Genomic DNA, 57671 nt, shown 5'->3' on the forward strand with positions numbered 1-57671 from the left:
ACGAGGAACCGGCAAGCATACCGAGGTCCAAACACGACATTTCTAAATGGCTAGAACACGACATTTCTATAAAGCTACTACACACGAGGTGTCGATAATTTATGTTATGTCAAATTAGTGCCGACGAAGTTGCGTCGCCGGTTGCCTCCGGACCGTTAATGGTTTAAATTCGGTCCTCAACCCCTTCGATCCGGAGCGCCAAATGCATCTCGCGGACCATGTGAAGCCAATCAGCTACCTTAAAAGCGAAGCTGCGCAAATCGTCAAAGACCTGACTGATTCGGGCGAGCCACTCATCATCACGCAGAATGGCGAAGCGAAGCTCGTCGTCCAGGATCTACGAACCTACGAATCGACGCAGCAAACCCTCGCGCTCCTGAAAATTCTCGCGATTGGCCAGAAGCAGATCGAGCGTGGTGATCACATCGATGGCGACGAGTTCTTTGCGGAGCTAAACGAGCTCGACCGTCAAGAAAAGCTCCGCTGATGGCGGGACCCTTGCTGAAATACCGGATTCTCCCTACCGCGCGAATCGGCATCGACGAACTGAGAAGCTATGTCGTCCGCACGTTTTGTTGGGAAACATGGCGTCAGACATCCGCGCAACTGCAGGAAACGATCAACCACATTCGCCAGTTTCCCGCTAGCGGTTATGCGCCTGCTGAGCTTGAGGGCTTCTTCGAGGATGGTTTCCGACAGGCTCTTTCCGGCAAGAACCGGATCATCTACCAGATCCGCGACGATACCGTCTTTGTTCATCTAGTGGTCGACGTGCGACGCGACCTGCCCTCCCTGCTTCAGAGAATCGTGCTTCGCCTGATGTAAAAGGTCTGGACTCGACAACTGGGTCGCTTCAGCCCGGACTGGCTCGCAGCCCAACCACGCGGCACGCCGCGAGCATTTCGTTGAATTCAACCTCGAAGCAGAGCAAAGTGCGCAGAGACGCGGCCGCGTACCGCGTACACTTTCTTTCCATCGGGCGTCGGACGCCTCCAAAGGTCGAGAGCCCGCATGCAGCCTGCGCGCCGATAGGACAGGCGCGGGTGGCACCCGCCGATGCTCCGTTGAGCGCCTCGATGCCAGCATCCGTGAACGCGGTTACGGAGATCAACTGCTCAGCGGGGACGTCCAGATCGTCGATGATCCCGAGACACCCGTCCTCTGGCTCCAGGTTCATATTCGCCAGTTCGTCCAGCCAGTCCTCCGGCCAGTCCTCCGGCTCTCCGCGCATATTTGCCACACAGGAGATCGTATAGACAAAACTCGGTGCTGCCATCGTATTAGGCCCCCTGCTGATTTGATGGGCATCCGGCCCTGTACTGCCGCTTTTCCCCGGTTCCCAACGTCCTTATGGGCCCCAGTTTACTGTCGTGTGTCGCGGGCAGCAGGTGGACATGCTTTGCGTGACCATCGCCGCCGTGCCGGAACTCAGTCGCCGCTAGATTTCCGCATCGTGTCGACCTCCCGCAATCCTGGCCGCGATTCTCACCCCTCGCCCTCTCGCCTCCGATCGCCGGTCAGCGCGCTCTGCTGCGCGCAGATCCCGGGTTCGGCGTCCTGAACCCGTCGTTACGGCCCACACCGCTTCGTGATGCATCGTCAGGCATTACGTGCGCGAACTGCCTCCGCCAGGATCTCCAGGTATATTCCGTGATCGACACGCTCATCCGGCGGTAACTCCGACGCCTTATGCCGTTCGAGCGCCGCGTGTCGGGACTCGCCATGCTGCGCCATCGCAAGGATCCGGCTGTAGTCCTCACACGCGTAGGCGAAGGTCTCGCGCTGATGGAAAGCGATGTCGAGCGCCGTTGGGCACTGGCGACGCTCAGGTAGAGCGAGCGCTGTGCGTCGACAATTGTGCAGTATGTGTGCCGCCTCATGTACGACGTAATCCGAAACGGATCGGTCTGGTCGAAGTACGCGAGCGACACGTAGTAGGTGGCGTCCTGGCTCAATCCGACCAGCTCGCCGTCCGGCGAGCCGAGCTGCTGGCGCCCAGACCATCCAGATACAAATTCGCGAGGCGCCACGCGGTCGAGAGCCACGGTTCCGTGGTGAGCACGTCGACGATATTGGGCCAGGTGACGAAGATAATCCCGCGTACGAGAGCGTCGAGCACGCAATCACGCTCGATGTGCCGAACATATCCGTGAATGTCTGTGCCGCCGACTTCAAGCGGCCAGATTATCCCGCCTTTATCGCGCGCACTCTACAGGCTCATGGCCTGGATCCTGAACACCTGATCCTGGAAATGACCGAGCGAGTCATGTTTGATGAGTCGGCCGATGACATTCGCACGTCGCTCGATGCGATACATGCCCTGGGAATAGCGCTGTCGATAGACGACTTCGGTACGGGCTACTCATCCCTGAGTTACCTCCACCGGTTCCCCGTCAAAGAACTTAAGATTGACAAAAGCTTCGTGCGGGAGATCGGGGGTGACGCAATGGCAGAGTCTCTGGCACAGACTGTAATGAACATTGGCAACGTGCTAAAGCTGACTGTGGTCGCTGAAGGCGTGGAAACGCAAATGCAGTGCGACTTTCTGAGCGACCATGGCTGCCATTTGTATCAAGGACACCTTTTCTCGCCACCGTTGTCGCCGGAGCGTTTTGTGCTCTGGATACAAGCGCATCGGCAGCGAACGTACACACGCGGACCAACCAGTGCTCACATTTTAATGGAAAGCCTAAGCACGACCGATCGTTGCTTAGGTTGAATCCATGTGATGGCGATACAGGTCGGACCGCAAGAAGGCAAATCCTCCGGGAGCGCCGTGACATTGACGTTGTCGTCAGCGAAATTTCGATGTCCCACGGCATGAGCGGGATCGAGCTTGCACGTCTTGTCCGCTCAGACCATCCCGAGATCAGGGTTGCGCTTACATCGGTATATTCGCCTGCCGCCCTTCGCGACGGGAAGGGCGGACTGAGCGATGTGCTATGCGTACCCAAGCCCTATCGCCTAGCGGATCTCTGTAGTGGTCAAATTTCCTCGGACAGGTCGATAGGAGGACAATCCGGAATCGACGAGGAAAAACAATAGATGACGAGCAGGCGCCGACAATTTGACACCAGCTTCAAGCTGGAAGTGGTACGGATGATACCGGACCAGGGCTTATCGGTCAGCGAAGTCTGCCGGTCGACGGGCCTTGTCGAGACAGCCGTGCGGCGCTGGGTGGCGCAGTACGATGCGGAACGCGCTGGCGGCCCCGGCGAGGGCAAGCCGCTGACGGAGGAACAGCAGCGCATCGGGCAACTTGAAGCGGAGAACCGGCAATTGCGCGAGAACAACACGCTGCTAAAAAAAAGCGTCGGCCTTCTTTGCCCGGGAACTGAAGTGAGTACCGCGTGGTAACTCAGTTGCAACAGGAGGCCGTATCGGTTAGTGACGCCTGCCGTGTTTTGCAGGTGAGCCGCTCTGGCTACTATGCAAATCGGCGTGCAAAGCCGAGCGCAAAAAGCCTGCAGAAACAGAGCTACGTCAAGGCAGCATTCGCCGCCAGCCGTGCGAGCTATGGCAGCCGGCGTGTGATGCATGCGCTGCGGGAGCAAGGGTTACGTATTGGTCGTTACGGGGCGCGTACGCTGATGCGCGAAGCAGGCCTGCGCACGAGCTGGAAGCGCAAGTTCGTCTCAACGACCCACAGCAGGCATACGCTACCTATAGCAGAGAACGTGCTCGACCGACAGCTTGACATGGCTGGGCCCAATCGCGCCTGGGTTTCGGACATCACGTTTATCCGCGCGGCGCAGGGCTGGTTGTATCTGGCGGTTGTACTGGACCCGTACTCATGGCGCCCACCATGCCGGCCGGACGGGTCATGTCGGCGCAGGCCATGGCACTGCAGCAGCGCCGGCCAGCGCCGGGACTTGTCCTGCATTCGGACCGAGGCAGCCCACTATCGCTGGCCGGGGTGGCTCTCACGTATGCGCGACGCGAAGCTGATTCGCTCGATGTCGCGCAAAGGGTGCTCGCCCGACAATGCGGCCTGCGAAGGCTTCTTCGGCCGGCTGAAAACGGAGCTGTTCTATCCTCGGGACTGCCAGGCTACAACCATTGAGCAATTCATCGCGGTAGTCGATTCCTACATCCGCTGGTATAACGAAAAACGGATCAAAATATCACTGGGCTCCCTCAGTCCCCGCGAATACCGGGAGAGCCTCGGACTTGCAGCATACACGAGTCCGAGATTTCTGCCGCACCCCCGGTGGCTCAATATTCATTCGGCGCGAACACACCACGCGACCCTGCTGCGCGACACCGTGGCGGCGATGCTGCCGGGTTTCGATGTCTATATCACCGACTGGGTCGACGCGCGCCAGGTCCCCCTTTCCGAGGGGACGCTCCACCTCGACGACTATGTCGCATACGTGCGCGAGTTATCAGCTTCCTCGGCCCGCAAATTCACGTGGTGTTGGTCTGCCAGTCGACCGTTCCCGTGCTGGCCGCTATTTCGCTGATGGCCGCCCACGGCGAAGCGACACCCAGGAGCATGACGCTGATCGGTGGCCCAATCGACGCGCGCCGCGGCCCCACAACCATCAACGAATTCGCCGTCAGCAAACCGCTCGACCGGTTCGCGCGAACTGATCGATACGGTGCCGGGTACCTGTCCCGGTGCCGGACGCGAGGTGTACCCGGCTTCCTGCAGCACGCGGCCTTCGTGGCGATGAATCCCGAGCGCCACCTGAATTCGCACCTGCGCTACTACTGCGACGTGGCAGCCGGCAACAGGGAAGCGGCCGACGCACATCGCCGCTTCTACGACGAATACAACGCCGTGCTCGACAGGCACCTGTCGCCAAAGGTGCGCGTATTCGTCGACTGGATCGCCGAGCAATTCGATCGCTGCCCGCTCATGAGCGGACGCGGCGGCCTCGACAAGACCTGTACTCAGCGTACCTACGAACGACGCGAATCCGCGCCGACGCTCGACACACCGGTCGTCTCGGAGTGGGTCGCCTGATTGGGGGTTCGATCTAATCGCGGTGCAGCCACCGCGATTGTTCTGATTCCGTGACAATTCACTTAGCAAAACTGCGATTTATGCGCGCAGCATCCACGCCTACAGTTCACCCTGTCGCAGCGCTGTTTCTGGTGCCGCAAACGAATCGACAGGAGTGAATGATGAAACGCAATCTGTTCGCAGATCTGCTTATTTCTGCACAGGCCGTGGGCCGCGTGGATCCGGCCTCGCCCGCAGATATCGTCCCTCTCGCCTTCCACGGTGATCAGCGCGGTGGTCTTGGTGGCGCCCGGGCGCACGTGTTTGCCGCGCACCCGCCAGTTGCCGCGCGCCAGGCGAACTCCTGAAAGAACACCCGAACCGTTTCCAGATAGTATTTGGCCGCCATGTCGCTCAAGCACCGCCTGACGGCCCGCGGCTGCGCCCACTACGGGATTTTTCTCGGGCAATGCCTGGCGCACTGCGATCTTTCCGCAACGTCGCGGCCTCATCTATCAGCACGACTCGCGCGACAGTGACGAGTCAGCGGCCGGTTCGCACACTGAATTCCTCGAGGACGTGGCGACGTGACGGCGCACGACAAGGGGCGCGGCCGATCAACGGCCATGGGATTGAAGGAGCAGCAGATGAACACCAATGAGACGTCCTTGCGCTGGTTGATCGACAAATGGCTGGCGCCAACGCCGGCCATGCCGGTCCGCCTGACCCGATACAGTCGTTCGGGCTCGAGCCAGAGACGGTGCGTACGCGTCGAGTCATTGCGTATGACAGGCTTGCTGGCCATTTTCTTCTTCCGGCACGATGACGGATCGTGGTGCGTGTTCCCGCCCACGACCAGAGGGCCAGTGATGCGTACCTACCCACGAACTGGATAGACAGATCTCGCACGGAAGAGCGGGAAGTCCGGCCGGTCTGGTCGGCCGTGCGATAACACGGCAGGGCTCGCATTTTTAGTACAAGCCGCGGTTTCGCGCTGTGGGTGTCTGAAATCGCCGGGCCTTAAATCCTCGTTGGTGCTCGCCAGACTGTGCGGATGACGAGCGCCAAGGAGATCCTGCATCGGAGGGGACTGCGATGAAACGGCGTGCGGGGGGTGGTGGAATAGTGGGGGCGGTGGGCGTTGCGATGGTCCAGGCTGTCGCATCGCGTGCTGGGGACGTGTCCAATGAGCAGGTATTCAAAACGCACTGCGCTGATCAAGCGGGGGAACGGCACGTCTATAGTCCCGTTCCGGGCTGGGGCACTTCCATATGATCCCGTTAGCTCATCGAGATTACTAGAGATCGTGGACCGGATCCAGCTGGCAAGGCAATACCTGTATCAGGTCGGACCGATTTCCGTTTGAGGAACCCGGTCTCGCTGGATGCTGAGAGGCCCGCGATGCGCTCTTACCGGCTTGCGGCGTGAGCGACGGGTCGATAGTCGGGCGATCGAGGAGAACGGAATGAACATCTTGGAATTGGCGGGGAATGCCGGAATGCTGGTCGTACTTGACGGCAGGATCGGTCGCACCGAGTACCGAAGCGTCCATGGAACCCTGGATGCGTTTCAGCGTTTTGTTCATGCGTTTGAATCGGCATTGGCGAATGGTGAGGAATCCGATTTGTCTCGGAGCCAGAGAGGCCTGTGCGCGGAGTCTTCGTCATCTTGAAGACATGGTGCCGGAGCGCCACCATGGAGGCCCTCACGCTGACCTGGAATGCGCTTCTGACCGCTGGCCATGAAACCGGAGCGGGTGCAGGACATGCTGGTCCCGGATCGTGAGCAAGCTCGATTGAGTGGAGCGACTAATGAAGGTTTCCGCAATCTACGCCTGGGTAACGGTACTTACTGCAATCGCCGCGGGGCTCCCTTCGGGCTCGTCCTACGCCTACGCGCTCGATCCGCAACTCGACTGTAGATCGAACGCACACGCGTTCATCGCCCCGCTCCTAAAGAGCCAGTATATCGATCCGAATCCGATGCGCGTCGAAGCAAACTCGGTCAACGCATTTCGACCGGCGCACGGCAGCAAGTTGACCGCATTTGGCTTTCCCGTCTACGCCGTCCTCGGGTATGAACACGACGATGCACTGTTCAAACGCGGCGATGGCCGGCCCGTCACGGAGTCAGCCTATGGCGTGGTAGTAATCGGCCCCACCGAGTCAGTAGAAGCGCACGCGCGCCAGACCGGCAGCGGCGCTGTCATTCATCAAGTTGTCCCCCTCTTGCTAACGGCCATTTTCTGCAGCGGACCATGACGCGCTCAGCGGTGCTGTCATGCGTGCAGTGGGATGGCGTTGTTACATTAGTGTTTGCGTCCCAGTAGTGCGATCAACGGGCCTTTCCTTAAAAGCCGGACGGATTTTGGGTGAGCTCGGTGAAACGATGCTGTGTGGCGAAGCGGTTCGCTGAGTTGCTTTCGGCAGGGCGACGCACGCAGTAAATGTCGGTTCAGTGCGAAGAGAGGTGGCGCCGAGAATTCGGACAGGTCGGTAAGTGGAAGAGCTTGGGCGGCGTGATTCGGTCATTATGGCCGGCAACAAGGAACCAGAAGATGACGAAACGCAACCGACGGACACACTCACCGGCGCTCAAGGCAAAGGTGGCACTCGCGGCGCTCAAGGGCGACAAGACGCTGGCCGAGCTGGCCCGGAGGCGCGTCTTCGCGCCGGCCCGGATTGCGGTGCTTCGGCTTCTTGCTTCCCAGGCGGCGACGTCGCTCGAGAATACCCGCTTGTACCGCGAACTCGAACAACGCGAAACCAAGATCCGGCGCCTCGTCGACGCCAACATCATCGGTATTTTCATATGGGATTTCGAAGGTCACGTTCTTGAGGCCAACGACGCGTTTCTGCGCATTGTGGATTACGACCGCGAGGACCTCATGGCGGGCCGGCTACGCTGGATGGACCTCACGCCACCGGAATGGCTCGCCCGTGACCTGAGTCAATGGATACCACAACACAAAGTGACTGGGCGCCTGGAACCTTTCGAAAAGGAGTACTTCCGCAAAGACGGCAGCCGCGTCCCCGTGCTGATCGGCGTCGCCACGTTCGAGGCGGGCGGAAACGAGGGTGTCGCGTTCGTGCTCGATCTGACGGAACGCAAGAAAGCAGAGCACCGCTTGCGTGAGTCCTACGAGATGCTGCGAGAGCTCACCTCCCGTCGCGAGACGGCTCGTGAGGAAGAGCGCAAGCACATTGCACGGGAAATGCACGACGACCTGGGACAACACCTTACCGCCCTTCGCATGAGGGCATCGATGTTAGCCGTGCAGTTTGGCAAGGACCTCCCAGCGCTGGCCGAACAGGCCCAGGCACTGACGGCGCTGGTGGACAACACCATGCGGGTTGTCCGGGGTGTCATCGCGTCGCTACGCCCAGCAGCACTGGACGCAGGCATTGGGGCTGCGCTCGAGTGGCTCGCTGCAGAATTCAACCGCAACCCCCGCACGGTGTGTCGCCTCCGCGTGCAGGACGAGAACCTCGTACTGAACGAGGACCGCGCTATCGTACTGTTTCGCGTAGTTCAGGAGGCGCTGACCAATGTTGCCCGTCACGCTGCGGCCAGCCAGGTGACCATCACGCTCGAGCGAACGCCGGATTCCTGTGTGCTGGAAGTACGGGACGACGGTCAAGGATTCGATCCTCTGGCGACCAGAAAAAGATCGTTCGGACTGGCGGGAATGGAGGAGCGCGTCCTGATGCTGGGTGGCCGGATCGTTGTTGTCAGTTCACCGGGAAACGGCTGCGCGATCATCGTGCACCTACCTCTTTTCCATGAGACCGGAGACGCGACTGACATGATCTACACATGAAGGTCCGCTGCGGAGGGCGGATTCAACTGGTGGATGCAACACACTCCTATGTAGCATTGGGGTAAAGGCCCAACCTGGCATGGCCTACAACCAAATGTTGCACGGTAACCCCCACTGAAAAACCTTGCACCAAGGCACTCGCCGGTTTCATTGTTATGCTCAAAGATGTTCGTGAGCTGCTTATCCGCGTCTTCAAGGACGCGCGGAACAAGCGCGATCGCCAGTGCGAGCGTGACGTGAGGGCTATCCGGTCGCCCCTAAAGGTACTCGCCGAAGCGTATGTTCGTTGCCAGCAGCGCGCCTGCAACCACGCAGATGCCGTCCAATGACCGAGCCCGGAGTCCTTGTACGCTTTGCATTTCTTTCCCCTTCAATAAAAGTCGAACCTTGCGCCATGCAGCGTCAAACCGATGTAGACCGGCACGACCTACATTTAGGTATGCGACTCGTCTTTTTTGCCTTCAGTTGCACATTCTGAAACCTGGAAGGGCACGCCCAAGTACGGTGTTATGACCTTGCCAAACTCCTAGCGGAGTGGTACTGCAAGCCGGTCTCTGATGACCGATCGATCTATGCGATCCTTCAACACAGGAAGCGCGAGAACTGCCAACAGCCCTCTGCCTGCTACCCGGGCAACTGCCGACAGGCTACGCGTGCCGCGGAACTCAGCGGAGTCGCTGCGAAAAGCCTTTTGAAGGCACGCGACAGACGCTCCGCTTGTCCAGCCGCATTGCTTTGCGATACGGTCGATCGGTAACCTGGTTTCGACGAGCAATCTTGAAGTTAAGTCTGAGTACATACCGAGATTCGCGTGCCGCGTCGGCGTCGCGGAGGGGACACCACGCATATGTCACGCGACGCAATTGATGCCGTGCGCCAGGTCGTCCGTATCTGTCCGGATCTGTGATTGCCGGCGTGCTCAATCGCAATGGCCTGCGAACCGGCCAAGGTAACTTCTGGACCCAGGAGCGAGTCACCGCGTTGCGCAGCCGGGCCCGGTTACCTGCACCGCGAAACTCGAGAAGAAGCGCAGAAAGCATCGCTCCCACAATGAAGAGCACGATGATCGCGAGGAGTGAGAGCCCCGAACGCGGGTCGCCTGTGGCGATCCTGTCTGCCAATGACGTCACATTGCCAGTCATGTTGCCCGAAAAAATACCCGCGACACAAAGTGAGCAGAGCCAACCACTGCCCTCGTCGTGGTTGTAACGGCGGTGCCAGAACACGGTGGTCCGCAGCGGCGGGAGCCGCAGCGGCGACCTGACGACTTCCAGCTGCAACGGTGCGGCCGCGCTCGGTCAGCTTTTGCGGCACCGTCGCCACTGGAAATCGATAAAAAGGTCCGCCTCTCAATTCCGGAGTGACTGTATGCGAGATGCTTGAAATGCGGCTTCTATATCGGCATAACCAAACCCCTGATCAGCCCATTGGCCAAATGTGGACCTTACGGCGCTCATAACGGGGAGCGTAACTCCGGCTTTTTCAGTTGAGCCGAGTATCAAGTCCGCCGCTACAAGGTAATCATTGACTGTACCGGAAATTCCGGCAGGAGGCGGGCCCGGACGGCTCGCGGCATCTTGCCAGCGCGTCAGGATGCCTTCCACGTCACTACCCAAGACCGAGGCAATCTCGAAAACAATTTTCGGGTCCACACCGAGAGCGCCTGCTGCGCCGATGGACTCCAATACCCCTGCAAGTCCAACCTGAAAATGAACACTCCACGCGAACATGACGGTCGTGGCGGCCGAGACATCTTCACCAACGAACCTGCAATTGCCAAAGGATTTGAATAGCGTTTCCTGCCGCGCAAAGACATCTGGGCGACCGCTTGCAAGAAGCAACCCGCCTGGCGTGCCGATGTGACTTGGATATGTCATTACCTTGACATCCATGTAGCCTAAGGCTCCTCGGGCTGCGCAAAGCTTTTCGAGTGCCACGGCATCCTCAATGCCACCGGTTGCAAGTTGGACGACAGTCTTACCGTGCAGATCTGCATCGGCGATCAAGGCTACGGAGGAAGCATAGTCACTTATAACAAGGAAGATAATATCGGAAGTCGCTATCGCCGCTTCAGCCGATGAGAAAACGGTAGCACCGCAATCCTCAAGTGGTGCGCATTTCGACTGCGTCCTGTTCCAGACGCTGATTGTGTATCCGGCGCTAAGCATAGCTTTCGCCATGGCACTACCCATCAACCCCGTGCCGAGTAGAGTAATTTTTCCTGATTTCTTATTTTGCATGCCTAGTCCGCAAAAGGGTGGTGATACATTCCTATCAGCTGGTCCCGGATACCTCACAAGTGTCCGTGCAGCCGGCCCGATTCTCGAAAATGTCCGCTAAACGACTAGGTACTTGGCCTCCCTGTCCCACAGGACAGGTCGTTCCATGCATGCTCTGATCCACAACCCACCAGGTTTGGCTCCGATTTCCCTCTGCTCAGACGCCGTCTCAGCGCGAGGACAGCGCTATGGACTGCCGTCAATACTGGCTTACCGCTGGCCTGTTCGCAGACGCCTTTGCTCGCGCCATGCTGAACTGGGCCAAGGCGATCGTATTGCATCCATCTGCCGCCAGCCGTCTGGCCTATGCACCGATCAGCGTGTCATGCAAATCCATGTCGCCCCGGTTGACGACCAGGCTGTCCGAGCGCATTCCCGACACCCGGTCCATCAGCGATGAACACTCCGTCGAACTTGCCAACGTCGCCGGAATCACATGCGCGTGTCCATATGTCAATTGATAAGGAACATCGAATTTTTGCGCCTCGCCGAGTAAAAAGTGACGTTGTACGGCTTGTGATCATGATTGCGCCTTCTGTAAATCTCGTTCGCAAGTTGGAACATCTCGGCGATTGCGCTAGTGCTCAGTAGAGAGAATCCGTCAAACAGAAGAATGCCGATATGTCGAGCGACGGATCTCCCTTTCTTCTCTTGCACTTCGCCATCACATTCTCGAACGCTACGCTTCATCTTTTCCCCAACCGCGCAGTCGGACTGATAGTCTGGATGCGCGTTATCGAAAATCTTCACTGCCCCGTAGATTGGTGCCTAGGAAGCGCCGAACCGCCATGAACGGACGGCGTGCGTTGAATCAGAACTGCGATTCTGGAAGACTAACTACAAGACCATCGAGTTCGTCTGACATCTGTATCTGACAGCTGAGCCGGCTATTGGGCGCAGGTTTTATTACGCAGTCAAGCATACTTCGCTCGGTTTCGCTTGGCGGGTTCAGTTTGTCCGTCCAAGCCTCATCTATATACACATGGCACGTCCCGCAGCTGCTGCAGCCGCCGCACTCGGCCAGCACGGCGTCTAGCCCCTGACGCACCGCCGCTTGCATGACGCTTGTCCCGGATGTGACGTTAACCCGATGGATTGCACCATCGTGGCAGATAAACTCGATTACAGGCACAACTTTCCCCTGACCCGTTACGCTATCAGTAGATCCTGGATAGGTAGAGCTTCGTCATGAAGCCGCTCCAGATCAGGCGAATGACCGTCCGTCAGCAGGCGGCGCGACAGCATGAACTCTTTAGGACGATTGATCGCATCCACTGCGAGAAATTTGCGTTCCTTGAAATAGAACACGGCAAAGCTCCGGCCCGCCTTCCATTCGCCACGAATCACAATGTGATCATAGCCCTGCGACAGACCTGCGATTTGCAACTTTACGTCATATTGATCCGACCAAAACCAAGGTAGCGCCCTGTAAGGCTCAAGCTTTCCGCAAATTGTTTTGGCTGCCGTTTTGGCTTGATCGGTCGCATTCTGGACCGATTCAAGGCGAATAAATCTTTGATAGATCGGATTGCAATGGTTTGTGCAATCGCCCGCTGCCAAAATGTCGTGATCACTTGTCCTGGCAAATTCGTCTACCCGAATGCCATCATTAATCTCGAGCCCGGCGTCTTCTGCAAGACTGATTTCCGGTCGCACGCCGATACCGACAATTACCAGATCAGCCTTCAATTGCAATCCGTCACCACACGAAACGCTCTCGACGTGAAGGTTGCCGTTGATAGAAGTCGCCATGATCCCGGTCAGAATCTCTACACCTTCCTCTCGATGGATTCGCGTGTAGAACTCTGAAATCTCTGTCACGGTAACACGTTGCAATACCCTCGAAAGAGCTTCGACTATTGTTACATGCATGCCCAGATTTCGTAGCGATGCCGCCGCTTCCAGTCCAATATAGCCACCCCCAATAATGACGGCGCGCTTGCCTCGTCCAGCGAAGTCTCGGATCCGATCCACATCTTTCATTTCTCGGAAATACAACACGCCCGGCAAATGATCGCCAGGAAGCGTCAGCTTCCGGGCAGATGCCCCGGTGGTTAGAACAAGCTTGTCATAAGAAATCCGGGCACCATTGGTCAGCTGAATTGACTTCTCGTTCCGGTCGATTGCGACCACGCGCATTCCCAAGACCAATTCCACATTCGCCGTGTCGTAAAAGTTCGCCGGTCGAATAAGAATTTCGTCGGGATGTTGTGCACCCGCCAGGTAGGCTTTCGAAAGTGGTGGACGATGATACGGAATGACTGCCTCGGCACTCACAAGCGAAATTTTCCCCGCCCACCCTTCCTGCCGAAGACTCGCAGTAAGCTGGGCCGCGCCGTGGCTCCCGCCAATAATTACAACTCGTTCATCGCTCATAAAAGTACCTGATTTATGATGTAAGCCAGCGTCCGCTTAACGGGCTCATCATCAAACTCCCAAACCTACTCAGGCTTTGGTACGGTGCATTCGCGGCAGCTGAAACACCGACCCGAAACGGTCACAGCGTTTCAGACCTAATCTGCATCAAACAGTACCGTCCGGCTTCAGTCGCTTTAACACACCGCACACCGCTTCGACCGCTCTATCCGCTTCTTCTCTGCTTATCGTCAACGGCGGCGACATGCAGATATTGTTGTAATTGCTGATTCGGACAATCACGCCCGTTTCCTCTCGGATAACGTCCGGAATAGTTAACGCGGCCTCGGGGATGGGCTGACGTGATTTCTTGTCCGTGACCAATTCGATCCCGATGGCCATGCCTATTTGCCGCACTTCACCGACACAGGGATTGTCACGCAGCGCGGTAAACTGCTCTGCGAAATATGCCCCCATCTTGTTGGAACGAGCAATCAGGTCTTCATCCTTAATAATCCGAAGATTTTCCAAGGCTACCGCGCACGCAACGGGATGTCCTGAATAGGTATAGCCAAACGGGATTCCATACCCTTCTCGAACAATATCGGCCACGTCACGGGTCATCAATACGGCACCCAACGGGATATAACCGCTCGAGATCCCTTTAGCGGTGACCACAATATCCGGTGTAACGCCAAACCTTTCGGACGCAAACCAAGTGCCGGTGCGTCCGAAGGCAGTGACCACTTCATCAAAAATCAGAAGGATTCCGTGTTTTTTCAGCACAGCAGACATTCGGGCCCAGTAATCGGCCGGGGGAATGACCATACCACCCACACCCATGATTGGCTCGGCGATCATTGCGGCAATGTTTTCAGCCCCGATAGAGGCGATCGTCTTCTCAAGTTCCGCGACGCAGAAATCAGTAGGATCCTGACCATCGAAGTAGTAACTGCGATATGCATTCGGCGATGTCAGATAGGCTACGTGTGGCAGCCCCGGTCCGGTGCCTTCCCGCATTGCTTCGAAGCCGGTAGCTGTTCCTCCACCGTAAGCTGCACCATGATAGGCGGAGTTCCGTGAAAGAATCCAGGTACGGCTGGGCTGGCCCTTTTGAGTGTGATAAAAGCGAGCGGTTTTGATGGCGGCGTCGTCGCCTTCGGATCCACCGCTAGTAAAAAAGCTCATCTGTAGCTCGTCAGGTGCAAGCACTGCAAGCACTTCGGCAAGCTCAATTGCACGTTCGTGGGAATAGTCCCAGAAGCAAGTAAAGTACTCCAGCTGCTTAATCTGACGCGCAGCTGCTTCGGCGATTTCTTCACGTCCGTGACCGATTTGAGCCAGCCATAGCCCACCCGTTCCATCCAGATATTCTCGCCCCTGCACATCCCAGAGTTTGCAACCCTTGCCGCGCGTAAAAATCGTACGTTCAAGCTTGTTTTTAGGCAAAAATGGATGAATCAGGTGACGATGATCTGTTGCGAGCAAGTCTTGCGCGTAGTTCATATGCTACCTCATTCAATATAGATGAAATTCGGGGAAATTGGGCACCGTGACAATTGAGAAATTACATCTTTTTGAAATTTGGTTATATAAACAGCTATAAATTTCGAAAAATGTAATTAGCGCACCCTTATAGCCCAATCGTACGCTCGATTTAATAACAAGCTTTATCTATTTATCGAACTTTGTTTTCGAAAAATAAAACCTTACCCAGATCAGTCAGCGGATGCCCCGCGAGCAGTTAGTCAACCCGGTGAGGACCCTCTCCGGCTTGGATCAGCTTCACGCCCTTTTGCTATAAGCGCTGCACCATCCCTTGGCGGCAACCTCCTTGCCGGCAAATACAGAGCATGGTGCGGACGTACTGTTCGGTGGGCCCTGAAATAACGCGCAATTGCCGCAAGCTTGACCGACGGTATACCTCGGGTATTTTGTTTTGTCGACCTTGGCCGCGTTGGCCTTGTAGCCAAGCGCTCCTGCCATGGGGTCGGCTTCCGACACTGAGGCTGCATCAGCAAAGGCGAACCGCGACATTGCAAGGCCCGAAGCAAAGCCCATGGTCCGGATCAAAAAGGTGCGACGAGGTGTTTCCACGTAGATTCTCCACTTAAAAAAATGCCATTGGGCAAACGCACTAGGCGTCTAGCCGTTATATGAGGTCTTCACCGTGGTATAGAACTCCACGGCATAGCTCCCTTGTTCTCGTGAACCGTAACTGGACGTTTTCTACCTCCAAACGGTCGTGATAATCGACCCCGGCGGTAGGCACATTGACCATCACCATTCCTGCCTGAATCTCGCGCTTGAAATGACTGGCAAGCTTGAGCGAAGTCGTACAGATACCTACGGAAAGACCGAACTCAGAATCATTTGCCTTTCTGCAAGGCGTCGTCGAAGTCGCGGTCTGCAATCAGACTGCCACCGGGCCAAAAATCTCTTTCCGAGCGACGCGCATTGTGTTGTCTACATCGGTGAGCAATGCTGGCGCCATGAAATAGCCGCTTGTGTCGCGCGTCAAATGCTCACCATCATATGCGAGTGTTGCGCCCTCGTTCTTACCTATGTCGACGTACTTCAGATCTGTCTCAAGTTGGTTAGCGTCGACGACCGGCCCGATGTGGGAGTCGGGAGCCAGCGCGTGTCCGACCCGAAGGCTACCGAGTCGATCGATAAGCGCGTCACGAAATTTGACTAGATCGCCTCTGTGACGATAATTCGGCTCGAAGCTGTGCAGCGCTGTCCCCGTCGAGTAATAGGAGCCCTGGATGGTGCAATTGAGCGCGGTCTCAAGATCTGCGCCGTCAGTAACCGCTGAGCGGATTTTTCCCGCCCATTTTCAACTGAAGCTTTCCAAAGCGGGCGCCCGCCGTCGCCATCACTCGTGCCCCGGTAATCGTGGAACCAGTAAAGGTGATGGCATCTACCTTGAGACTTTCCAACATAGTCTTGCCGACAACACTGCCTGGGCCGATCAGAAGATTGAACACGCCATCGCCGAACCCAGCCCGGCTAATGATCTCGCTCAGTGCCCACGCGGAAGACGGCATGTCCTCGGCCGGTTTAAAGACAACGCAGTTACCTTACGCCAGAGCAGGGGCAATCTTCCATGCCCGAATGGCAATCGGGAAGTTCCAAGGTGCGATAATGCCTACGACTTCCACTGCCTCACGGGCTATAGCTCAAGCAAAATCGATTCGATGATGTCGATTCCCTCGTCAACAATTGCGTCGCACACCGTTAATGGCGGCATGATCCGCAGGACATTGCCGTATGAGCCGCACGTCAGCAGAAGCAGGCCGCGATCGAATGCGTCGGCCTTCAACGCATTGGCAAGTTCCGGAGCGGGCTGATAGCTCTTCCTGAACTCGATGCCGGTCATGGCACCCAGTCCGCGGACATCGGCAATCTCGGGCACACGTGAGCGGAGCCCATTGAACCGTCCGCGCATACGCTCGCCGATAGCTTCACTGCGAGCACAAAGGTGCTCTTCTTTCATCACGTCCAAGACAGCCAGTGCAGCAACACAGGCCATCGGATGGCCCGCATATGTGCTGCCAAGGCCACCTGCCGGCACTGAATCCAGAATATCTGCGCGGCCCACAACAGCCGAAATGGTCATACCGCCACCGAGACCCTTGGCCATCGTCGTCAGGTCCGGCACCACGCCGTGATGCTCCATCGCGAACATACGCCCGGTTCGACCCACGCCGGTCTGAATCTCATCGGCAATCAGCAAGATGTCGTGCTTGTCGCAAATTTCGCGTAGGCCTTTCAGGAACGCAGCGGGTGCGGGCGTATAACCGCCTTCGCCCTGTACCGGCTCTACGATGATTGCGGCTACGCGATGCGGATCCACCGTGTACTTGAACAGACGTTCGACACTATGAAGCGCGCATTCCGTCGAGACCCCTTCGAGCTCCGACGGATAAAGAGCCTGATACACTTCGGCGGCCATCGGCCCGAAGCCGGCCTTGTATGGGGCGACTTTTCCGGTCAGCGCCATCGCCATGAAAGTGCGACCGTGGAACGCGCCGTCGAACGAAATGACAGCGGAACGCTTTGTATGATGGCGTGCGACCTTGATAGCGTTTTCAACGGCTTCCGCACCCGTAGTCATGAAGAACGCCTTCTTCTCGAAATTCCCGGGCGCGAGGGCCGACAGTCGCTCTGCGAGCTCGACGTACGATTCATACGCGACCACCTGGAAGCAGGTATGCGAAAACTTTTCCGCCTGCTGGGCGACAGCCGCCGAGATTTTGGGATGACGGTGGCCCGTGTTCAGAACAGCAATACCCGCGCAAAAATCGATATAGCGCTTACCTTCAACGTCCCAGATTTCACCGTTGCTGGCACGCTCCGCAAATACGGGGTGAGCATTTCCAATCCCTCTGGGCACTGCTTTCGCTCGTCGTGCCATCAGGTCATTGTTAGTTTGCTCTTTACTCGACATTTTCCAGTCCTCAGAAATATTGATCTTGGCTTAACTTGCAATGTGCTTCCATCACCCTCGATCAACGAAGAAAATCGGACGCCGAACATCTTCTGCCCGCCGGCAACGGGGCACTTTTTCAGAAAATTATTCATCGACGCGAGAAGCGCGAACCTAGGCACGCGCCCCTTCACGTGGAGTATCGTTCAGTTCACAGGATCCGAAGCGCCGCCGTGTCGACGAGCCAGATCTGCCGCATATCCCTTCCATGCCTGGGATTCGATGTAAACCTTCAGATCCGAGAGTTCCTGGGCAGTCATATCCGAGAATGCTGGCATACCGGCCTGCTTGAAAGCGCCATCAATCACGATCTGATGCATAGCTGACTCGGTACCGGCCGACATCATGCGAAGATCAGGAATGATGCTGGCACCCGGACCCACTGCGTTTAAGCCGTGGCATGCGGAACAACTATTTTTCGAAAAGACCAGCCCACCGCGGGCTGCCGCAAGCTCATCGGCCGGTTTCGGCAAGCTTGGCTTGGGGAACGCGACAGGAGGTGCAATCGGCAACCTCGAAGCACCGCCCAGCCTGAAGGCAAGCAGGCGCGCCGGACCTTGGCTACGCAAGGTATTCATCAGGCGCGGAATTCCACGCATGCCCGACGCACCTCCATTGCCGCTGGCGATGATCAGGTATTCCGTACCATCCACCGTGACCACGGTTGGTGCAGCAAGCACGCACCCACCGACATCGTATGTCCAGAGCAATTTCCCTGAATCGGCAGCAAAAGCCTGCACCTTACCGTCGCCCGTCCCTTCAAAAACCAGACCACTCGCGGTAGCCAACACACCACCATTCACCGGCAACGGTCGATCAGCCTTCCACCGCGCTGTTTGAGTTCGCGGATCCCAAGCAATCAACTCGCCATGGGTCTTCACCTTGGCATCGGCCCGGAAACCGTAATAGTAGTCAGCGGCAACACCACCGAACGAATCCTTACTTGGATACATCGAAACTGGCACGATCGAAGCTGGGATGAAAACGAGATGATTCTTGGGGTCGTAAGCCATCGGCTCCCAGCTATGCGCGCCCACGTCACCAGGCAAAGGAATCACATTACCTTTCCTGCCGTCCCAGTAATTCCCTTCATCAGACGGGATCGCCCGGCCGGTCTTCGGATCAAGGCCCTTGGTCCAATTCACTGGAACATAGTTCTTGGCGCTGATGAATTGACCGGTCTTGGCGTCCAGGACATAAAAGAAGCCGTTCTTGGGCGCAGTCATCACCACACGGCGACTACCGCCATCCGCAGAAGGCAAATCAGCCAGCATGATGTGCATGGTCGCAGCCAAGTTCCAACCATCGTGCTGGACCGTTTGAAAATGCCATTTGTACTCCCCGGTCGTTGCATCGACGGCAACGATCGAGTCAGTAAACAATTCGTCGCCGGCATCCGGTGCACGATCCTTCGGCGACCAAGGAGCAGGACCATCCGTCCCGAAATAAACAGTATTGGATTTGTCGTCGTAGGTAATGGCATCCCACGGGCTCGTACCACCGTGGCTATATTTCCAATAATTTGTACCCCAGGTTTGGGCCGCTTTCGCCATGATCTCGCTTTCGAACGGCTTGGAAGGATCGCCAGGCTGCGTGTAAAAGCGCCACAGATGCTTGCCGGTTTTTCCATCAAACGCGTCCAAAAAGCCTCGGTCGGTCCCCATATCGCCCGACGCATTGCCGATGAACACGTTGCCGCCACCGACACGCGGAGCGCCGGTAATGCCCTGCATCTTCGTCATATCGCAGGAGGGAACGGACCACACGAGCTTGTGTGTAGTGCGGCTGACTGCCAAAAGATTGCAGTAGGCACCGACATACAGATTGTCCCCATCCATCGCCAGACCGCGATTGACATGGGAGGCCCAATATGCGGTCCAGCTGCTATTTGCCGGATAGGAAGTCTGCGGCGCGAACGTCCAGAGCGACTTCCCGGTTTTCAGATCGTTGGCGTAAATGCGGCCGGGCGGCCCGCTTTGATAGATGACGCCGTCCGCGATCAGCGGCTGACCGACGAGACCATCACCCGAATCCATGTTTACATACCAGGCCAACCCGAGCTTGCCAACATTTCCCTGATCAATTTGAGCTGCGGAGCTATGGAACTGCTGGTCGTTACCGCCGCCAAGCAAGCGCCAGTCTGCGGCTGCATCGGTCTCACCCGCTTTCGCCAATATCGACACACCCTGCAGCGTCGCGAAGGCCACGAATGCGACAGCAACCTTCCTTACTCTCATGCCCATAAAACATCCCCAATGTAATGCAGCCATACTAGGCTGCGCAGAAACACCAAAGCGATATATTTTTTTCCAACTTCAATTGAAAGCGGCAGAACCGTTGAGGGCGAGCCTCGCAAAATACCAAATCTCACAAAAATCCGGCGCCGCCGCTGGGAAGCTCAGGCCTTGGCCAGACCCGAAGCAATGAAATACGGCGACAAGCTCAATCCGATAATTGATCGGCCCGCTCCTGTCGATTTGCCAAAAACTCAAAAACACGCTCTGCACGCCCAAGATTTTGATATACCTCCGGCATTGCGCAGCGGAAATAGAACGCAACCAGGCTTCCGATCACGAATGCCGCAAGCAGCAAATACGTAACCCACCCATATTCCCCTGGTTTTCCGCCGACTACGAGGTCGAGATGGATAACTCCAAAGATCGCGGTCAGCGTAAGAACAATGGCGGATATTCCGGGTGCGATTAACGTCTTGAAGGCATTTTCTTCTTTAGGCATGCCATTTCTGGCAAACCATGCGACGGCGGAATAACTCACCATTGCCATCAGCACGACAACGCCGAGCCCACCAATACCCGCAGCCATCCCATACGTCTCCGCACTATTGGCATGGGTAAATAGGAGCAATCCAATGAGCAGCAACGCAACGAACGCAATCAGATTGGAAGCTGCATGCGGCGAGCGATGTTGGTAGTGCACACTTGAAAAATATTTCGGAAATGCCCGATCTGCGGCCAAATTGAAAACATAGCGGGAAAGCACATTGTGGATCGAGATCAACGAAGCGAGCACAGACATGCTCACGAACACTTGAGTCACTTCGGCCATGGTCCGACCAGCATAGATGCTGATCGCATGGGCAAACATCGAAGCCGGATCATCTTTCGCGATATCCCATACACGCTGGCCGTAAGCCGACACGAGCGCATAGCAAGAAAGCGTATACAAAAGTCCGACCAGAATTACCGCGCCATATGTAGCACGTGGGATAGTCCGATCCGGCTCGACCAGTTCATCTCTGAACAGCGCAGTTGCCTCGAATCCGACAAACAGCAGAATCGCGTACAGCAAAGTGACGCCGACATCTCCCCGAATAAAGGCTGACGGCGTAAATGGTTCGACCGACAGGCCATCCGCGCCCCCGGAATGAATAACGGCCACATTGAAAATCATCACGATGGCAATTTCTATCATCATAGAAACCGACAGAACCTTGGCAGACAATTCAATGTGCAAATACCCCAACGCACTGACGGCGATCCAACCAACCAGCGACCATTCCCACCATTCCGTTTGGACTCCAACCAGACTAACAATTGCCGAACTCACGCTAATTCCAAAAAATACGTACCCCCCGAGCAAAAGCGCCACATAGGATATAACAGCCAGAAATGCGGCTCCCAATCCGGGTACGTTGCCCAACCCCGAGCTAATGAACGCATAAAAGTCCCCGGGCTTCGGAACGTGCCGCGTCATGGTTACATAGCCCACTGTAAACAAGAGCAGAATTGCGGTTGTCAAACACAAAGCCAGACTTGCACCGGGTCCATCGGCGACAATCGTAAATGGCAGATATCCTGCGACCACGGCCATCGGTGCAGCAAAAGCAAGCACGGTCAACATAAGTGATGTCGTACCCATGCGGCCGGAAAGTCGCGCTTGTTTACTAGTGTTGCCTACCGCATCCTCGAGAGGCTGACTGTTCGTAACGTTATCCACAACTACTCCGAATTTTATAAGTGGCCCTCGATGAAGTCGATACCCATCAGGCAATTATCTCCAGCGGAACGGCTTACTCAGAATCTAATGGCTTTCACCACCAGCGAGTCCAACACGCTGCACACGTCCGGCAGCTCGTTTATGTACAACCATCGCCAACCAGAGACAAATAGGTGAAGTAACAATCGCTATCAGATCAATTTTCAATACACCCGATATATTGGTTTCAGATACCAACTTGGAAACAAGCATTGGACCAATACTCGCCGTCAGCATCTGCACACCCGGGAATAAAATTACCGCACGATTAGTCGGATCGGTTTTGTTGAGAACCTTGATATAAAAAGCAACGAGGAAATATCCGAGGAATCCATAAATCCCTGTCCACATCACAAAACCTATACCATCCACACCAGCAAGAATCGCAACAATCTGAATGATAGAAATGCAAAGGCCAATACTCAGCATCGGAATTGCGGGAATTTTTTCGACGAACAATGCCGATAATGCGGCCCCGAAAATCTGGCAGACAAGCGAAATGGTCAGCCAATTTTTTGCCACCGATCCAGGAATATTTTTCGCAATGGGATCAGCATAAACCCAGAAGATCATCATGAAAAATGACCACATTCCCACACTGCAAAGAATCAATACCGGCGATAACGCGAGCTTGTTATTTTCTGAAGCGACTAACCTGGCGTCAGTCGACTCTTTGACAATACTTTCGTCGGGACAAAACTTTAAGAAAATAAGTGCAACGAATGAAAAGAAAGTGAGAAAAAGGAAAATTTGTGAATACCCAAAAAGCGGCACTAGGACTTTAGGCAAAACCAGCGACCAGACCACTCCCGTGACCATTACACTTGTCGTGTACACTGCCACTGTACGCCCCGGAAGTGCTGACTGAGCCAAGTGAATATATGCAATTGACACCAGTACTCCACTAGCTGTGCCATAAAGCAAGCGGCAAATAATCAGCATCCCCGGTGGAAATTTTGTCATGGCATATGCCATCAACAGATGGATGACGAGGCAAATGCCTGCCGTCAACCTGAGCTTACGTTGTGGCAAATATCGCCCCGCCAACAAGAGCACGACGCCAAAAGCCAGAAATTCTGCTGTAGCCAAATCGCCAATACTCACATCATGTAGCCGGGAAGTATTGGCAATGGCACCCACAAAACTCGGATAAATGGAGTTGCTCATGTAACCCGCCACAAACAACAGACCAACAGCTAGCGTTCTGCCGATCTCCCGCTTGCTTGATGAAGCACTGACCCGGTTGTCAGAAGACATGCTTTTTACCTTGGTTTCATTAGCGGAAATTGATCCGCGACAGCAGCAAATAACTGACCACCGGCAGATCAATCCTCCAACGCTTCTACTTCACGAGAACAGCGATAGGCTGTTCAACTTGCGGTGCCAAATCCGAGGTATGCAACACTTTCCGTAAAGGCGTCAAATCCCGCTGCACCAAATTCCTTGCCATTCCCCGACATTTTCCGGCCCCCAAACGGTACCGTGACGTCGTACAGATTCATGTCTCCGTTAATGTAGATCTGGCCGGACACAATTCGGCTCGCGACCTGCATCGCAGCATCATGGCGCGCGGAATGCACATACGCAGCAAGCCCGAATTCACTATCATTCGCCATCGAGATTGCGTCTTCAACCGAGTCATATGGAATGATGGATAGCACTGGGCCAAAAATTTCCTCCTGAGCGATGGCCATCTGATTGCTCACATCACTAAAAATTGTTGGCCTAACGAAATACCCCCGCTCCACGCCCTCCGGCCGCCCTGTGCCGCCTAATACCAGTCTCGCTCCCTCGTCGATTCCTCGCTGGATCATATGCTGCACACGCTCCCACTGCTGCTTGTTCGCCACAGGACCGATCATTGCCTCAGCCTCCGGTGGCCCAACCTTCATTCCCGTGGCCACTTTCATTGCGATGGCTTCCGCCTCGTCCAGGCGACTTCTAGGAACCAGCAGCCTCGTTGGCGACGTGCAATTCTGTCCCGAGTTCAGCATGACATATTGCACACCCGACGTAATTGCCGTCTCGAAATCAGCGTCTTCCAGGAGGATGTTTGGCCCCTTTCCGCCGAGTTCTTGATGAACTCGCTTGACCGTAAAGGCTGCCTGACGGGCAACTTCAATACCGGCCCGGGTCGAACCCGTGACAGACACCATCGCCACGTCTGCATGCGAACTGATGGCGTGGCCCACGCAACTACCGTCACCGAATACCATATTGAAGACACCAGGCGGAACAGCGGCCGCGTCCAGAACCTCCGCCAGGATCTGCGCCGAAAAAGACGAGTACTCCGAGGGCTTCCATACCACTGTACAGCCTGTCGCGAGCGCCGGCGCGAGCTTGACCATGATTTGCAGGATCGGCCAGTTCCACGGTGTAATTAGACCGCATACACCAACTGGTTGTTGCCGGATTAAAGTGGTACCTTGCGTATGCTCAAACTGATAGGAACCCAGCAAATCAATGCCTGCTTTCAGGTGCATTTCTGGCAAAGTAAATTGCCCATCCTTGGCCAGCCAAGGCGGACATCCGATTTCTTCCGCCACTGCTTCGCTAAAGTCGTCATGTCGCTTCCGATACTCTTCAGCAATTCGCCGCAACAATTCGATCCGCTCAAGCTTCGAAGTGGCAGAAAAAGTCTCAAGCGCCTTTTTGGCAGCACGAACAGCGTTGTCGACATCACCCGAACTGCCAAGCAATACCTGCCCAGAAAGCAGCTCCGTTATTGGACTATAGACCTCGAACACTTTCGACTCCGACCCGGCCAGAGGGGTGACCCAGTGACCATCAATGTAGAAACGGGATAACTTACGCATTCAAATTTGCTCCCAGATCAACCACAGTTGATGTTCGAATAAATTGCGCTATCAATATCGATCTACTAGTTGATCAGTCAAATTATTAAATATTTACCTTATTAAAGACAGTCCAGCATGACAAGTCAATGTTCGAATCATTTATGCCGTCAACCAGCCGCCATCAATTACAAGTGATTGGCCGGTTATGTATCCAGCACTTCCTCCTGCGAGGTAGGCCACCAGATCAGCAACTTCGCTGACCGTGCCCTGGCGACCAACCGGAACCCATTTTTTCCATCCATCTCCATTCATGATGTCCTGCGACAATGGAGGAGCACAGTTCCCAATGATATTTTTCGTATTGGAAACGATATCCGTTTCAATGATGCCGGGGCATACGCAATTTGCAGTGATGCCATCCTTTCCATATCGGCGCGCAATGTGCTTGGTCAGCCCGACCATGCCGTGCTTGGACACGGTATACGGAAATCCATCAGCACTTGCATTGAATGAAGCAATAGATCCAATATTGACGATCCGTCCCCAGCCACGCTTGACCATGATTTCAAGCGCCGCCTTATTGGCAAGGAAACAACCCTTCAAATTAATATCCATCAGTTGATTCCAAAGCTCTTCGGAAGTATCAGTGCAACCAGCAAGATTATCAAAAACCCCTGCAGAATAGACCAGAATATCGTGCCCTTCCGCTCGCCCTTGCTGCACCACCTCTGTGACCTTTTTGGAATCGCGAACATCCAGGTGCACGAATATCGCGTCACCGCCACGAGCATTGATTACCTCAGCAGTCTCATGACCTTTTGCAGCGATGATCCCAGCAATAGTTACCGACAGACCAGACTTCGCCAGCGCTTCAGCGGATGCACGGCCAATGCCAGTTTCCCCGCCGATAATCACTGCACTTTTAGCTTTGAATTCAGTCATCGGCCACATCCATTAAATATTAAATTTCAAATAACTTTAGGATTACTTATCTAGCGAGCAATTAATTTTCTCAATCGCACGCAACGAATCTAAATCACAATTGAATTACTCACTCGATTTCATCGTAATCGGCAAAACAATCTGACGAGATGCGTGATTAGCGAAATCTCGCAGCCAATTTTCCGTAAAGCCCAACCTCGTACTGAAACATTTCCTTAGTTGCTGGCCCTTCGGGCCGCGACGTCTGCTTTACTATTACAACGCCTCGCGTCGGATCAATGTAGATCCAGTGCCCGTAAATTCCCGCGGCGAAATAGGCATTATTTTCATTATTGGTCAGCCACCACTGATTTTTATACCCACCACCCGGAATCCAATCCGCCATGGCGCCAGCCTTCCAAGTCGGGCTGTCGGTTCGTTGTATGGTGCGCTCAATCCACGAAGCGGGAATGATCTGGCGCCCATCAATGTTTCCCTCATTACGCATACACTCGCCGAATCGTGCCATGTCCCGCAGAGTGCATCCAAAACCACCCGCCGCTCGGGGCGCTCCAAGCCTATCTACCGTAATGTAAGCACTAGACTCAGCCTGCAGAGGCTGCCAGATGTGCGAAGACAACAAAGCGGCCAATGAGCCATTAGCTGCTCGTTCGCAAACCCAGCCTAAAACGTCCGAGTTTGGCGAAAGATAATCAAAGGAGCTTCCATGAGGTTGGTTTTTTAGCGGAATCTCTGTCAAAAATGCGTGCATACCCGAATGCGTCGAATCGACCTCAGAACCGCCCCAACCAACCGAACGCCGATAGCGGGCATACGCGCCACTCCGGTCGAGATAAGACTCCGTGAAGTCAAGGCTCACCGTCATGTCAAGCAGATGCTGAACACGGACTTGATCAAATGCCGTGCGCCGCAACTCCGGCACGTAGTGAGGTACAAATTCCGACGGATCGATCTTTCCCTGATCAATAAGAACGCCAACTAGCGATCCCACCACCGATTTGGTCACCGAAAATACTATATGCCTATCGCTACTGGATTGTGTCGGGGTGTACCATTCGTATGCGATTTTTCCGCTATACAAAATCAAAAAACCATCGGTATAAGAATCTTCGAGGAATTTCTCAATATTAAACACGCCAGTAGAATCTTCAAAATTCAAAAATTCCGACGGGATCAAGCGTTGCTCAAAATTCTTTTGCGACGACAGACCATTATCAATTTCTGCGATCGGCAACACGTCTTCAATTTTACGAAACGCAATCCGGTTCGTCGGCACATCAAGCCAGTCCGCCGATGTAATTGCTTTACCAAGGTGATTCAGTGGTTTCATAAATTAAAATATGTAGAATAAACTTCACATGGAACCGTAATGCCAGAAAAGTTATTTCGCTCCATCAAAATGGCTCAACCACTGATAGCACCGCTATCAAAGAACGTCATCGCGACCAAGTGCCAACTTCTTTTACCATGGCGAGGTAATGCGCAATATACTTTCGCGCATAATCCTCGAGAGGGATTTGATAAGGGCCGGGAATATAAGCGGGCGAATTTACACCCTGCTGTTGAAGCTCAACGATTTTCTTGTCTTCAATATTGGCCAGATCAGTAAGCTCAATGACTGTATCGACGTCATAATCGACCCCCTCAACGGCATCGGCATGAACCAGCCATCGGGTCCTGAAAAGCGTCTCCTGCGCCGAGACCGGAATCCAGTCAACAACAACAGCAAAGTCCGGCCAAGCACCAACGGAAAAATTCGGGAACCAAGACAATAATTTGGCCGCCTGCGGCTCTGGACCATCGCCCATCAGTCGCTTCGTCACGAATTGACCATCCATGGTCTCGGTTTTAACACCCGGAGCAAATTGCCCCTCGGTCAAGTTGTCCGAGAAAATCATATACTCCATATCGTTCCCGGCCACCGGCGCCACATCGTCATAAGCCGTATAAGTCGTGATGGGATTGATAATGTTCCCGAGCGTGGCTTTGTGAACAATTCCGCAGTGATAGCATTCCTGAAAAGTTTCGCCATTGATCTTCCAGTTAGCCTTGGTCACATAATCCTTTTTGGCAATAACCTTAGCGCTCTCCAAGCGGTGTCCACGGACATCAGCATTCTGAAGGTAATCAGCGACCGATTTCGGCTTTTCGGTTTGTAGATTAACGAAAATCATGCCGTTCCAAACTTCGCTCCAAACACTCTTCGCGTTATAACATGCCTTATCAAGGTCAGGCATGTGGGGAGCTAGGCGAAGTGTGCCGTCGGTGTTGTATGACCACGCATGAAACTGGCAGGTAAATACACGCGCATTACCTTTACCCGGTTCACGCAGACGCGTGCCTCTATGCCGACACACGTTGTGGAAGGCATGGACTTCACCGGTCTGCCCGCGGGATACGATGATGCTGATTTTTCCCAACTCGAAAGTCGTATAATCTCCGGAATTTGGCAACTCCGAAATATGACACACAAAAAGCCATCTGCGACTGAACACTATTTCAATATCCCGCTCGTACCACAACTCCGACGTGTAGAATTCTTGCGTTAATGGCGTCAACGGTAACCCATCGGGTCCAGTCTCCGGATACAGAACAGTACCCGTTTTTGCTTTAACATTCATTCCGAGCCTCAATCAATTTATAATCGTGCGATCGCAGATCAGATAGACTCATACAGATCAGTTCATTTATTGCTCACATACTCAGCCATTTGACCAAGTGTCGCGAACCAGACATCATTCCTTGATTTTATATAACTAATCAATTGATCCAAGATAACGAGCCTCGACCGTCGCCCGATGACCTGGGGGTGCAATACAAGATTGAAAATCGTGCCCTCATTGTATGCAACATCAAAATCGCTCTTATAAACATCCAATACAGCCGTCGGCCAAGGCAGAGAACCTTGCCAAAATTCGTCGTTGTGCAGGAAAAGATAATCGGTGCCTTCCCAAGACATGGGGATCTCCACAAGCGCAGACTTCCTGCCCCGCAGAACAAGCTCGTGAGGCTCGTCTCGCCCGGATAAAGTGCTGTCGTAGCGCACACCATGTTCTTCGAGCAGTTCCAGCGTGTGCTCACTGATAGCCGCACTAGGCGCGCGATAACCGACAGGCCTGACTCCGCCCGCCGCTTCGGTCAGCACCTCGATAGCTCGAGAGATCATCGTGGACTCTTCTTCCCGGTCTCGAAGATCGGGAGCCCGCTCATGAACCCACCCATGGAGACCGACCTCATGACAACCGTCAGCCAGAATCTCGGGCACAGTCGTGGGATGGATCTTCTGCACCATTCCCGGAACAAAGAAGGTCGCGGGAATTTCGTGCTTTTTCAGCAGCGTCAGGATTCTCGGTAACGCGGTTGTCGCGCCGTACTGGCCCAACGAAAGTATCGCGGGATCCAATTTGTATACCGGAAATTCGTGATCCACGTCGAACGTGATAGCGACCGCTACTCGAGCACCATTTGGCCATGCAGATGGATTCAGAGAATCGCCTGCTCGGACGACCGAGATCGCATCCCGAATCGCATCCTCAGAATCTTCCGTAAAAAGACATCCAGCTCGCAGCTCGGTGCTGACGTTCGCCATTGTGTTTCGCTCCTGTCACGTCGAAAACGGACCTACGTTACATTTGTTTAGGCTACGCGCGATCCTCGGAGACTTCGTTATGCAAATTCGAATGTTGAATTTAGCAAGTGACGACCTAGGATAAGGACCTTCGCGCATCGACTGCGCCAGATCCAATCAACCCTCAAATGCTCTTGCCATTGAAACCGTGAGCGCTAAGCGAGCGGCGCTCGAATATTGAGAGTATACGACGAGCCCGTCAACGCTCGGCATACAGCAATGATGGCGACCAGAGCCTAGTGTCGCGACACGCGTGAACTTTCGTCAAGTTCAGGAGCACAAGTCATTGTAAACCCGGCCGGCTTATCCGATAATCGGCGAATGAGAAAATACATCGTTACCCTGACCGCTAAAGAAAGAGAGCAACTCGAAGCGATTGTGAGCAAAGGCTCGCACCAATCCGGCCAAGTATATAAGGAGTGACAACAGCCTATAGCTGAAAATTTTCAAAACTTTATTTTACTCAACTGGTAACGATCCTCGACTCGCTCACGTACAGAATTCGGCACGACGTCACATGAAATCTAGCACGGAGATTCAACATGCAAGTAAGGATTCCACATCAAGTTACCATGGTGCAGCGCCAGGATCTGGAGGATACCGTTACAAACCTCACCGATCCAGGTGCTTCTAGCGAGAAACAAATCTGGGTAAACGACGAGTTGACCGAGCAAGAGCGTGGTAATTTGGCAGTGCTGTATGATTTCTGGCTGTGTTGGAAAACGCTCCCTGTCGACATTAACAGACTTGGCAGTTTTTTTGCGCCTGACGTTACCGTGCGGACAGGTTGGCGCGGTGAGCACGTCGTACACGGGCGGGAGCAGGTCCTGGAGATGTATGCTCAGGAAATCGAGCGCCAAACCGCCTATGGCGAGATTTCAGATTTCCGGTTTCCAGTGGTAGTCGCGAAAGGGCCCGTCATATTTCATACCTGGATCTGGATTGCCCAGTCAAAACAGCTTGGTTACCACATCGAACGACCAATGGCCGCGTCATATCTGATTACAAATGGACAAATCGAGCGCTGGGACAGTTATTGTACTGGCCTCGAGTCTGAACCCGGCTATACGGGCGGGAACGGGCCTGACGGGCTGTGACCGTCCATACAACAACGCGGGGCCCAATGCCCAGAGAAGAAGCTAGATCGCGCAACAATCAACTTCAGTTACAAACGCTCGCTTCAACGTAAGCGTTGCTCGCGTACTGTCTAGACCGACGGCGCAAAACTGGACACAGTAGGCCCCACCAAACGAGTGGGGAGACCACTGTGTCACCCGAGATAGCGACGACAATGGACCTGATGGCATATGATTTGCGCGCCCAACAACAATATCAGCAGGCCAAGTACGGATCCCTAGGAGGAGGCCAGCACACAGCATTGAACGTCAGTGACAAAAGCTCGCTTTAGCTCGTGCACCATCTGCTTACACAAAGTGTTCGAAGCTATCTCGCTCCGAACCACCGCATAATATTTCTGTTTGGAAGAAATTTTGACCCGCCGAATTTCCCTCAGGCGTCCAGTGGCCACCCATTCCGCAGCAAAATCTCTTGGCAGCAGGCTGACCCACTTTCCCGAAAGTACCAGCAGAAGCCGAGCCATAGCCTGTCCGGATCTAGCCGTCACGCTGAAGGAATTCATCGCCGCTTCAAATTCTGGATCCTGATAAGCCCAAAAATCGACACCCTCGCATTTCGCGAGTTCACTGTCAGTAATTTCATCCTCGTTTTTATGAAAGAGAGGATGCTTTGCACCACAATATAGGGCCAAAGAATCTTCGTATAAAAAATAAGCTTTAGTTTCCGGAATCTCGCGTGGCACCGCGCCTATACCAATATCCGCCTCTCCACCCGCAAGCATCTTCAGGACCCGCTCCGGCGAGGTGAAATACACTTCAAGAAATTTAGTAGTCGCACCATTATTAATCTTGTCAAAGACATTTTCGAGTACCGGAAAATGACCATAGATGGTATCATCCAGGGCAACCCTGAGAACTCCACCGACAAGCGACGACACGTGATTGAGACGTTCGCGATACCCGTTAAGATCCGAAAATAAATCTTGGCAGATCGTATAGATCTGCTCACCCTCTGGGGTTAATGAAAAACCCGCACGCCCTCGGTGGCAAAGTGTTTTCCCAAGCCGCGCTTCCAGCGTTGAGATATGTATGCTAATTGCCGATTTGCTTTTGTTAAGACAAGCTTCTGCCGCCGTGTACCCGCCAGCTCGTACAACAGATTCAAAAATTTTCAACAGGAGAATATCTTTCTCAGAGAGATTTAACAGCCTATCTTGTTGTGACATGGCATGTGCTACGTAAACAAATATTTAGCCGATTAATTCTAGTTAATTATCAGAGCATGAAAAATTCTCAGCGCGATCAACCCTTCTATAGGCTATACAATAATTCGCGTTAGGAGCTCTTCATGCACCAAAATGCGCGAAGCCGATACCTGCCATTTAACAGTACGCTCGAAAAAAAAAGGCGTCAATTGGTAGATACGCTAGTTTGGGGGCTGTACAGTTGAAATAGCATAGCCTCGCTCCCCAGTCGTCAGGCGACATCCAGACGTTTCGGCGAAAAGATGCTCGAGCCATGCTCGAATGTGAAGACATACAACAACCGGCGAAAAGCTACGCTTGGCGCCGAGCGGCAGTTCGTCAGCGATCGCAAATCTGTTGGAGTCGGTCGGCCTGTGTTCGTATTTCGGTAATCGTTCAGCGGGTTTTCTGCCAGTACCTTCTGGTCGCAAGCAGCAGGGATCATCGACAACCCGCAAGCCAGCGAGAGCTTCACCGGATTGCAGGTCATCGCAACCCATTGCTTTGCAGAACGCGCACCGTCTTCGATGCAAGAACCTGAATGGAGATTAGCGCCCGGATTCGGGTTCCATGAGACTTACTCCCAGGACATCAGCGGCTTGAAACGCTCGGTCGCGGCGTAATATTCCTCGATCAGGCGATAGACAACATCGCGCGTGCGTTCGAGTTCATTGAGCCGGCCGACGATCTGACCTACCGGATTGATCGTGACAGCGCGGGCCTTGTCCGGATAAGCGCGCGCACGCCCAGTTGCTTCCGCCGCGACGATATCCTGCAACGGAAGCGGAAGCGTCTTCGGCGCGTCCGGCGCTTCCCACGCTTTCGTCCACTCGTTCTTCAACATGCGGCATGGCTTGCCCGTCAGCGACTTAGAACGCGTCGTATCGCGGCTGCGCGCAGCGAGCAGAAGTTCACGCTGATGTTCGGTCAAATCCGATTCAATCGTCGTCAGCCACAGCGATCCGGTCCACACACCCTGGGCGCCAAGCATCAGCGCGGCTGCGATCTGCGCTCCGCTACCCACGCCACCCGCCGCGAGAACGGGAATCGGCGCGACCGCTTCCACCACTTCGGGCCACAGTACCATCGAACCGATCTCTCCCGTGTGGCCGCCACCTTCCGTACCCTGAGCAATGATGATGTCCACGCCGGCGTCGGCATGCTTTTTGCCTTGCGAGACCTCACCGCAGAGACCTGCGAGCACGCGGCCGTTGTCCTTGATCAGCCTTGTCACGTCAGCAGGCGGTGCGCCCAGTGCATTGGCGACCAGGCGAACCTTCGGATGCTTGAGGGCAATCTCCACATGGCGGCGAGCGGTTGCCGCCGTTGAGCGAATCAGATAGTCGCCTTCGTGCTGGGCTCCCTCGGGCATTTCGGGGACGCCGTTGTCCGCGAGAATCTTCTTCGCGTAAGCAATCGTTTCTGGCGGAATCATTGATTTGAGTTTTTCGTGCAACCGATTGAGATCTTGCTCTTCGGCCCAAGGGTCCTTTTCAGGCATCACGACATCGATGCCGTACGGTTTGTCACCGATTCGCGCGTCGATCCAGTCAAGCTGAACCTCTAGCTCCTCAGGGGTAAAGCCCACGCAGCCGAGCACGCCGATCGCGCCGGCCTTGCTTGCCTCCACGACGACATCCCGACAGTGGCTAAAGGCAAAAATCGGGGCATCAATACCCAGCCGTTCGGCAAGGGAAGTACGCATTGAAAGTCTCCTGTGTATCTACGAGATACAGTTAATTCAGCCCTGCACGGCTCCGTCTTTGAGCGCACGCCACTTGTAGCGGCTCAATTGACTTACCCCGTTCAAACCCATGATCCGCTCCATAGCATCGTCGGAGATAGTGACTCCACTGGCCCTCGCCATTTCGGGCATACGTTGGAACTTCTCAACGAGTGTCGTCAGGAACCCCGGCCCTCGCACCCGCTTTCCCGAAACGTGGTCAGTGCCGAAGAGAATCCGTTCAGCACCGATTACATCGATTGCCTTTGCGACGCGTTTTGCCAAGGCCAATTCAGCCTCTTCGTTGTGGTCGTCCCACAGGCACACGGAAAGCTCGAGCGTGGCCGCTTCAGAGCGAACCGCGACATTCAGCGCGTTCTCGAATTCACATGGTGCGCCCGCGTGCCCCAAGACGGCCTTCAGCTTGGGAAAGGCTTCCACAACGGGCATAAAATTGGCGAGGCGGGACCAGGATTCGTCAAGCAACGGCAGTGGATGACCGGTATGAAACAGGATCGGCGCATCATGGGCCTGGCACACCTCGTAGACAGCCATGGCTTCCGGTGCGGCAGGCATCCAGCCGCAATTCGGATAAAGCTTGAGACCGTGGACTTGTCCCGATCTGAGCCAGGCGTCGACTTTTTCCGGCGCACCCGGACGACGTGGATCGATACCACCGAAGGCGATCAGTCGGCCGGGGTAACGATGCTGGCATTCGATCGCATGGTCCACTACGACGTCGTAGTTTTTCGCGGAATGAAAATCGGGGCCCCAATCGATCGGGAGGACCACTGCTGCGTCCACACCTGCCGCGTCCATGTCCGCGATCATGCGCGAACCATCCGGGTCGATCAGGCCCGCTTCGATCTTGTCGCGAATCTGCGCCGGTTCGCGTCCCGGCTCTGCAGCCGCCCATCCACGAGCCACGTGGTCCCACCATTCAGCCGGCCAGTGCCCAACGTCAAGAAGATGCGTATGGAAATCGAGAATCATCTGGATGTCACTCCTCGACAACGAAAACGGGAATCTGCTGGCCGCTGTCGGCCTTGGCGAAAGCCAGCCTGACGTCACTACCGATGCGCAGAGCGTCGAGATCGTTGGTGAGGATCCGCGAGATGATCTTCACGCCTTCAGGTACTTCGACCAAACCGGTTGCGTACACGCCCCAATCCGCAAACTGCGGCGAACGGTTCACCTTCACGATCGAGAAAGTCCAGACCTTGCCCGTACCTGCAAGCGGCAGATCTACGACCTCATCGGACCAGCAGTGACAACAGAACGCTCGGTAGTGGTACTGCACTTCGCCGCAATGATTGCAGCGCTGAACAAGGAACTGCCCTCGGTTGCAGGCATCCCAGAACGGCTGGGTCTCATTGACCGTCGTTGGCAACGGACCTTTCCACTTCAAGGTATCACTGGTGCTCATCGTTTAGATCTCCAGAATATGCGCCGCGGAGCCGCGACGAGCGAGAAAGGCGGCGCCCGTCGCTGTACACATCGCAACCCTGGCATCTTTCACCTGACGTCCCGTGGCTTCGCCGCGCAACTGACGGACCGCCTCAATGAACATGAAAATGCCACGTCGCCCGGGGTGATTCGACGCGAGTCCGCCGCCGTCCGGGTTGACCGGCAGCGAGCCGCTGTCGAGTCTCATCTCACCGGCGGCCGCGAAAGCGCCGCCTTCGCCGACCCGGCAAAATCCCGCACCTTCAAGGTCGACGATAACGTTGAAGGTAAATGCGTCGTAGATCATCGCCGTGTCGATGTCCTTGGGGCCACGCCCTGACATTGAATATGCGTCAGCGCACGCGCGCGAAACCATCTCCCGGCTTTCCGCAGCCCAGTCGGTGTGTCCGCCGCCATGCGTCATCATCGCCTCGCCCCATCCTCGAATCCACACCGGCGGCTTGGTGCATTCCGGGAATAGATCGGGATGGGCAACAACAATCGCACCGGCTCCGTCGCTTACCACGCAGCAGTCGAGTTTGCGCAGCGGTGTCGCGATGACGGGCGATGCGAGCACATCGTCTACCGAAATGGGCTCTCGTCGCATCGCGTTCGGGTTGCGCTGTGCATGTTCGCGCATAGTGACGGCCACATGTGCCAGTTGCTCAATCGTAAGCCCGGTGTCATGCATGTAGCGCTGGGTTAGCATGCCCATGAAGGCGATCACCGTCGTGCCATAGATCTGCTCAAACGCATCGGGAATCGGGAGCATCTCCTGGCCAGTGAGCTGGTTGTAGGAGACAGTACCCACATTGACCTTGCGTGATCGGGTCGTCGCACCGTACGCGATCAGCGCGCACTTGAAGAGCCCGGCATGAATGCCGAGTACAGCGCGGTTCACGTAGTAGCCGAGCGACGCACCACCTACGTCGGTCTCGTCGATGAACTTCGGCTTGAGGTTCAGATAGTCCGCCGCCATCGTTGACGTGCACAGCCCCAACTGGCCACCTTCCGGTGCCGTCGCCGCGACGAATAGTGCGTCGATGTGCGCTGGTGAAAGCCCTGCGTCCTCAATCGCACCGCGCGACGCTTCTGCAAGCAGTTGCCACTCGCTCTTGTCAGCAGCGAAGCGAGTGGGATGCTCGTAAGCGCCGACAATGGCGGCGGCTTCTGCGAGTCTGTGATTAGCCACTAACAAATCTCCATTATCAGACCAATAGACTTGAACGGCGACGCAGCGGGAGGTCGCTCTGCCGGTGTCGCGGCATTGAAACCACTAGAACTTATGCACGCCTACCTGAACAGCCTCGGCTTCCAGCAGGGTTGCGATCTTCCGGGCCTCGGTTCGATTTTTCTTGCCGGTCGTGCCCGCGGGAATCGATTCGACTCGGAAGAGCTTGGCCGGCACCTTGAATCGCGCAATCCGTTCCGAAACGAATGCCGTGATTGCTTCAGCGTCGAGCGGCTTGTCGCTTCGCGTGATCACCAAGGCCGCCACGATCTCTCCGAGCACGCTGTCTGGCAGGCCCACCACCACAGCATCGGCGATGTCCGCATGTGCACAGATGGCAGACTCAACTTCGACGGGCGATATGTTTACGCCACCACGGATGATGATTTCGCTCTGGCGCGTGACGAAGATGTAATAGCCATCGTCACCACGACGCAGTAAATCGCCGGACCGCACCCATCCACTGGACGTACGTCGTGCATCGGTGAGTTCAGGTTCGTCGCTGTATTCGAGAAAGTCGCCCGGACCCTTGACCCAGGCTTCACCCGGTTCGCCGTCAGCCACGTCCTGACCGTTCCCGTCGACGAGGCGCAGTTCGACCCCAGGCACCACACGCCCAAGGCACGCGACAGGCGCCTGACGATCCCGCGTGGGATGGACTGCCAGCACTGGGAACGATTCCGTCATGGCCCAGCCTTCGCACAAGCGCAGACCCAGTCGAGCCTCAATCTTTTCGACGGCCACCTCGTTACGCGGCTCCCCTCCCAGAAACGCCTTTCTCAGTGAGGACGTATCGAAAGGGCGCTCCTCAAGAATGTTGAGCATCATCGCGTACATGCTCATGGTTCCGGCGAACGCCGTGACTTGTCCTGCTTCGATAAGTGCGAGAGTCCGCGTCGGGCTGAACTTCGGTTCGAGCACTACGGTGGCGCCAGCCGCGAACGCAGACTGACAAAGCGAGCAGAGACCGTAAACCCAACTGAGCGACATTGCCACCAGCAGGCGATCACCGGACTCGAAGCCCCATGCTTTTTGGTAGCTCTGCGCACTCCAGGTTTCCGCGCCATGCGACCGTAAAACGGGCTTCGGCAGCGACGTCGTTCCTGACGTATAGCTGATGAGTAGTGGATGTTTTGGCGAAACGTCGACGGGCACGCAAGAACCCGACCGCGAAAACAGGTCCGAGTACCGCGTCTGCCCCGCCCCGGGCGCGCCTGTCCCGTTCAACAGTACGATCCTGGCATCATGCCCCGTCTCGTTCAGTCCCATATCGAGCACATCCAGTTGATCCGTGGTGGTGACAATCAGCTTGGGCCGGGCATTCGAAATCGCGTAAGCAAGCTCCTGCACCCGGAACGAAACATGGACGGGAGTGAATACCGCGCCAATTCGGGCGACTGCGTGATAGAGGACGAGACATTCAATACTGTTCTCGGCAAACATCATGATACGGTCGCCCAGCCCGATTCCCGCTTGCTGCAAGCCGATTGCCAATGCCTCCGACGAGGCCGCCAGCTCGCCGTAGGTCAGCGCGCTGCCGTCCATCTGCACGGCGACGCGGTCGCAATGGGTTCGCGCATATGAAATTACCAACTCGGCGTGATTCATTCCTTTGTCCTCAAATGCGTGGTCGTAATACGGTGAGCTCGTGGAGAGCACTGAGTGAGTGCAGCGCGACTGGGAGAATGCACGAGCAATGCCGCACGAACGAGGTTACAGGCACCTTCCACACGCCACGGACAAACGAATGCATGGAGGCGCAGACTATCTACCGGAACTGCGTCTTCTCAGCCAGCACAAACGAGCGCATACCGCATGGCGAACACGATCGCCGCCGACGGTTGCGCTGGAAGCATCATCGTCTCTCCACATGGGTCAGGCCGATTTTTGTCTTCTCCCGATCGGACTTATTTTTGACTACCACGTCTATTTTTAGACTATATCCATGGAGGAGTCAATACGTCAAAATAGTTTTTGACGCTCTAGTCGAATTTTGGACCACGACTGGGACTGCGCGCTATGGGGAGTGAGCCCTATGAAATTGCTCGCAGATTTCGTATCCACTAGCTGACCGTTCGTTGTGCTGCGTGCTGTCTTCGCGCGGCGTACCAACTTCTTTCGAATCGCACAAAACTGGCGTTGTTCAACGTCGAGTGCGGACACCCATGTTTGCACAAGCCGACAACGCAACACCCGTATTAGCGAATCGAACGTTGACTGGGACGAATTCGAACGGATCCAGTGCAGGATCAGTGGCAACCTGCGTCTGGCCGGACACGCTGGCGCCCCGAAGAACGGTGAGGCCCTGCTGGCGCGACTGTTGCGCTGCCGGCGCTGCGCGAGCAAGCTGACGCTCACTACACGGGTAACAGGCACGACGCCTTCGCTATACCTGTCATCGCGGCTGGCTGGACAAGGGACAACCGCGTTGTATTGCGTTCGGTGGCACACGCGCGGACGCGGCCATCGCCGAGGCGGTCTTGCAGGTCGTTCAACCGGCGGCAATTGGGGCAGCAATCGTGGCGCGCGAAGAAGAGACCCTCAAGCAAGACGAAGTGCTGGCCGCGTTGCAGCGGGATCTCCGGGCGGCACGCTACGCCGCGCAACGCGCGCAGAAACGGTACGACGCTGCTGACGCCGAGAACCGGCTAGTCGCCGACGAACTGGAGCGGCGCTGGAATGATGCGCTACTGCGCGTGGAGGAACTGGAATCGCGTATCGAGCAACAGTCGCACACATCCGGCCAGATACCGCCTACCCAGCCAGAGGAGTTTACTGATCTTGCCGCTGCGTTCGAATCGATCTGGCCGCAGGCCGACGCCCGCCTGAAGAAGCGCATTGTGCGCACCCTGATCCACCAAGTCGTCGTCCACGTTGACAACGCAACGAGCGAAATCGTGCTCGTCATCCACTGGAAGGGCGGAGTACATACCGAAATTCGCGTGCCGCGGCGGCGTCGCGGAGAGAACACCACGCATACACGCGACGCAATTGATGCCGTGCGCCAGCTCGTCCGTATCTGTCCCCCATCAGGAATACGTTTTTCGAGGGCAAGATCGCCTTTGAGCGTAAGAGCGTGTTCTGGCATGGGGTTTACGATGCCGGTACGTTGGGTCTTCATTGACACGGGTATATTTTCAAACCTAGACTTGTTCCTGTTTTTGACTTGACTGTCGATTATTCGACGACCAGGCAAGGATCACCTTGCCTGCAGCATTGGAGGATTGGTTTGAATCTGTTACATGAGGACCTGTACGAAGGATTCACGTGCGAGACTGAACCCTTTGTCTTCGCGTCCAGCGAGATCACTGAGTTCGCACATCGGTGGGATCCTCAGCCGTTTCACCTGGGTGATGTACCAGATGCCGAAATTGGCCCGCGCCAATCGGCAAGCGGACTACACACGCTGTCCGCCACATGCGGCAGTTTGTGCTCGCGGACGTTTTCAGTGGAAACATTGTTTTGGGTGCGGGGTTCGATGCCGTGCGTTTCAGGACACCCGTGAGGGCTGGTGACAGATTGCATGCGCGCGCAATCCTTGCCGCGCGGCGCCGCCTGAAGAGTAGACCGAATCTGGGACTGCTGTCATGGCGGATCACTTCAACTCATGATCACTATACCGTGCTTGACCTCACGCTAACCAACTTCATTCGTGTCAGGCAGTAAGATACGACATCGATATCCATTCGGGGTGTCATCATGCAAAGAACAACAACGAATACCCGTCCGAAAAAAATGACCAAAAGCACACCCACGGCAAGCAGCAGAAAAGGAAGCGACCTTCGCTCCTTGAAGCGCACTATCGTGCGTGAGGAAATCGTACGCAGCGCAGCGCAACTGTTTGCGGATCGTGGCGTACGCAACGTTACCCTTGACGAGGTAGCCAACGCCCTAGGGTATACCAAGTCCAGCGTCTACTACTACTTCGGCGGCAAGGACGAACTTTTGTGGGCGGTATTTAATTATATTTCCGGACACTTTGTCGGCGAAGCCCAGCGCATCGCGCAATCCGTTCAGGATCCACTGGAGCGGCTCAAGGAACTGATCCGAATGCACGTGCGTTTTCTTGCGGAACACCGCGAATGGGCTACCGTGTTTTATCGCGACGCTCAGGCACTCTCTGATGAACGACAGAATGAGGTGCACAGTATCGTCGTCAAATATGACGGCATTTTTCGACAGGCAGTGCAAGAAGGCATTCGTAAGGGCAACATGGAAGCGCTTACCCCCGAGATCGTAGCCAACGCTGTGCTCGGCGCTTGCAACTGGATGGTGAACTGGATATCGCCGAAGCATCAACGGAACATCAACGATATTGCCGAGACTTTCGTAGCCCTGTTCATCGGAGGGATGGCCAAGCGGGGAACGCCATCATGAGTCGGGCCGCACCGTCGATCTCGCTTGTCGGGTCTCATGCTCGAGCCATGCGCGAAAGGTTGACAGCGCTGTGTTGCCAGTACGCTCTTCCGGATAAATCAGGTAGTACGTGTTCTCGCTCTGGTGCTCGTATTTGCAGACGGGTATGAGAATACCGCGGTTGAGCTCGTCCTCGATCAAGAAACGGGGAATTAGCGCGATCCCAAGGCCAGCCACGGCCGCGCCTGCAAGCATCGAGAAAAGTTCAAGCCGTGGTCCGATCATGTCGCCATCAAACTCAATCCCTTGCGCGGCAAACCAGTTCCGCCATGCAAATGGTCGCGTGCTTTGCTGCAATAGCGGATAGCTGCTCCAGTCCCGCGGCGTGAGGTTTTTGCGCGGCGCGATCAGGCTCGGGCTGGCTACTGCTATCAGACTTTCCCGCATCAGCAACGTGCGCTCAGTCCCCGCCCAAGCCTCAGCCCCAGCATGTATAGCCGCGTCAAACTGCGTATCACCAAACAAAAAAGGTCGGGTGCGCGCGGTAAGGTTCACCGTGATACCGGGACTTGCTGTCGTGAAAGCTGGCAGACGCGGAAGCAACCATTTCGTCGCGAACGTCGGCACAACCGCAAGCTCCAGTGTGCCGAAAGCGGTGCCTTTGGCCATCACCTCCAGCGCATCGTATTCGATTTCATCTAATCGCGATGCGACACGCCTGCTGTACGCAGCCCCCGCGTCCGTCAATGCGACTCCGCGGCGGGTGCGCCGGAACAGCTTCACTCCAAGAAACGACTCCAGCGCGCCGATCTGTCGACAGACCGCACTCTGCGTAACGGCGAGCTCGTCGGCTGCTTTTGTAAAACTCTGGTGACGCGCGGCCGACTCAAAAGCTGACAATGCATGGGTCGAAGGAATCTTGCGGCGCATTGCTTTGCATTCCAATGTTGTTCACGCCTTACATCGCGGAATGACGTTTTCGCACAGTACGATGCGAACAAGTCGTTTGTTTCGACAAACGGTAAAGGGTAGATTATCCCCCTAATTCGGTCTAAGACAATCTGCAGATGAGCCGTTCGCACAACAAGAAATCCGATACGGAAGTCTTCCGCATGACAAGCGGCCTTCCTCGACGCACCAACGATCTTTCTAAGGAATACGTTGGCGCACGGCACGACCGCTGCAGCCACTCTACCATCGGGCTCGATTCAGGGCACGGCACGGCCGTCATCATGTCGTCCCTTGATACAAGCGCATCAGCTCTAGCGCGCAGTCATCGCAATGTTAATGGGCACGGCTTGACGGGATGGAATCATTGCAATACCGAAGCGGCTCAAAATGAGCGTGTCAATGCGGCGTCAGCGGCGAACGCCGACGATGCGGCTGTGTGGCGTTGGTTTGCGGCACTGGTTGAAGAACGCCGCCTCCGATGGAGATGCGCGTTTGGCGTTTGGGAAGTCCACGTCGACCGTAAGCGTGTCGCTTCGGGCAGGACGTTTTACGATGCGATTCGCCACGCGAAAGTGGAATCGAGAAAGCGCGGTCTTGGCGAGCTGTAATTGAAACGCTCGGCAAGACGCCTTCATCAGTCATGCGGCGGAATGCCCGCGTGCGCGCAGAAGTGTAAGCTGACCGCTTTTGTTTTAGACAAAAACGAATGACATCCAAGTTGCTATTCCTGGTTGAAACTCGCGCAGGATGGACGCTTCCCACGGACCATCTTCAACACGCCTATAGCGATCGGCAGGAACATCAAATTGACCGAAACCTACCGAGATTCGACATGTCCACGGCCGGCACCGACCGATTCACCGACGACACGATGTGTCTCTCATAGAGACCGAATAAGTTCCGGTACCTCGGTGAATAGGTCGCCGACAAGGCCGAAATCGGCGACACTGAAAATCGGCGCCTCTTCATCCTTGTTGATGGCCACGATCACTTTCGAGTCCTTCATTCCCGCAAGATGCTGGATCGCGCCAGAGATGCCGATGGCAATGTACAGTTCTGGTGCAACGATCTTACCAGTCTGGCCAACCTGGTAATTATTAGGGACGTACCCCGCGTCGACGGCTGCTCGCGAAGCGCCCAATGCTGCACCCAGCTTATCTGAGAGTGGCTCGAGTACCGCCGCGTAATTTTCGCCGCTGCCCAACCCTCTACCGCCCGAGACGATAATATTCGCCGAGGTCAGCTCCGGACGGTCCAGCTTCGTCACTTCACGGCTCACGAACTGCGAGTTTCCAGTGTCCACTGCTGCCTCGATTCTGTCGACTGTGGCACAACCGCCATGTGCGACGGCGGGATTAAATCCCGTCGCCCGGACCGTGAGCACCTTGACAGGATCAGTCGCCTGCACGGTTGCAATGGCGTTGCCCGCGTAGATCGGGCGCTCGAACGTGTCAGCCGAATTGACAGCCGTAACCTCACTAACCTGTGCGACATCCAGCTTCGCGGCAATACGTGGTGCAATGTTTCGGCCATATGCAGTAGCAGGCGCTAGGATGTACGAATAGTCCTTTGCAATATTCAGTACGGTCGCCTCGATGTTTTCTGCAAGTCCTTCGGCAAGTTGTGGAGCGTCGGCGAGCCATACCTTAGATACTCCCGCTACTCCAGCCACCATTTCCGCCACTTCCTGCGCTCCGTAACCGGCGACGAGTACGTGGATCGGTTGATTCGTGAATGTCGCAATTATCGATGCGGCACCAATAGTATTCAGAGTTGAAGCCTTTAAGGCCGCATTGTCGTGTTCGGCAATCACCAGGATCGTCATATCATCTATCTCCACTTCAATTGTGTTCGAATGGATCAAAGCACCTTGGCTTCTGTCCTGAGTTTTTCAACCAGCGCTTTGACGTCCTCGACCTTCACGCCACCTGCACGCTTCGGCGGCTCGCTAACTTTCAGCGTCTTCAGCCGCGGTGCGATATCGACGCCTAGCTCCTCAGGCTTCACCGAGTCAAGTGGCTTCTTCTTGGCCTTCATGATGCTGGGCAATGTCACGTAGCGCGGTTCATTCAAGCGCAAATCGGCAGTCACTACCGCTGGGAGCTTCAACGATATCGTTTCAGCGCCACCATCTACTTCACGCGACACGGCGGCCCTTCCATCAACAATCGCCAACTTCGCAGCAAACGTCGCCTGCGGCAAATCTGCTAGCGCAGCCAGCATCTGACCGGTCTGATTAGAGTCGTCATCGATAGCCTGCTTGCCTAGGATCACAAGCGAAGGTTGCTCCCTATCGACAACTGCCTTGAGCAATTTCGCAACCGCCAGCGGCTGCAGTTCCTCATCCGATTCAATCAGGATCGCACGATCCGCACCAATCGCCAATGCGGTGCGCAGCGTTTCCTGGCACTGCGGGACACCCGCCGATACAGCAATCACTTCGGTCGCCAGACCTGCCTCCTTCAGGCGTACGGCCTCTTCCACTGCAATCTCGTCAAACGGATTCATCGACAACTTCACGTTTGCAATATCGACGCCCGAGTTGTCCGCCTTCACGCGAACCTTCACGTTGTAATCAACCACCCGCTTGACAGCGACTAGGACTTTCATGTTGTATTGCCTCTACAATGAGATGAGGAAACTGTACGACAGGCTCTTAGCCTTGCGCTTGAGGGGTTTCGGCGTTCAGTATGAATAGAAGCCGCGCCGGATTTTCGGCCGAGGTGTTCTGCGTCGACGAGTTCCCTGAGCAGTGGTGCCGGCCGGTACTTCGGATCGTTGAAATCGCGACTCAGCACCTCCAAAATCGCCAGTACGGTATCCGCTCGCCCTTCGTGAGGCATGGCAAATATTTCTGTTTGAGTGCGTCGCTACCGAATTCGTTGATCGGCTCCATGATGCGCGATGACTGACCGCTCATTGTCGAACGATATCCTGAATCGACGCGCTCAACCTGGCGGGCGACAAGTCCGCATTTGACGTAGTTGAGTTCCTTTGGGCCGTACGTTTTCGGAGCCGTCAGATGAAACCTGCCGAGCTCACCCATCGTGCGAAAGATCATCGGGTCGGTCTGCTCCGCCCGGAATGCGTCTAGCATCTGTAGCGCAAGACGTCCTCGGTAGTACGCCTGCCGACTCGGGCACCACCCGCTCTTGTTCGCCCAGTGAAACGAGATCACCGGGGATCGTCCCATTGAAACGACGATGAATTGTTCTGACGACTCATTTCATACGTTCGAGATAGTAACCATGACGATAATTTATTCGTATACAGTCCCTATCTCAAACGATTACTTTGCACCACTCTGTGCGAAAAACGCACTTTTAAGATTTTCGAAAAAACATTTGTGAGACCGGATTGACGTCGTAGGGCCCCGTGACCGACCGAGTAATTGGCGCGAATGATTCACTCGCATTTGAGTATCCAAACGACAGGCGTCGTTAGCGGGCCGGCTGCGTCCACGCACGGGACCGTGCTGAGGCCAGAGGCGGCCAGTGTATGCTGATCGCGCATTGTGCTAAGAAAAGTCGGCCGACATTTGAATCGTTAGTTATCCAGGAAGACATCGGTCCGCAGCAAAGCATGGGCATGATCGGCCTGAGCAACGGGAAGGACAAACGCTTCTACTCATTCAATCTCGACAATTACGCCTCCCGCGAGCGCCCGGTAAGACGCATCGACCAACTCCTCGATTTGCCCGATCAACGTCGACATTTCCCTCCTTTCGACAACCTGATGGGGCGGTTATCGATCGACCAGAACACATGATCCGCATGCTGATCGTGGGCTAATGATCCGGTACCCGTTTTGAGCGCAGGCTATGCGAGGAGGTGCATCTGCACCCCGCATATCGATGGTTCTACCGCGAGAGCCTTAACGGCGCTGCTCCCAAACAAGCGACATCCTCCGATAACCGTCACGGTCGTTTTCTCAGTAGTAGTGTGCTGCATCATACGTTCGAGATGGCACTGGACTGTGCATGTCACAGGGAGGAGCAGCGGGCGGAGGATTCGCGATGGATGCAATAATCATCAAAGGCGACGCGAGTGCTGCAGATGGCATTCCCGGTGCTGAATCCATGGACTGGTGCTGCATCAGTGGGGCTATGGCGCTCAACAGTAATGCTCGCCTGGACGGTCGGGTGGCACATTGCACCTTACGTTCCAATCTGGAGCAATCCCCGGCGCAAGAACGGCACATTGTCCATCAGCGAGTTCGAGTGGGGGAGACGCGAACGAATATCGTTGCCCTGATAGGCACGTGCTAAGCAGGATCGTCGTGAGTTTATAGGTAAGCGGCTCGCGATGGCCGTCGTAGACGGGCGCTAGAATCTGCATCAAAGTGATGTCCATCATTTTCGAAGTGGTGGACACCATTTTGTCAGAGCCAACTCAGAGGCCTGGCAGCCGTAAAGGCCGCCCGAACCATAGTCCCGAATTCCGCCGTCGCCTGGCGATGGCAGCTTGTGAATCAGGGGTGTCAGTCGCCAGGTTGGCCCGTGAGAACGGCTTGAACGCGAACCTCGTGTACACGTGGCGGCGCCGGTATCTGGCGGAACAGCAAGCCGAGGCGGTGCAACTCGTTCCAGTGGCGATCGTGAACGACGTGTCATCGGTCAATGAACCTCCTGCGCTGGCAGAGTCTGAGGTCGTGAGGCCGGCTGGTTCAATCGAGGTTCGGATTGGCCGGGCAGTAGTCAAGGTCGACGGCATTGTCGACGCTGAGATGCTTCGGACGGTGTTGGGGAGTTTGCGCTCGTGATTTCTCTGCCAACGGGTACGCGTATCTGGCTTGTTGCGGGCATTACGGACATGCGCTGCGGCTTCCAGGGACTTGCTGCCAAGGTACACACGGCGCTTGAGGAGAATCCGCTGGGCGGTAACGTCTTCATCTTCCGCGGGCACCGCGGCGATCTCGTGAAGGTGCTTTGGGCTACTGAGGACGGGCTCTGGCTTCTCGCGAAACGGTTGGAGCGAGGGCGTTTCATCTGGCCACAGGCCGATGGCGGCAAGATCCATCTGACGAGCGCACAGTTGTCGATGTTGCTCGAGGGAATCGACTGGCGACAGCCACGACGCACCGCCGCACTCTCGATGTTGTAAACCGCGAGGAAGGCTCGTAAACTGCGACGCATGTCCGATCAGGCGCCGCTTCCCGATACTGTCGCCGAGCTCCGTGCCATGGTGCTCGCGCAACAGGCATCGCTGCTTGAGCACCAGGCATCGATTGCGAAGATGGTGGAGGAACTCGCCGCGCGAGATGACGAGATCGAGCGCCTGAAGGCGCAGATCGACAAGCTCAGGCGGATGCACTTCGGGCGCAAGTCCGAGCAACTCGCGAAGCAGATCGACAAGCTCGAGGCGCAGCTGGAGGACCTGACGGCCGGCCGGGGTGCTGCCGAGGCGCGTAACCAGCGCGACAGGACACCGAATGCGCCGGCCAGCAAATCGCCTTCGCGAGAGCCGCTCCCGCCGCACCTGCCGCGCGAGGAGATCGTACTCGAGCCTGATCCGCTCTGCCCCAGGTGCGCGACGACCATGCAGCCGCTGGGCGAGGACGTCTCCGAACAGCTCGCGCGCGTAGCCGCCGCATTCAAGGTGATCCGCACGATCCGGCGCAAATTGCTTTGCCCCGGCTGTAGGCATATCGAACAACTGCCGATGCCGGGCCTGCCGATCGAGCGCAGCATCGCACATCCAAGCCTGCTGGCCGATATCGCAGTATCGAAGTTCGCGGATCACCAACCCCTGTATCGCCAGTCGGAGATCGCGGCGCGCGACGGCGTGACGCTTGATCGCGCCAGCATGGGCCGCTGGGTCGGCCAGATCGTCGAACTCTGCATGGTGCTGGTCGAAGCAATCCAGCGCTACGTGCTGGCTGCCGGTAAGCTCCATGGCGACGACACGACGGTTCCCGTCCTCACACCGGGCAACCAGAAGACGACAACCGGCCGATTCTGGGTCTATGTGCGCGACGATCGACGCTCTGGCTCGACGGAGCCTGCGGCAGTCTGGTTCTCGTACTCGTCGGACCGCAAGGGTGTTCATCCGCAAACGCACCTCGCCAACTTCAAGGGAATCCTGCAGGCGGATGCCTACGCCGGCTTCGATCAGCTGTACGCAAGCGGCGACGTCTTCGAAGCGGCATGCTGGGATCACGCGAGGAGGTATATATACGACGTTCACGAGCGTACGCCGACTCCGGATACCCAGAACCTGCTCCAGATGATCGGCGAGCTCTACAGCATCGAAGCCGACATTCGCGGCAAACCTCCCGATGAGCGGTTGCGTGTGCGGCAGGAGAAGAGCAAGTTTCTGCTCAACACGTTCGAATCGACGATTAGGGCCAAGCTTGCGACGCTGTCGAAGAAGTCTACGCTTACGGGCGCGATCAACTACTCGCTGAACCACTGGGCGGCGCTCACGTTCTATTGCGAGGACGGACGCGCCGAGATCAGCAATGTACTCGCAGAAAATGCCCTGCGTTGTGTAGCGTTGGGCAGGAAAAACTATTTGTTCGTTGGCTCCGACAGCGGCGGTGAGCGCGCGGCGGCGATGTACAGTCTCATCGGTACGTGTAAACTCAACGAAGTCAACCCACGTGCCTACCTCGAATACGTGCTCACTCATATTGCGGACCACAAGGTCAACCGCATCGACGAACTGCTTCCCTGGAACGTGGCCGACAAACTGAAGCTGGCCGCTCCGCTCACGTCCACCGTTTGACCGGGTAGATCCAGATAGATCGTGGCCACGATCATGGAACGATCTTCACGTGGTCTACGCCGGACCTACCCACGCTCTCACATCATGCCCCACGCGCGCGCGAATCGCGGACCGGCCCTGCCGAGCCGCTTACGTTTATAGATCGCCATACACACATCACGAAGGCTGAAACGATCGTCTACCAGGCATGTCAATTCGACTGTAGGAACTGCTCAACAAAGAAACGTTGCTGTCCAAACACGCCAATGCCCCACGTCACTCGCAACATCCATGAAGATTGCCTCGCCACGCGGCCAGACGCATCGCAACAACGCCTGACTAAAAGCAATCTCGCCGCGAGGGGAAGACGGTGAACATGCTGGTCACTCATCTCAGACGCATCCTGAAATTTGATCACTGATGACTTCAGTGGACCAACAGGTGCACATGATGAGTTCCAGTTGGAGGCAACCACACGGAATCTGCGGCGGATGGTGAAGTGGCTCGCGCTCGGATGCTTTCGAAGCAAGATCTCCGATTGATGGAGCGGCAATGGCGCAGTCGCTTCGTTCGAACTGGCTTGTTCGTTTGTATTCACGATCGAAAAACGTGCGGTAAAACATGCGATTCGCAGACATCGTTTCACTTCTTTGAGGACCGTTTCCTTGGCATGTCAGAGCTCGTAGCTCCGGTAGCACCTACGAGCTCTGACATGCGCCGTTGACGTTCGTCAAGCATCTTGTCAACTCGCCATTCGCGGTGCCGGATTCGCTCTTTCAGTTTGTCGTAGGCGCTTTCCACTCCTCCGCGATGGGTGTGATTTCGCCCAACTCGGCAACGCGATCAATGGGAGCTTTGCCGCCGAGTGAACCGTGCGGGCGACGCCAGTTGTAATCAAACTGCCATTCCTCAATTCGCTAGCCGATCTCATTCTCGGTCGGTGCATGGTGAAACCAAAACTCGTTCAGGTCGGTGAGTTGTGAACGCTCGATCTTGCCATTGAGCTGGGGCAAGCGGGGCGGGATCGGTCGAAAGTTGTGCACTCGCTCGTCACGCGCGGCTGCACTGTTTCGGCAAAGAACTCGCCGCCCCGATCAGTCTGGAGCTGTTGGTATCGTTTTTCCATCGCAACACCTTATACGAGTCAAGGTGTTGCACTTCAGATTTGAGAACGCGCAGCGTATTACGGGCATTTCTGCGCGGGTAAACAGCCAGTACACGGAAGCGCGAGCAGTCGTCGATTGCCGTGTACTGATAGACGCCTCGGGCGATGTTCATCGTGTCCATCTGGACCCGATCCCCCGGAACCGGACGGCTATAGCGTCTCGGCTGTGCCGGCCTCCTGGAACGAACCAGCGGCTTCACAGAGGCTTCGCACAGAATCTTGTGAATAGCCGCGAGGGACAGTTCTCTTTGCTCGTGCAGCCGCAACTCGTTCTGGAACCGACGTGCCCCTTGTGCTCAGCACGCAGCCGAAGAATCGTTGCGCGATCAGCCTCAGAGACTTTCCGGTTCGGGCTGTGGAGAGGGCGGCGACTTTGAGAGCGGAGACCTTCTTCTCCAGCATCCCGGTACCGGCGTAACCACTTGCGCAGTGTCGGTCGCCAGACGCCACACCGCGCGCATACAAGACCGGCGTTGCCCGTTTCTTGATACATGCGCACCCAACGCAATCGCGCAGCAATTTCGCGGTCCATCGCCCCATTTTGGTTGAAACGATGTCGGTGAATCACACAGGTAAAATTCACCTACGCTGCGAAAACAAGAGACTTTGAAACGTGAGGGACTGCTCGATCTCAACGCAAGGTCGAGCCGCGCAGCATGAGTACCGGGTTTGGGGTGTCAGCCGACAATCTTAACAGCATGCGAAGTCATGAAACAGTCTACTGCCGTCGGCAATCAACGGCGCCGCCGGCAGTGTTTACACGACACATTGGCTGATCGCATTGACCAACATCAACCCATCTTGACTCTCGGAAATAGTCCCTGCAAACGGAATTGGCAAATTTCGGGGCGCGACCAGCAAACACCGAAAGGAAAAATCACGCCATCACGGTCGAGACCCATACGTCGCGATATTCATGTGTAACCTGGCATCGTGGAAGTCATCAGGCGTATCGAGATCGAAGCCCAAGCCATCGCTCACAATAACCGCAGCGTTATTACCTAAGGCCTCCATATGGCGCCGAAAGCTATCTGGCCCGAATGCGAACGCAAAGTCTTTGCGCGACATAAGCGCCAGCGCATTAGTACCTGTGCGATGCCTGTCAGGGGCAATGGCGGATCCCTGCAGTTCCGCGGCCTCGATGAGCGCGATCACATCCTTGGCGGTCAGGAAAGGGAGGTCCCCGTGCACGACAAGCAGGGGGCAAGTCGGCTTCGTCGCCCACAGAACATCAAGCTCCTTGTTTAGTCCGCGCCCCTCGTCTTTCGCCCATACAGCGTCGTAGCCTTCGATTTCAACAGGGGAAAGGATCAGTCGCTGTGTGACGGCCTGTACCGCGCCGAGGCAATGCGTCACATGAGCCGCCAACTCGTCGCTAAGTGCCAAACGTTCAGCCGGGGAAAGCAACTGAGCCAGACGCGTCTTGCGATCCGCTCCCGCCTTGAATGGCATAACAGCGGTCCAGGCTATCATGTCGCGAGTTCCTCGGCTAATTGCATCGCAGCCCGTGCCACCCTGGCCTTGTCTGCCATGCTATTCATCAGAGTCGATGTTCGCGCGATTCTGATCGCTTCATCGTTGCACCCATCGCCGGAATCGATCAGCAATCCGTCGACAAGTCCTTCGTAGTGCGCTGCGATGCTGTCATTGTGGACGGAGATACCCAGCTCTTCCATCAGCTTCGCCGTCGGTCCTTTCACAGCCCGACCGCCCACCAATGGAGACACCGCGACAACTGGCGCTGACCTCCCTTCGAGCGCTGTGCGAATGGCGGGGATCGCCAAGATCGGATCGACGCTGAGAAACGGGTTCGATGGCGCGATCAACACCATGTCCGCGCCCCGGATTGCCTCCACCACGCCGGGAGCCGGGCTTGCACGTGATGCACCATCGAAACGGATCGCGCTTACCCGCGGTTCACAACGACGTTCGACAAAATAGCGCTGGAATGGCAGTTCTCCCTCCTCCGTATTGACCACCGTGGCGATCGAGTCATCGCTCATTGGCAAAACGGTCACGCCAATGCCCCAGCGTCGCGCAAAGCCTCCCGTGACGGCAGACAGTGTCTTCCCGCTTGCAAGCGCCAAACTCCGCAATACATGAAGTGCGAGATCGCCATCGCCCAGTTGAAACCAGTCCTCTCCACCCAACTCCCGTAGCGCCGCCATAAATGCCCAGCTCTCGCCCTCTCGCCCCCAACCCTGCGCAACATTGGATTTACCGGAAAGCGTGTAAAGCAGGGTATCGATGTCCGGCGAAACCCAGAATCCCAAATGACGGAAATCATCGCCCGTATTTACAATCGCGGTGATGTTTCCAGGCGGCAGCACCTGCTGAAGCCCCAACACCAGCTTGGCGCCACCGACACCACCTGTGATGCATGTGATCCTGCGACCGGCGCGGCTCATCGGAATAGATCCTGATCAGCAGGGCGTACCAGGTGCGCGGCAGGTCGCGCTTCGCCCACGAAACGGCAACCCCTCACAAGCGCGGCGGGAATGCCCTCCGCGCCCTCACCGGTCGCGAGACTGGCAGCCGTGGCAAGTAGGTCGCCGACGGCAACCTGCGTCACCTTCAGCACACGACCATCGCGATCGACTTCGCCGCGCCTGTCCTGCAGCGCCGGCAAACCCGCAGCGCCAATCGCAACCGAAGTGACCCCAACTCTCCACGGGCGGCCGAAACTATCAGAAATGACAACTGGGATGCCTAGCGCGGAACTCAATCGGGCTGCCGTCCCGTCCGGATTTATCGGCAGCAACAGCGCATACTCGCTCTTCTCGGGACCTACATTGGACTGGTCGACACCCGCATTTGCCATGACATGCCCCAAGCGATGCCTCGCGATCAGCACCCCGGGTGCCGCCCGGACAATGCTTTCAGATTCATCCAATACCACCTGAACCAGACGCGGATCTTTTTGCGTTGTCTCCGCGAGCCGGACCGCTTCCGCGCATGGTGTCACCGTCCCGAGATCGACAAATCTGCCCTCGGCTTTCGATACGATCTTCTGGGTCACCACCAGAATATCATCCTCGCGGATGTCCACGGCTTGACGTTGAAGTGCCTCGCGCAACAGAGCGATGAGTTCATCCCCAGGCAGTACTTCGCTGATCCCAGTCAGCGGTAAGATTTGAATCATTCCTTTGAAGCCCCCGTCTCCCCAACCAAACATTACCGCAGAATCGGCCCCGACCCACCGATCAGGATTGATTGTGCCTAATCAGCGCGCGCCGTTGATTCACCGGCAATGCAAGTGAGGTTTCGCATTTTCATATGTGACGAGAATTCACAATAATTTAGCATATTTTGAAAATGTCGAATTCATGGCAAGAGTTGGCTTTTCTGCGACCGAGACGTCAACCCGCACCCACCAAACCGCAATGCCCAAGTAGTTTGATAAGGTGTAGTTTATGATCCTGTCAAGTTTTGACGACCCGCAAGCCATCGCCCGACAGTTGAACCAAAGACCGCGCCTCGAGCTGTTCGACGCTGCGGAATCTTTGACGCTCGCGGGTCATGGCGCCCGCGTCACTTATTCGCGCAAGGTTTTCATTCCTCTGACGAAGCTGTGTCGAGACGTCTGCCACTATTGCACCTTCGCTGAAACGCCGGGCAAAGCGCGTCGTGCCTATCTAAGCCGCGACGAAATCCTTCAGATTGCCAGGGCTGGCGTCGAGACGGGCTGCCGCGAGGCCCTGTTCACACTTGGTGACAATCCAGAGGCCCGCTATCCCGCCGCCCGCGCGGAACTGGATGAACTCGGCCATCCGACGACCCTGTCTTACCTCGCCGAAGTGGCGCGGCTGGTGATGATTGAAACCGGGCTGCTTCCCCACCTCAATCCCGGCCTTATGGGTGCAGAGGACTATCGGGCACTGCGACCGCATTCCGCTTCCATGGGCATCATGCTGGAAAGCGCGTCCGAACGCCTCTGCCTCAAAGGCGGACCACATTACGGCAGTCCAGACAAGGAACCGGCACGAAGAATTGCGTCAATCGCCGAGGCTGGCAAAGCCTCCGTTCCGTTCACTACCGGGCTACTGATCGGCATCGGTGAAACACGGCTCGAGCGAATCGAATCATTGCTCGCAATTCGGGCCCTGCATGCGCAATACGGCCATATTCAGGAAGTCATCATTCAGAACTTCCGGGCCAAACCTGGTACGGTCATGGCCGGTCGTCCGGAGCCCTCCCTCGATGAGCATCTCTGGACGATAGCCGCCGCGCGACTGATCTTGGGCGCGGAGATGTCGATCCAGGCACCTCCGAATCTGCGTCGCCGCGAAGAATTGGCTGCGCTACTTCGCGCTGGTGTCAATGACTGGGGAGGTGTTTCGCCGGTCACTCCGGACCATGTGAATCCTGAGGCGCCCTGGCCGCATCTTGAAATTCTCGAGCAAGCCACTACCGTCGCCGGGCGATCCCTTATCCAACGTCTCGCCATTGGCCCGGCCTATGCCCGCAACGCCGATAAGTGGACCGATCCTGCTGTCAGGCCTCGCGTTCTTCGAGCCATAGATGCAAGGGGTCTTCCGATCACCGATGGCTGGGCTCCCGGGCGAGGTGACGCACTACCGGAGCTGCCTGCGGGTGCAGGTACGCCAGCACTTCAGCCAATCATCATGAAAGCCATGGGCGGGCAACGATTGGACGAAGCCGAAATCGCGGTACTTTTCGAGGCTGACGGTGACGACTTGCAAGCGCTGGTGAGTTTGGCCGACCGCTTGAGACAACGTGATGTCGGAGAAACGATCACATTCGTGGTCAACCGCAATATTAACTACACCAATATGTGCCTTTATAAGTGCGGGTTTTGCGCCTTCGCCAAAGGCAGCACGCGCGCATTGCGAGGACCGGCCTACCGACTGGACCTGGAGGAAATTGCCCGACGAGCGGCCGAAGCTGTGGATCGCGGCGCTACCGAGGTTTGCTGTCAGGGCGGCATCCACCCGGATTTCACCGGCCAGACCTATCTGGACATCCTGGCTGCGATCCGCAAGGCAGCACCCAGCATCCACATTCATGCGTTCTCACCCCTGGAAGTGACGCACGGCGCCCAGACACTGGGCCTAAGTCTCCGCGATTATCTCGGCCGCCTGAAAGACGCTGGTCTTGCCTCTCTCCCCGGAACGGCGGCCGAAATTCTCCATCCGGATGTTCGCGCGAAAATCTGCCCGGACAAGCTCAGCGCGGAGGAATGGCTCGAGGTGATGCGTACGGCCCATGCTGTCGGCCTACGCTCCACAGCAACAATCATGTTCGGCCATGTCGACACTTACGCGCACTGGGCCAGGCATCTCGAGCTCATCCGCTCCTTGCAGGAAGAAACCGGCGGATTCACCGAATTCGTGCCGCTGCCCTTCGTTCATATGGAATCTCCAATGGCACGGAAAGGTCAGGCGCGATCCGGCCCGAGCTATCGCGAGGCCGTGTTGATGCACGCCATCAGTCGAATCGTCTTGGGCTTATCCATCCACAACATCCAGGTGAGCTGGGTGAAGATGGGAGCGGCAGGGGCCGCTGCGATTCTGAATGCCGGCGCCAACGATATGGGCGGCGTGCTGATGGACGAATCTATCACCCGCGCCGCGGGCGGCCAGAACGGCCAGATGCTGGCACCCGATGATATGGAAGCCATTGCGGCAAAGATCGCGCGACCGGCTGCGCAGCGAACGACCTTCTATCAAATCATCGAGCATGATGGCGCGTTAGACCGCGCCTAAACACATGACCCGCCTAATACACCGGTAAGTAAACGGACGAAACCGCGCCCTCGATCCGCTGACACTGATCGCACAGCAGGTTCCAATAGAAAGGATTAGAAAATGACGTCCCCTGAAAAGGTTGCGATTGTGGGTGGCACCGGCCATCTTGGCGCGGCGATTGCTTGGCGCTTGGCCCGAGGAGGACGGGATGTCACTATCGGCTCCCGCACAGCCGAGGCAGCGCAAGCAAAAGCTGCCGAACTCGGCCACGGCCTCAAAGGGATGACGAATGCTGATGCTGCTGCCGCCGCCGATGTGGTTCTCGTGACCGTGCCCTTCGCTGCACAGTCGTCGATGTTGGAGGAAATCAAGGCACATGTGCGTGGCAAGATCGTAATCGACACGACTGTTCCGCTTGTCCCTCCCAAGGTGATGCGCGCACAGCTCCCGCCGGAAGGCAGCGCCGCCGTACGTGCAGCCACGTTGCTTGGCGACGATGTGACCGTCGTTTCCGCGTTCCACAATGTGGCCGCCCATAAGCTTGCTCAAGACATCGACGTCGGCTGCGATGTCCTAGTCTTCGGGGACGATAAGGCTGCTAGAGAGAAGGCGGTCGAACTCGCCGAAACTATGGGGCTTCGCGGGATTCACGCGGGTGCCCTAGCCAACTCGGCGGCGGCCGAAGCCTTGACATCGGTTCTGATTTTCCTGAACAAAACCTACAACATCGACGGCGCCGGGATCACCATTACCGGCCATTTCAAATAAAAACACTGCGCGCGCATATACAAAGCGGGCGTTCCCAAGATGTTCGATATGCATCGACCATACGTGTTTTTCAAACAATGCTGTGGCTTCATTGTTCAGCAACATTAGAACATTCACTTGGATTCCTAATGACATCTGTTCGACCGAAGCACTTACTAAAGGTTTCTCTCTTGGCGCTGACAGTCCTCCTGAGTGTGAGTTCTGGCGCGCTTTGGGCCCTGACTTCTCCCGATTCGAAATCGACGCAAAATGAGGACTGGCCGTTTGCCGATGGGAACCCGGAAAGCTGGCATTACACGGCGCAAACACAGATCAACCACCAAACTGTCTCCCAACTTGGACTTGCTTGGTCCGCCGACATTCCCTCTCCCTCGGGTCTGGTCGGCACTCCCCTCATCATCGGTGGCATTGTCTATCAGAGCGGGCCGGGCGGAGCCGTGTATGCCAACGATGCCCGCACCGGTAAATTGCTGTGGCAATTCCATGCGAAAACCCGCTACAACCTGCCGCTGTCTTTCGTCGCATACTGGGCGATGCACCATAATCGCGGCCTAGCCGGCGATGCTGACCGTATTTACGTGGCCGCCGGTGACTGCCGCCTGTTCGCAATCGATCGGATCACCGGCAAGCAAATCTGGATGGCCGAGGCCTGCGACCCAACCCAGCCGTATGGCATCGCGGGACCGCCGCAAGTCGGCGGCGGCATGGTTTTCATCGGCAATGCCAATGCGGACCTCAATACTTCGCGGGGGACTGTTAACGCCTTCGACGCAAAGACCGGAAAATTCCTATGGCGTTTCTACGCACGCCCGGGCGATCCAACCAAGCCGGAAAACGACACCGTGAAGATGGAGGCCAAAACTTGGGGTAAGGACTACTGGCCGTCCTCGACAGGCGGCGCGCAAGCGTGGAATGGCTTTACCTACGATCCCAAGTTGGGGCTGTTGTATTTTGGAACCAACGGCCCACTTCCTTACAACCCTCTCCAGCGCGGTAAGAATGCCGGTGACGAATTGTTCTCTAGCGCGATCGTCGCGTTAGATGCGCGGACCGGAAAATATGTATGGCATTACACCACCGTGCCTCATGACGCATGGGAGCTTTCGGCGGTAGCGACGATTCAGATCGCTGAGTTGCCGATCAACGGAACGATGACGCGCGTCGTGATGCAGGCACCGAAGAATGGCTTCTTCTACGTGCTTGATGCAAAAACCGGAAAATTCATTTCAGCCGGCCAGATTGCCGCGCAGAACTGGACCAAAGGGATCGACCCGGAGACCGGTCGCCCGACTCCCAATCCCGACGCCGAATGGTGGAACCGCCCCGGTCAGGATACGCTCCAGGTCCCTGGGACCAATGGCGCCCATACCTGGGAGCCCTTGGGCTACGATCCACGCACTCGACTGGTTTATATTCCCGCCAGAAACATGGCTACGCTATATACAAAGGACGGTAGCCTCGATTGGTATTACCCGTTCCGCAAGGATGCGAAGGTCAAGGCCGAAGGTTTCCTGCTTGCTTGGGATCCGCTCACGCAAAAGGAGAAATGGCGCGTCTCCAGGACCTCGAGTCACAATGGTGGCGTTCTCGCAACCGCCGGCGACCTGGTATTCGAGGGAACCACCGAAGGTGCCTTCGAGGCCCTCGACTCCGCAACGGGTCGCAAGCTCTGGTCGTTCCAAGGCGACGGCGCAATCATGGGCGCGCCGTCGACCGCGATGATCGACGGTGTCGAATATATTTTCGTTGCCAGCGGTGATAACGGCGCCTCGGCTCAGACTCACTCGGCGGGTGCTTTCAACACTACGCCGAATTCGGAAGGCCCCCCCCGTCTACTCGCCTTCCGCCTCGGAGGTACGGCGAAGGTCATTCCCAAGGAGGGATATGGAGCTGTCGTCCTACCCAAGCCGTGGAGGCCACGCCAACCCGCAGATCTGGTCGCGCTGGGCAAGCAAGTGTTTCAGGCCAATACCTGTGATCTTTGCCATGGCGTCTATGCGATGCAGGCAGGGCGTGACATCCCCGATCTGCGCGCCTCAAG

Annotated in this window: 52 protein-coding genes and 7 pseudogenes (1 of these 59 only partly in view); 22 read left to right on the top strand and 37 right to left on the bottom strand. The window is 56.1% G+C overall.

All coding sequences use genetic code 11. The annotated features are described in order from the left end of the window. Positions 1-202: 202 nt before the first annotated feature. The gene (locus BJG93_RS35305) at positions 203-487 is read left to right on the top strand and encodes a type II toxin-antitoxin system Phd/YefM family antitoxin (RefSeq protein ID WP_027193673.1); all 285 of its coding nucleotides are present in this window, start codon (positions 203-205) and stop codon (positions 485-487) included. Positions 488-498: 11 nt separating this feature from the next. Beyond that, a complete protein-coding gene (locus BJG93_RS35310; RefSeq protein WP_231337691.1) occupies positions 499-825 on the top strand; it encodes a type II toxin-antitoxin system RelE/ParE family toxin in 327 nt (108 codons plus the stop codon). 28 nt (positions 826-853) lie between these two features. Here the strand turns inward: BJG93_RS35310 and BJG93_RS35315 are convergent, their stop codons facing one another. After that, positions 854-1276 (bottom strand): hypothetical protein, encoded by a 423-nt coding sequence (locus tag BJG93_RS35315; RefSeq protein WP_231337692.1) that lies wholly within the window; start codon positions 1274-1276, stop codon positions 854-856. A 413-nt stretch (positions 1277-1689) separates the two neighbouring features. Here BJG93_RS35315 and BJG93_RS35320 point away from each other — a divergent pair, with 413 nt between their 5' ends. Beyond that, positions 1690-1833 (top strand): hypothetical protein, encoded by a 144-nt coding sequence (locus BJG93_RS35320; protein WP_154671652.1) that lies wholly within the window; start codon positions 1690-1692, stop codon positions 1831-1833. Between the two features lie 118 nt (positions 1834-1951). Here BJG93_RS35320 and BJG93_RS35325 read toward each other — a convergent pair whose 3' ends face one another. Continuing rightward, positions 1952-2119 (bottom strand): hypothetical protein, encoded by a 168-nt coding sequence (locus BJG93_RS35325; protein ID WP_162162765.1) that lies wholly within the window; start codon positions 2117-2119, stop codon positions 1952-1954. A gap of 30 nt (positions 2120-2149) precedes the next feature. Between BJG93_RS35325 and BJG93_RS35330 the strand changes: the two genes are divergently transcribed. The 4 genes and pseudogenes from BJG93_RS35330 (at position 2150) to BJG93_RS35340 (ending at position 4969) form a co-directional block, all read left to right on the top strand. Then, the gene (locus BJG93_RS35330) at positions 2150-2719 is read left to right on the top strand and encodes an EAL domain-containing protein (protein ID WP_071336776.1); all 570 of its coding nucleotides are present in this window, start codon (positions 2150-2152) and stop codon (positions 2717-2719) included. Between the two features lie 326 nt (positions 2720-3045). Further along, the gene (locus tag BJG93_RS36665) at positions 3046-3357 is read left to right on the top strand and encodes a transposase (protein ID WP_071336775.1); all 312 of its coding nucleotides are present in this window, start codon (positions 3046-3048) and stop codon (positions 3355-3357) included. A 517-nt stretch (positions 3358-3874) separates the two neighbouring features. Continuing rightward, positions 3875-4175: pseudogene (locus BJG93_RS36670) on the top strand (transposase); the annotation flags it as partial. A 266-nt stretch (positions 4176-4441) separates the two neighbouring features. Next, positions 4442-4969, top strand: a complete 528-nt coding sequence (locus BJG93_RS35340) for a hypothetical protein (RefSeq protein ID WP_269217479.1) — start codon at positions 4442-4444, stop codon at positions 4967-4969. A gap of 62 nt (positions 4970-5031) precedes the next feature. On the opposite strand, the gene BJG93_RS35345 is transcribed toward BJG93_RS35340, so the two are convergent. Together BJG93_RS35345 and BJG93_RS35355 are read right to left on the bottom strand one after the other, a co-directional pair. Continuing rightward, on the bottom strand, positions 5032-5460 hold the full coding sequence (locus BJG93_RS35345) for a hypothetical protein (RefSeq protein WP_231337693.1): 429 nt from the start codon (positions 5458-5460) through the stop codon (positions 5032-5034). A 785-nt stretch (positions 5461-6245) separates the two neighbouring features. Continuing rightward, positions 6246-6533 (bottom strand): hypothetical protein, encoded by a 288-nt coding sequence (locus BJG93_RS35355; RefSeq protein ID WP_071336772.1) that lies wholly within the window; start codon positions 6531-6533, stop codon positions 6246-6248. A gap of 226 nt (positions 6534-6759) precedes the next feature. On the opposite strand from BJG93_RS35355, the gene BJG93_RS35360 reads away from it, so the two are divergent. The 3 genes and pseudogenes from BJG93_RS35360 to BJG93_RS35365 all read left to right on the top strand — a co-directional run bounded on the left by BJG93_RS35360 (position 6760) and on the right by BJG93_RS35365 (position 8768). After that, the gene (locus tag BJG93_RS35360; protein ID WP_027193668.1) at positions 6760-7209 is read left to right on the top strand and encodes a hypothetical protein; all 450 of its coding nucleotides are present in this window, start codon (positions 6760-6762) and stop codon (positions 7207-7209) included. A gap of 296 nt (positions 7210-7505) precedes the next feature. Further along, positions 7506-7637, top strand: a pseudogene (locus tag BJG93_RS36675) (IS3 family transposase); the annotation flags it as partial. Beyond that, complete coding sequence (locus tag BJG93_RS35365) at positions 7635-8768, top strand: PAS domain-containing sensor histidine kinase (RefSeq protein ID WP_407675379.1); 1134 nt, start codon at positions 7635-7637, stop codon at positions 8766-8768. The pseudogene BJG93_RS36675 and the gene BJG93_RS35365, both read left to right, overlap by 3 nt. A 665-nt stretch (positions 8769-9433) precedes the next feature. Here BJG93_RS35365 and BJG93_RS36680 read toward each other — a convergent pair. Beyond that, positions 9434-9910, bottom strand: coding sequence for a DUF1275 family protein (locus BJG93_RS36680; protein ID WP_083421028.1), 477 nt, complete (start codon positions 9908-9910; stop codon positions 9434-9436). Between the two features lie 207 nt (positions 9911-10117). Further along, complete coding sequence (locus tag BJG93_RS35375) at positions 10118-11008, bottom strand: NAD(P)-dependent oxidoreductase (protein ID WP_051374111.1); 891 nt, start codon at positions 11006-11008, stop codon at positions 10118-10120. A gap of 227 nt (positions 11009-11235) precedes the next feature. Between BJG93_RS35375 and BJG93_RS35380 the strand changes: the two genes are divergently transcribed. Then, complete coding sequence (locus BJG93_RS35380) at positions 11236-11508, top strand: hypothetical protein (RefSeq protein WP_154671650.1); 273 nt, start codon at positions 11236-11238, stop codon at positions 11506-11508. A gap of 350 nt (positions 11509-11858) precedes the next feature. Here BJG93_RS35380 and BJG93_RS35390 read toward each other — a convergent pair whose 3' ends face one another. From BJG93_RS35390 to BJG93_RS35455, 15 genes and pseudogenes are all read right to left on the bottom strand, one after another. Continuing rightward, positions 11859-12179, bottom strand: a complete 321-nt coding sequence (locus BJG93_RS35390; RefSeq protein ID WP_082194429.1) for a 2Fe-2S iron-sulfur cluster-binding protein — start codon at positions 12177-12179, stop codon at positions 11859-11861. Between the two features lie 17 nt (positions 12180-12196). Continuing rightward, positions 12197-13423, bottom strand: a complete 1227-nt coding sequence (locus BJG93_RS35395; protein ID WP_027193666.1) for an NAD(P)/FAD-dependent oxidoreductase — start codon at positions 13421-13423, stop codon at positions 12197-12199. A 147-nt stretch (positions 13424-13570) separates the two neighbouring features. Further along, a complete protein-coding gene (locus BJG93_RS35400; protein WP_027193665.1) occupies positions 13571-14908 on the bottom strand; it encodes an aminotransferase family protein in 1338 nt (445 codons plus the stop codon). A 279-nt stretch (positions 14909-15187) separates the two neighbouring features. Then, the gene (locus BJG93_RS35405) at positions 15188-15499 is read right to left on the bottom strand and encodes a high-potential iron-sulfur protein (protein ID WP_082194428.1); all 312 of its coding nucleotides are present in this window, start codon (positions 15497-15499) and stop codon (positions 15188-15190) included. A gap of 55 nt (positions 15500-15554) precedes the next feature. Then, positions 15555-16226 (bottom strand): annotated as a pseudogene (locus BJG93_RS36685) (aldehyde dehydrogenase family protein). Then, positions 16207-16566, bottom strand: a pseudogene (locus BJG93_RS36690) (aldehyde dehydrogenase family protein). The pseudogenes BJG93_RS36685 and BJG93_RS36690 overlap by 20 nt, the downstream one beginning before the upstream one ends. Positions 16567-16577: 11 nt before the next feature. Then, positions 16578-17855, bottom strand: coding sequence for a 4-aminobutyrate--2-oxoglutarate transaminase (gene gabT / locus BJG93_RS35415; RefSeq protein WP_027193663.1), 1278 nt, complete (start codon positions 17853-17855; stop codon positions 16578-16580). A 185-nt stretch (positions 17856-18040) separates the two neighbouring features. Then, complete coding sequence (locus tag BJG93_RS35420) at positions 18041-20137, bottom strand: outer membrane protein assembly factor BamB family protein (protein WP_051374110.1); 2097 nt, start codon at positions 20135-20137, stop codon at positions 18041-18043. Between the two features lie 199 nt (positions 20138-20336). Further along, a complete protein-coding gene (locus tag BJG93_RS35425) occupies positions 20337-21755 on the bottom strand; it encodes an APC family permease (RefSeq protein ID WP_202904043.1) in 1419 nt (472 codons plus the stop codon). Between the two features lie 180 nt (positions 21756-21935). Beyond that, complete coding sequence (locus tag BJG93_RS35430; protein WP_034476883.1) at positions 21936-23147, bottom strand: MFS transporter; 1212 nt, start codon at positions 23145-23147, stop codon at positions 21936-21938. Between the two features lie 113 nt (positions 23148-23260). Next, the gene (locus BJG93_RS35435; protein WP_027193661.1) at positions 23261-24706 is read right to left on the bottom strand and encodes an aldehyde dehydrogenase family protein; all 1446 of its coding nucleotides are present in this window, start codon (positions 24704-24706) and stop codon (positions 23261-23263) included. A 141-nt stretch (positions 24707-24847) separates the two neighbouring features. Beyond that, positions 24848-25630, bottom strand: coding sequence for an SDR family NAD(P)-dependent oxidoreductase (locus BJG93_RS35440; protein ID WP_027193660.1), 783 nt, complete (start codon positions 25628-25630; stop codon positions 24848-24850). A gap of 157 nt (positions 25631-25787) precedes the next feature. Further along, the gene (locus BJG93_RS35445; RefSeq protein WP_071336769.1) at positions 25788-26960 is read right to left on the bottom strand and encodes a serine hydrolase domain-containing protein; all 1173 of its coding nucleotides are present in this window, start codon (positions 26958-26960) and stop codon (positions 25788-25790) included. Between the two features lie 106 nt (positions 26961-27066). Further along, the gene (locus tag BJG93_RS35450; protein WP_082194425.1) at positions 27067-28251 is read right to left on the bottom strand and encodes an aromatic ring-hydroxylating oxygenase subunit alpha; all 1185 of its coding nucleotides are present in this window, start codon (positions 28249-28251) and stop codon (positions 27067-27069) included. Positions 28252-28313: 62 nt separating this feature from the next. After that, a complete protein-coding gene (locus tag BJG93_RS35455) occupies positions 28314-29219 on the bottom strand; it encodes a polysaccharide deacetylase family protein (RefSeq protein ID WP_051374107.1) in 906 nt (301 codons plus the stop codon). Between the two features lie 581 nt (positions 29220-29800). Between BJG93_RS35455 and BJG93_RS35460 the strand changes: the two genes are divergently transcribed. Further along, a complete protein-coding gene (locus BJG93_RS35460) occupies positions 29801-30355 on the top strand; it encodes a nuclear transport factor 2 family protein (protein WP_027193657.1) in 555 nt (184 codons plus the stop codon). A gap of 257 nt (positions 30356-30612) precedes the next feature. Here BJG93_RS35460 and BJG93_RS35465 read toward each other — a convergent pair whose 3' ends face one another. From BJG93_RS35465 to BJG93_RS35495, 7 genes are all read right to left on the bottom strand, one after another. Continuing rightward, on the bottom strand, positions 30613-31560 hold the full coding sequence (locus BJG93_RS35465) for a LysR family transcriptional regulator (RefSeq protein ID WP_082194424.1): 948 nt from the start codon (positions 31558-31560) through the stop codon (positions 30613-30615). A 250-nt stretch (positions 31561-31810) separates the two neighbouring features. Next, positions 31811-32068: a hypothetical protein gene (locus BJG93_RS35470; RefSeq protein ID WP_154671649.1), complete on the bottom strand. Its 258-nt coding sequence runs from the start codon at positions 32066-32068 to the stop codon at positions 31811-31813. 87 nt (positions 32069-32155) lie between these two features. Beyond that, positions 32156-33283 carry an NAD(P)H-dependent flavin oxidoreductase gene (locus BJG93_RS35475; protein WP_027193655.1) on the bottom strand — a complete coding sequence of 376 codons (1128 nt, stop codon included), beginning with the start codon at positions 33281-33283 and terminating at the stop codon, positions 32156-32158. Positions 33284-33319: 36 nt separating this feature from the next. Further along, positions 33320-34294, bottom strand: coding sequence for an amidohydrolase family protein (locus BJG93_RS35480; protein WP_027193654.1), 975 nt, complete (start codon positions 34292-34294; stop codon positions 33320-33322). Between the two features lie 7 nt (positions 34295-34301). After that, entirely contained in the window at positions 34302-34727 is a 426-nt protein-coding gene (locus tag BJG93_RS35485; RefSeq protein WP_027193653.1) for a Zn-ribbon domain-containing OB-fold protein, read from the bottom strand. A 3-nt stretch (positions 34728-34730) separates the two neighbouring features. Next, positions 34731-35939 carry a thiolase C-terminal domain-containing protein gene (locus BJG93_RS35490; RefSeq protein WP_071336765.1) on the bottom strand — a complete coding sequence of 403 codons (1209 nt, stop codon included), beginning with the start codon at positions 35937-35939 and terminating at the stop codon, positions 34731-34733. Between the two features lie 84 nt (positions 35940-36023). Next, positions 36024-37586 (bottom strand): class I adenylate-forming enzyme family protein, encoded by a 1563-nt coding sequence (locus tag BJG93_RS35495; RefSeq protein WP_027193652.1) that lies wholly within the window; start codon positions 37584-37586, stop codon positions 36024-36026. Between the two features lie 872 nt (positions 37587-38458). On the opposite strand from BJG93_RS35495, the gene BJG93_RS35500 reads away from it, so the two are divergent. Next, on the top strand, positions 38459-39148 hold the full coding sequence (locus tag BJG93_RS35500) for a hypothetical protein (protein WP_027193651.1): 690 nt from the start codon (positions 38459-38461) through the stop codon (positions 39146-39148). Positions 39149-39677: 529 nt separating this feature from the next. Beyond that, positions 39678-40355, top strand: coding sequence for a TetR/AcrR family transcriptional regulator (locus BJG93_RS35505; protein ID WP_082194423.1), 678 nt, complete (start codon positions 39678-39680; stop codon positions 40353-40355). On the opposite strand, the gene BJG93_RS35510 is transcribed toward BJG93_RS35505, so the two are convergent. Then, complete coding sequence (locus BJG93_RS35510; protein WP_027193649.1) at positions 40350-41264, bottom strand: LysR family transcriptional regulator; 915 nt, start codon at positions 41262-41264, stop codon at positions 40350-40352. The two genes, BJG93_RS35505 and BJG93_RS35510, sit on opposite strands and share 6 nt — an antisense overlap. Before the next feature lie 137 nt (positions 41265-41401). Here BJG93_RS35510 and BJG93_RS35515 point away from each other — a divergent pair, with 137 nt between their 5' ends. Continuing rightward, entirely contained in the window at positions 41402-41893 is a 492-nt protein-coding gene (locus tag BJG93_RS35515) for a hypothetical protein (RefSeq protein ID WP_231337694.1), read from the top strand. 272 nt (positions 41894-42165) lie between these two features. Here the strand turns inward: BJG93_RS35515 and BJG93_RS35520 are convergent, their stop codons facing one another. The 4 genes and pseudogenes from BJG93_RS35520 to BJG93_RS36320 form a co-directional block, all read right to left on the bottom strand. Beyond that, the gene (locus BJG93_RS35520) at positions 42166-43110 is read right to left on the bottom strand and encodes an electron transfer flavoprotein subunit alpha/FixB family protein (protein WP_027193648.1); all 945 of its coding nucleotides are present in this window, start codon (positions 43108-43110) and stop codon (positions 42166-42168) included. Between the two features lie 35 nt (positions 43111-43145). Beyond that, positions 43146-43895 (bottom strand): electron transfer flavoprotein subunit beta/FixA family protein, encoded by a 750-nt coding sequence (locus BJG93_RS35525; protein ID WP_027193647.1) that lies wholly within the window; start codon positions 43893-43895, stop codon positions 43146-43148. A gap of 75 nt (positions 43896-43970) precedes the next feature. Continuing rightward, positions 43971-44107 (bottom strand): annotated as a pseudogene (locus BJG93_RS35530) (3-hydroxyacyl-CoA dehydrogenase family protein); the annotation flags it as partial. After that, positions 44104-44510 (bottom strand): annotated as a pseudogene (locus BJG93_RS36320) (acyl-CoA dehydrogenase family protein); the annotation flags it as partial. The pseudogenes BJG93_RS36320 and BJG93_RS35530, both read right to left, overlap by 4 nt. Before the next feature lie 273 nt (positions 44511-44783). Here BJG93_RS36320 and BJG93_RS35540 point away from each other — a divergent pair. From BJG93_RS35540 to tnpC, 4 genes are all read left to right on the top strand, one after another. Then, positions 44784-45053, top strand: a complete 270-nt coding sequence (locus BJG93_RS35540; RefSeq protein WP_027193645.1) for a hypothetical protein — start codon at positions 44784-44786, stop codon at positions 45051-45053. 576 nt (positions 45054-45629) lie between these two features. Beyond that, positions 45630-46046 carry an IS66-like element accessory protein TnpA gene (tnpA, locus tag BJG93_RS35545; protein ID WP_034476873.1) on the top strand — a complete coding sequence of 139 codons (417 nt, stop codon included), beginning with the start codon at positions 45630-45632 and terminating at the stop codon, positions 46044-46046. Next, a complete protein-coding gene (gene tnpB / locus BJG93_RS35550; protein ID WP_027193630.1) occupies positions 46043-46387 on the top strand; it encodes an IS66 family insertion sequence element accessory protein TnpB in 345 nt (114 codons plus the stop codon). The genes tnpA and tnpB overlap by 4 nt, the downstream gene beginning before the upstream one ends. 30 nt (positions 46388-46417) lie before the next feature. Beyond that, complete coding sequence (gene tnpC, locus BJG93_RS35555) at positions 46418-48010, top strand: IS66 family transposase (protein ID WP_027193631.1); 1593 nt, start codon at positions 46418-46420, stop codon at positions 48008-48010. Positions 48011-48631: 621 nt separating this feature from the next. On the opposite strand, the pseudogene BJG93_RS35560 reads toward tnpC, so the two are convergent. The 4 genes and pseudogenes from BJG93_RS35560 to cofE all read right to left on the bottom strand — a co-directional run bounded on the left by BJG93_RS35560 (position 48632) and on the right by cofE (position 52296). Then, positions 48632-49686, bottom strand: a pseudogene (locus BJG93_RS35560) (integrase core domain-containing protein). A 353-nt stretch (positions 49687-50039) separates the two neighbouring features. After that, the gene (cofC, locus tag BJG93_RS35565) at positions 50040-50627 is read right to left on the bottom strand and encodes a 2-phospho-L-lactate guanylyltransferase (protein WP_051374105.1); all 588 of its coding nucleotides are present in this window, start codon (positions 50625-50627) and stop codon (positions 50040-50042) included. Beyond that, positions 50624-51562 carry a 2-phospho-L-lactate transferase gene (gene cofD / locus BJG93_RS35570; protein ID WP_027193643.1) on the bottom strand — a complete coding sequence of 313 codons (939 nt, stop codon included), beginning with the start codon at positions 51560-51562 and terminating at the stop codon, positions 50624-50626. The genes cofC and cofD overlap by 4 nt, the downstream gene beginning before the upstream one ends. Then, on the bottom strand, positions 51559-52296 hold the full coding sequence (gene cofE, locus BJG93_RS35575) for a coenzyme F420-0:L-glutamate ligase (RefSeq protein WP_027193642.1): 738 nt from the start codon (positions 52294-52296) through the stop codon (positions 51559-51561). Before cofE ends, cofD begins: the two co-directional genes overlap by 4 nt. A 271-nt stretch (positions 52297-52567) precedes the next feature. Between cofE and cofH the strand changes: the two genes are divergently transcribed. From cofH to BJG93_RS35590, 3 genes are all read left to right on the top strand, one after another. Next, positions 52568-54880 carry a 5-amino-6-(D-ribitylamino)uracil--L-tyrosine 4-hydroxyphenyl transferase CofH gene (gene cofH, locus BJG93_RS35580; protein WP_051374104.1) on the top strand — a complete coding sequence of 771 codons (2313 nt, stop codon included), beginning with the start codon at positions 52568-52570 and terminating at the stop codon, positions 54878-54880. Positions 54881-54982: 102 nt separating this feature from the next. Beyond that, positions 54983-55630 (top strand): NADPH-dependent F420 reductase, encoded by a 648-nt coding sequence (npdG, locus tag BJG93_RS35585; protein ID WP_027193641.1) that lies wholly within the window; start codon positions 54983-54985, stop codon positions 55628-55630. 170 nt (positions 55631-55800) lie between these two features. Further along, positions 55801-57671, top strand: the 5' portion of a protein-coding gene (locus BJG93_RS35590) for an outer membrane protein assembly factor BamB family protein (protein ID WP_051374103.1). The gene runs 205 nt beyond the window's last position; only the first 1871 of its 2076 coding nucleotides appear in the window; the start codon lies at positions 55801-55803; its stop codon lies beyond the right edge, outside the window.

Origin of the sequence: Paraburkholderia sprentiae WSM5005, from assembly GCF_001865575.2 — a bacterium.
Taxonomy (GTDB): Bacteria; Pseudomonadota; Gammaproteobacteria; order Burkholderiales; family Burkholderiaceae; genus Paraburkholderia; species Paraburkholderia sprentiae.

Bases quoted from the DNA above. Each gene is read 5' to 3' on its own strand.
- BJG93_RS35375 (WP_051374111.1), bottom strand. From the start codon at position 11,008: ATGCAAAATAAGAAATCAGGAAAAATTACTCTACTCGGCACGGGGTTG.
- BJG93_RS35430 (WP_034476883.1), bottom strand. From the start codon at position 23,147: ATGTCTTCTGACAACCGGGTCAGTGCTTCATCAAGCAAGCGGGAGATC.
- BJG93_RS35355 (WP_071336772.1), bottom strand. From the start codon at position 6,533: ATGAACAAAACGCTGAAACGCATCCAGGGTTCCATGGACGCTTCGGTA.
- BJG93_RS35395 (WP_027193666.1), bottom strand. From the start codon at position 13,423: ATGAGCGATGAACGAGTTGTAATTATTGGCGGGAGCCACGGCGCGGCC.
- BJG93_RS35400 (WP_027193665.1), bottom strand. From the start codon at position 14,908: ATGAACTACGCGCAAGACTTGCTCGCAACAGATCATCGTCACCTGATT.
- BJG93_RS35460 (WP_027193657.1), top strand. From the start codon at position 29,801: ATGCAAGTAAGGATTCCACATCAAGTTACCATGGTGCAGCGCCAGGAT.
- BJG93_RS35360 (WP_027193668.1), top strand. From the start codon at position 6,760: ATGAAGGTTTCCGCAATCTACGCCTGGGTAACGGTACTTACTGCAATC.
- BJG93_RS35420 (WP_051374110.1), bottom strand. From the start codon at position 20,137: ATGGGCATGAGAGTAAGGAAGGTTGCTGTCGCATTCGTGGCCTTCGCG.
- BJG93_RS35435 (WP_027193661.1), bottom strand. From the start codon at position 24,706: ATGCGTAAGTTATCCCGTTTCTACATTGATGGTCACTGGGTCACCCCT.
- BJG93_RS35345 (WP_231337693.1), bottom strand. From the start codon at position 5,460: ATGAGGCCGCGACGTTGCGGAAAGATCGCAGTGCGCCAGGCATTGCCC.
- gabT (WP_027193663.1), bottom strand. From the start codon at position 17,855: ATGTCGAGTAAAGAGCAAACTAACAATGACCTGATGGCACGACGAGCG.
- BJG93_RS35450 (WP_082194425.1), bottom strand. From the start codon at position 28,251: ATGAATGTTAAAGCAAAAACGGGTACTGTTCTGTATCCGGAGACTGGA.
- cofE (WP_027193642.1), bottom strand. From the start codon at position 52,296: ATGATTCAAATCTTACCGCTGACTGGGATCAGCGAAGTACTGCCTGGG.
- BJG93_RS35425 (WP_202904043.1), bottom strand. From the start codon at position 21,755: ATGTTGACCGTGCTTGCTTTTGCTGCACCGATGGCCGTGGTCGCAGGA.
- tnpA (WP_034476873.1), top strand. From the start codon at position 45,630: ATGTCCATCATTTTCGAAGTGGTGGACACCATTTTGTCAGAGCCAACT.
- BJG93_RS35515 (WP_231337694.1), top strand. From the start codon at position 41,402: ATGAGCCGTTCGCACAACAAGAAATCCGATACGGAAGTCTTCCGCATG.
- BJG93_RS36665 (WP_071336775.1), top strand. From the start codon at position 3,046: ATGACGAGCAGGCGCCGACAATTTGACACCAGCTTCAAGCTGGAAGTG.
- cofC (WP_051374105.1), bottom strand. From the start codon at position 50,627: ATGATAGCCTGGACCGCTGTTATGCCATTCAAGGCGGGAGCGGATCGC.
- cofH (WP_051374104.1), top strand. From the start codon at position 52,568: ATGATCCTGTCAAGTTTTGACGACCCGCAAGCCATCGCCCGACAGTTG.
- BJG93_RS35455 (WP_051374107.1), bottom strand. From the start codon at position 29,219: ATGGCGAACGTCAGCACCGAGCTGCGAGCTGGATGTCTTTTTACGGAA.
- BJG93_RS35315 (WP_231337692.1), bottom strand. From the start codon at position 1,276: ATGGCAGCACCGAGTTTTGTCTATACGATCTCCTGTGTGGCAAATATG.
- npdG (WP_027193641.1), top strand. From the start codon at position 54,983: ATGACGTCCCCTGAAAAGGTTGCGATTGTGGGTGGCACCGGCCATCTT.
- BJG93_RS35475 (WP_027193655.1), bottom strand. From the start codon at position 33,283: ATGCGTACTTCCCTTGCCGAACGGCTGGGTATTGATGCCCCGATTTTT.
- BJG93_RS35320 (WP_154671652.1), top strand. From the start codon at position 1,690: ATGCCGTTCGAGCGCCGCGTGTCGGGACTCGCCATGCTGCGCCATCGC.
- BJG93_RS35470 (WP_154671649.1), bottom strand. From the start codon at position 32,068: ATGACCTGCAATCCGGTGAAGCTCTCGCTGGCTTGCGGGTTGTCGATG.
- BJG93_RS35520 (WP_027193648.1), bottom strand. From the start codon at position 43,110: ATGACGATCCTGGTGATTGCCGAACACGACAATGCGGCCTTAAAGGCT.
- tnpC (WP_027193631.1), top strand. From the start codon at position 46,418: ATGTCCGATCAGGCGCCGCTTCCCGATACTGTCGCCGAGCTCCGTGCC.
- BJG93_RS35305 (WP_027193673.1), top strand. From the start codon at position 203: ATGCATCTCGCGGACCATGTGAAGCCAATCAGCTACCTTAAAAGCGAA.
- BJG93_RS35510 (WP_027193649.1), bottom strand. From the start codon at position 41,264: ATGCGCCGCAAGATTCCTTCGACCCATGCATTGTCAGCTTTTGAGTCG.
- BJG93_RS35480 (WP_027193654.1), bottom strand. From the start codon at position 34,294: ATGATTCTCGATTTCCATACGCATCTTCTTGACGTTGGGCACTGGCCG.
- BJG93_RS35540 (WP_027193645.1), top strand. From the start codon at position 44,784: ATGCTGATCGCGCATTGTGCTAAGAAAAGTCGGCCGACATTTGAATCG.
- BJG93_RS35445 (WP_071336769.1), bottom strand. From the start codon at position 26,960: ATGAAACCACTGAATCACCTTGGTAAAGCAATTACATCGGCGGACTGG.
- BJG93_RS35505 (WP_082194423.1), top strand. From the start codon at position 39,678: ATGCAAAGAACAACAACGAATACCCGTCCGAAAAAAATGACCAAAAGC.
- BJG93_RS35525 (WP_027193647.1), bottom strand. From the start codon at position 43,895: ATGAAAGTCCTAGTCGCTGTCAAGCGGGTGGTTGATTACAACGTGAAG.
- cofD (WP_027193643.1), bottom strand. From the start codon at position 51,562: ATGAGCCGCGCCGGTCGCAGGATCACATGCATCACAGGTGGTGTCGGT.
- BJG93_RS35465 (WP_082194424.1), bottom strand. From the start codon at position 31,560: ATGTCACAACAAGATAGGCTGTTAAATCTCTCTGAGAAAGATATTCTC.
- BJG93_RS35440 (WP_027193660.1), bottom strand. From the start codon at position 25,630: ATGACTGAATTCAAAGCTAAAAGTGCAGTGATTATCGGCGGGGAAACT.
- BJG93_RS35380 (WP_154671650.1), top strand. From the start codon at position 11,236: ATGGACTGCCGTCAATACTGGCTTACCGCTGGCCTGTTCGCAGACGCC.
- BJG93_RS36680 (WP_083421028.1), bottom strand. From the start codon at position 9,910: ATGACTGGCAATGTGACGTCATTGGCAGACAGGATCGCCACAGGCGAC.
- BJG93_RS35495 (WP_027193652.1), bottom strand. From the start codon at position 37,586: ATGAATCACGCCGAGTTGGTAATTTCATATGCGCGAACCCATTGCGAC.
- BJG93_RS35485 (WP_027193653.1), bottom strand. From the start codon at position 34,727: ATGAGCACCAGTGATACCTTGAAGTGGAAAGGTCCGTTGCCAACGACG.